The sequence below is a fragment of the Brenneria nigrifluens DSM 30175 = ATCC 13028 genome (assembly GCF_005484965.1).
Lineage (GTDB): Bacteria > Pseudomonadota > Gammaproteobacteria > Enterobacterales > Enterobacteriaceae > Brenneria > Brenneria nigrifluens.
Genome location: NZ_CP034036.1, coordinates 2,067,567 through 2,120,570 on the forward strand (window position 1 = coordinate 2,067,567; position 53,004 = coordinate 2,120,570).

The window sequence follows — 53,004 nt, forward strand, 5'->3', positions numbered from 1 at the left end:
TCTATTTGGAAAGTCTGCTGAGTGCCAAATTGGTGGCAAAAAGTGTGCAAAGTCTGGAAAAACTCACCAACTTACAGTAGCAGCCTATGAAAATCGATAAGCGAGTGTTTCTTCTGCTGATCGGGTTATTGGCTGGCTGCGGCGAGCCGATTGAGCTGAATCGCGGGCTGTCGGAAAACGATGCCAACGAGGCGATTTCGATGCTTGGCCGCTATCAGATCGGCGCGGAGAAACGGGTGGACAAAACCGGCGTTACGCTGGTGATTGATGCAAAAAACATGGAACGCGCCGTCAATATTCTTAATGCGGCGGGTTTACCAAAGCAATCGCGCACCAATCTGGGGGAGGTCTTTCAGAAAAGCGGCGTGATCTCAACGCCGTTGGAAGAGCGCGCCCGCTATATCTACGCCCTGTCGCAGGAAGTTGAAGCGACGCTGGCGCAGATCGACGGCGTTCTGGTGGCGCGAGTGCATGTGGTGTTGCCCGAGCGTATCGCGCCCGGTGAGCCGGTTCAGCCCGCTTCAGCGGCGGTGTTTATTAAATATCGAGCCGAACTTGAACCGGATGGGATGGAGCCGCGTATCCGCCGGATGGTGGCCAGCAGCATTCCCGGCCTGTCTGGTAAGGACGATAAAGAACTGGCGATTGTTTTTGTTCCGGCAGAACCGTATCAAGACACGATTCCCGTTGTGACACTGGGGCCGTTCACGCTGACGCAGGATGAAATGCGGCGCTGGCAGTGGAGCGCAGGGCTGTTTGGTCTGATGCTGGCAGGCCTATTGGGCTGGCGCATTGGCGCGCCTTACCTACGGCAATGGCAGCAGAAAAAAGCGAGGGCGTCGTCGTCACAATGACAACACAAGAGCAAAGCAGTGGGAGCGAAGCGGGCGACATCACTTCGCTTGCGTGGCTGATCTGGTGGGTAGAGGGATGTCTGCTACAAGCGGATTCCAGCTGGTGGAACCAAGGTATTATGTTGCCCGATTCACCACGGCGTAGTGATTGGTTGCATGTGAATGCCGTGCAGCTTAATCGCTATTTTTCTCTGCCGCTGGTGTTGCCGCCAGATCAGCATGCCTCGCTAATGCAGTTGGGAATGCTGGATACGGCGCAGCGGGAAACGGTGTTGCGTCTGATGATGTGGGTTTGCCAACCTAGACGTAACCCGGAACACACTGATGCTGAGGCCATATGGTGTGAGCGACTGGCAAAGGCGTTGCGCCCGGGTTTATGGCTGCCGCCACAGGTTACATTTTTGGCTTCATCGCCGTCGACCTGCTATCAGGATGCGTTGATGCTGCTGCGCATTCGCTATGGCGAAGCGTGCTGGCCGCGCTTGCGGTTGCTCTTTCCCCGAGACTGGGGAAATCACGATCATCTCCCGTCGGTGTCATTACCCGCTGCCCGACTAAATGCGCTGTGCGACGCCCTCATCTGGAAGGCGTCAGCCTCCACCTAGGTTTGCCCTATGGTTATTTCGCGTGGTTTCTGGCCGCACGCCGTTTTTTATCTCAACCAAATTTCACTTCGTACAGTAAGGATGAAGCATGCTGACGACAAAGACGTTTGCGACATTACCCGGCGCAAGTCGGGATGACGCGGTGATTATCCCGGCGGAGCGGGTTGCCGCACATCGGCGCTGTCGGACACTCTGGGAAGAGGCCAATGTGCAGGCCGATACGATCGTGGCGCAGGCGCATGAACATGCCAGAACGCTCTGTGAGCAGGCGGTAGAAAACGCAGAAGCAACGTTCTGGCAGCAGGCAAACGCGCTATTGCAAGGTATTCGGCAAGACAGGGAGCACCTTGAGCAGACCATGGTTACACAAGCCGGACAGCTGCTGCGCGATGCGCTGGCGCATTTGCTGGATAAAACGCCTGCGCCGTCGCGTTATCACGCTTTGCTGCGGCAGTTGTTGAAGCAACAGCAAGGGGAGATCCGGGGAACGCTGTACTGCCATCCCGCCCAGCTTACCGATGTACAGCACTGGCTGGACGGGCATCCGCATCTGGAGTGGCGTCTCGCCAGCGATGAGATGCTGGATAACGATGCCATGAAGCTGATTACGGCGCATGGTGTAATGTCGTTAAGCTGGCGGCGGGCGGCACAGCTGCTCATTCCTCCCGATCACGCCGCCGCTATGTGAAACCATCATTTGCCGTTGGGAACTGCATGCTGGGGTTAGCCACTCACTATCAGGTCAATGACGAGAACTTTTAGGTTAATGACCCAAACCGTTTTGTGAGGAAAATACCTTGTGAGGAGAGAGAGCTATGTCCCTTAACCCAATTCAGCGCCGCCTTGATGCGCACCTGGTCGATTCGCAGCAACAGCTGGATGATATTGCACTGAATGTTGCCGAAGGCGGTGCCAGTCAGGCGGATAGTTACGCTTTTTTTGAAGCCAGTATGGATTATTCCAATGCCAGTTGGGCTGTCGGGCAGCTGTTGAGCGTTAAACACGGTTTGGCAAAGGCCATCATCAATGACTTCAACTGATGTAGCCGCGATGTTGGAACACTGGCTAAACGGCGGAACATCGATGCTGAAACTGGAGATTGACGGTGGCGCGGTGACCATTGTGCGGCAGTCTTCAGGTGTGGCGTGCAGCGCAGCCATTCCGCTGCCTGTGTTGCCGGATGAACTGATGCTGACACGGGCATTACAGCTGGCCGACGCGGCTCACGCACAGTTTGAGGATGCAACAGCGGTACTTTCGCTCTCACCGCAGGATGACCAGTTGTGGCTATGGATGCGGCCCGATGCCGATGACGTCATGCAGCTGTGCCGCAGTTTGGAAACCTTACTTAACCAACGGGACGTCTGGCTGAGCCTGCTCGCGCCGCGCGTGAAAATGCCGGTTTCCGCTCCACTGAATCTGAACACGCTGGCTTTTTTGCAAGGAGAACGACATGCGTAAGGGATGGGTACGTAATCGATCGTATAGCACGCTGCTGGCGATCTATCGCTGGTTTTGCTGGGCGGTGGTACTAATGGGGATTATCCCGGTGAACGGGATGATTTCGCTGGCGCACGCCGCCACGCCACCCGACTGGAATAAGGGGGCGTATGCGTATTCTGCTGAGCAGACGCAGCTGTCTGCCATTTTGACGGATTTCGCCAACAGCCACGGCGTAGATTTGGTGCTGGGCAACATTACGGACAATGAGGTTACGGCGAAAATCCGTGCGGATACTCCCACGCTATTTCTCGACAGGCTGGCGCTGGAGCATCGCTTTCAGTGGTTCGTGTATAACAATGCGCTGTATGTCAGCCCGCAGGATGAACAGGCTTCGGTACGCCTGGAAATCTCCCCTGATGCTGCGCCCGATATTAAGCAGGCACTCAGTGGTATCGGGTTGCTCGACTCGCGCTTCGGATGGGGGGAATTACCTGAGGAGGGCGTAGTGCTGGTTACCGGGCCGCAGGCGTATATCGATCTGATCCGTAATTTCAGCCAGCAGCGGGAAAAGCAGGACGAACGGCGCAAGGTGATGATTTTCCCGCTGCGCTATGCCTCGGTATCTGATCGGACGCTGCAATACCGCGATCAAAAAGTCACGATCCCCGGTGTCGCGACCATCCTTAATGAACTGATGGATGGTCAGCGTGCGGCACCCGCGGGAGCCTCCGGGCCGATGCCCGTGCAGCCTGATACGGGAATGGAAGCGATGCGGGACAGCACGCGTTCGCTGATGACTCGACTGGCAACCCGCAATAGCCCGGGGCGCAGCGGTGAGGCGTCAGGCCGCGTGACGCTAAGCGGCAAGATTTCTGCCGATGTACGCAATAATGCGCTGTTGATTCGGGATGATGAAAAACGCCGTGCAGAGTATCAGCAGCTCGTCGAGCATATCGACGTACCGCAAAATCTGGTCAACATTGATGCCATTATTCTGGATGTGGATCGTACCGCGCTGTCGCGGCTGGAAGCGAACTGGCAGGCGCAGCTCGGCAATGTGAGTGCGGGCAGCACCATGATGATGGGGCGGAGTACCCTGTTTGTCAGCGATTTCAAACGTTTCTTCGCCGATATTCAGGCATTGGAGGGAGAAGGTACCGCCTCTATTGTCGCCAACCCTTCCGTATTGACGCTGGAAAACCAGCCCGCGATTGTCGACTTCAGCCGGACGGCATTTATTACGGCAACGGGCGAGCGCGTCGCGGACATTCAACCAGTGACGGCGGGGACTAGTCTGCAAGTGACGCCGCGAGTGATCGGTGAAGGCGCGCAGCGCAGTATCCAACTGGTTATCGACATCGAAGACGGTCAGGTCGAGACGGGGCGTGAAGGTGAGGCATCGGGCGTGAAGCGTGGCACCGTCAGCACGCAGGCACTGATTGGCGAGAACCGTGCGCTGGTTTTGGGCGGTTTTCACGTTGAGGAGAGCGGTGACCGCGATCGCCGTATTCCGATCCTCGGGGATATTCCACTACTGGGAAAACTGTTTACCTCGACGCGTCATGAAGTCTCGCGCCGTGAGCGCCTGTTTATTCTTACGCCGCATCTGGTCGGCGATCAAACCGATCCCACACGCTATGTTTCCTCTGCCAATCGTCAGCAGTTGAATGGCGCCATGAACCGCGTGGCGCAGCGTAACGGCAAAACAGATCTCTATAGCCTGATTGAAAGCGCGTTTCGCGATCTTGCCAGCCGTCAACTTCCTGCCGGGTTTCAGGCCGACAGCAAAGGTGCGCGATTGGGAGAGGTGTGCCGCTCACAGCCGGGCCTGATCTATGACAGTTCGCGCTATCAGTGGTACGGCAACGGTCAGGTACGCCTGAGTGTCGGCGTGGTGCGTAACGGCGGTACTCAGCCGCAACGTTTTGATGAAGCAGCCTGCGCCAGCAGTCGTACGCTGGCGGTGGCTGTGTGGCCGAAAACGACGCTGGCACCGGGGGAGTCCAGTGAGGTTTTTCTTGCCTTGCAGCCTGCGCTAACGCCCCAGCCAACCCGGCGTAACGTGCTGATATCTCAGTAGCGATCTCTCGGTTTGGTGATAAAGGTGGGGATTTTGTCCCTTTCCAATCCGCCCTTTGGGAGGGGTTGGAAAGGGTATCGGAGACAGCGTCACTCGCTTCATCACCAGTTCATCTGAATAACTATTTCAATAGCCATCATTTCAATAACCATTATCAACAACTACAGGGCATTTCTATGAACCATAAAGCACTGTCAGTGGCGCTGATAGCACTTCTGTTGAGCGCCTGTAATGCACCACGGCAGGTGGCCAACTGCGCCTCGGTCACCTGTCGCCCACAGCCGGAAACGCACCAGCTTGTCATCTGGTGGCAACCTGATTTACGCAACGGCCCAGCGGATTACAGCAGGGTAAATGTAGATGAGTGAGCCAGAGGAAGTCGTCGACAATCAGCATGACTTTCTCGCGGCGATGGAAACTGCACCGACAGCCTGTTGGTCTGTACAGTCGGGCATCACGCTGTGGTATACGGTGGTGTCGAGGCGGGAGCCAGCACTCGTCTTAACGCTTGCTCCCGCCCGACATTATCCCGGTATGCTGCGGCAAATTTTACAACGCCGTTTTCTGGAAGCCGATGAACTGTCTGCATGCGACCTGAGTCTGGATGAACAGCAAAATCTGCGGTTACATCGCTCGCTACCCGCATCGATGGAGCCTATCGCGGAGATCGAGGAACTGTGGCGTTTAGCTGGTCTGCCTCCGCGCTGAACGGTGAAAAGTGATACGTTTTCGTGCGAGCAGCGGGAACCGTACAGGCCAGAAAATCACTTAATGGGGGAGTGTCACAGTTACGTGGGCTGACCGCACATCCACTGGCGCTTTCATAACCCATTTACTCATTGAGGAAACATTATGCTTAATTCTCTTGGTGGCGGAGCTTCTCTGCAAATAACAATCAAGGCGGGCGGTAACGGCGGTTTATTTCAATCTCAGTCTTCACAAAATGGTGCATCGCCGTCGCAGTCGGCATTTGGTGGCCAGCGTAGCAATATCGCAGAACAACTGTCCGATATCATGACGACCATGCTGTTCATGGGTAGCATGATGGGCGGCGGTATGGGCGGTAGTCTTGGCGGGTTGGGTAGTAGCTTAGGCAGCTTGGGCGGTGGTTTACTGGGACAGGGTTTGGCCGGAGGTCTTGGCAGTAGCCTTGGCAGTGGTCTGGATAGCGAGCTCGGTGGTGGATTGGGTGGTGCGCTGGGCGCGGGTATGAATGCCATGAATCCATCAGCCATGATGGGCAGCCTGCTATTTAGCGCGCTGGAAGATCTGCTGGGTGGCGGTATGTCGCAACAGCAGGGGGGGCTTTTCGGTAACAAACAGCCGACGTCCCCGGAAATTTCAGCGTATACCAAAGGCGTTAACGATGCGCTGTCCGCGATTTTGGGTAACGGCCTGAGTCAGGCTCAAGGACAAAATTCACCTCTGCAACTGGGTAACAATGGCCTGCAAGGTTTGAGCGGCGCAGGCGCATTCAATCAACTGGGCAATACGCTGGGGATGAGCGTTGGGCAAAAAGCGGGCTTGCAGGAACTGAACAACATCAGCACCCATAATGACAGCCCGACGCGTTATTTCGTCGATAAAGAAGACCGTAAGATGGCAAAAGAGATTGGCCAGTTTATGGATCAATACCCTGAAGTCTTCGGCAAACCGGAATACCAGAAAGATAACTGGCAGACGGCGAAGCAGGATGACAAATCCTGGGCTAAGGCGCTGAGCAAGCCGGATGACGACGGCATGACCAAAGGCAGCATGGATAAATTCATGAAGGCTGTTGGCATGATTAAGAGCGCAGTAGCGGGTGACACCGGTAATACTAACCTAAATGCTCGTGGCAACGGCGGTGCCTCTCTGGGTATTGATGCATCTATGATCGGTGACCGCATTGTCAATATGGGGTTGAAGAAGCTCGCTGATTAAACGGCGGATTTCTGCCAAACATGCTTATGCCGGTCACGTAATGTGGCCGGCATTATTTTTAACGTTATGTTATTGCGTTGCGAGTGCTAACCCCCTTCAACATTGGCATGATAAGCAGCGTCGACTGGGGGAGTTATGCCAGAGAAGTCCTGAAGGAGAATCACCTGACAGATAAAATCTTTACACAGCGCAATGAGCGTAACAATCTGACGCTTCGTACCCGTATCAAGCGGTTGGCTCGCAAAACGATTTGCTTCTCACGCTCTATCGAAGTCCACGAAAAAGTCATCGGCTCCTTCATCGAAAAGTACATGTTCTACTAATTGGAAGCGCCACCCCAAAATAAATATGCCTGGAACCATTCCCCCTTTCATTCCACTCAATCATAGGCTCATGTCATCATATGTGATTTTGGATAAATCATTGATGATGTTGTAACGACGTTGAGCTGACATTGCCAGAAAAGGGAGTTTCATTCATCTTATTTTACACTTCAAATATATGAATCAGAGGAATAATATTATGTTATCTAATGTAAACCCAATAAAAAACCATGGTCAGTACAATTTACCTAATATCAATGAAAAGCCAGCACAAGAGAAAAAACATGCGGATAATTCAAATGAAAACCAGGCTCCATCGCTTCGTCCAGTAGTCACTCCTTGGCCTGAACGTAATCCAAATATAAGAGAGGCAACCTCAGACGATATCAAAAAAAAAGAGCTATCACCATTTTCTAATGGTGCGGCCAAAAGTATGTCACAGCCTAACCAGGATGTTAACGCTGATAAGAATTTACTTCAGGCAAAAAATTATGGCCATCAGGCTGATAATAATCAATTTTCATTACGGGATAAATTACAATATACGAACGGTCAAGGGGCTCTGAAAGATGCCGTAAACATTGTAATCAATCGTAATAAAGAATTGGAAAGTCTAGGCGCATTTACCGCGACATCCAATATGAATTCACCTCATAATGGAGCCTATTTCTGGAGCGGTAGCACTATGAAAGATGGTGAAGTTATCCATTCTGCAATGTTGACAGCTCAGTCGATCGCTGAAAAGCAAGGAGGAGTAACACTAGAGATGACGGAAGGAGGGCATTCACTGCATAATTACAGTGGTGAAGAGGATAGCTTTTCTTTTATAAAAGAAAGATTCAAGTATGCGGACGGTACAAAATTAAGTGATGATAACTATACGGTCAAAAAGGATCTCATTGAAAAAGGGATTGCAAATACAGGTATTGATATATTGGTAGAAACAGGGATAAGTAAAACGGATAGCAAAGAATCCGTTGTCTCATCACAACATTCCGTTCCTCATACCCTTTGGGATATCATGTCGATGCGCTATGCAGACAAAGTTACTGGGGAAGCAAAAGCAATACATGCCATTTCGGAAAAAGATCCCTATGTTAAAAGCGAAGCATTCCAAAACAATACCTGGAATGCTAAAGAGCGTCCTACTTTAGAAAATAATGGTGTTTCAGTGAAAGAATTATATTCTGAGCAACTGGATGGTCATCTAGTAGGTGAAAATAAAAGTAATAAAAAGAATTGGGCCAACACCGGAGGATTCATTGGGAATATAAAACCTGATAACCATAGCTAAGTATTAGCTATAAACTAAACAAGCTCAGTCCGAGTTGGGTAATGTTGGCATCAACAAGAAAACCAACCGGACTGAGTAATATGTGGTCGAGTAGATAATGCATTCAATCGATAGAAGTTTCTGTTTGATCTTACCCACCATTAGTGGACACGCGGCTTTGTTGAATAAATCAGATTTGGGATAGACCCTGTACACGATTCTGTGTAAATGCCTTTTCTCAGTAGTGACCGTCCAGACGATCACCGAACTCGATAATAAAACGGCTCATTGCCAGCCGCCAGTTCTGGATTGGCATGCTCCATTTTTTTGACGCCGACTGTATCGCCAGATAAATCACTTTCCGCATCGAGTCATCCGTTGGGAACACCTTGCGTTTCTTTAGCGCCGAGGGTGTTTTAAAACCGACGTTAACCGACATTGCCCGCTTGCTGACACTTGTGTAATCCGGGCAGCGCAATGGGACGCCCATCAAGTCAAAAATGGAATCAATAAAGCCCTGAGCGGCCCGCAGGCTCAGCCGGAATACGCGTTTAATCATCAACACAGTCGATTAACACTAAAAAATATAAATACGTCCCCCACTTTAGATAAAAAAAGCCAGCACAGGTTTCCCTTACTGGCTTTTCCCCGGTGCGGTATGGCACAAATATTACATTTGACGCACCGCAATAAAGCGATCGGCGATCAGGCGGGCGACCCAGAACGAAGTCTGCGCCACGTCGCTGTGTAGCCCATTCTCCGTATGGATATCGGCCTTGCGCAGGAAATCCTGCTCCAGTGAATCCACAAACGTATCGAACTCGAACTCCCCTCGCCGTGGCGACCCTGACTGGCTGAGCACCGTGTTTAACTGTGTTCTCACCAGATGGATAGCCTGAGTGAACGCTTCACGTTGAGCCGGCGTAATGTATCCACCTTGTCTGGCGATATCCGCCCAGCGAGTAGGGGACAGCGGTATCATCGTGTTTGGCATCTTAATTCACCTGTAAGTTGGCAGAGTCGGGCACTTTGTAGTGATTATTGACATTCGTCAGGTTGATATTGCTGCCTTTGACGTTCAACCCTTCGCTGTCGCTTTTCACGAACGAAAACTTGCCGTTTTCTGCGTCAATGTTGCTCAGGTTCAAATTCCAGTTGCCCTGCTGTCCGCCGTTGGTGCGCACGAACGTACCGAAATCTTTCGCTTTGAAATTATCGATAGTCAGGTTGGCATCGGCGTTCAACTGGAAGATCTTATCGGAAGCGCCCTGAGCACTGCTATTGGTGATTTCAACGTTGGCAGGTTTACCGCCGTTCGATTTCACCGTCAGCGCATCTTCACCTACATTGGTCCAGTGCACGTTATCAATTTTGGCATCGCCACGAACGTGCACGCCGTCCGCCGCATTATCACCAAACACCACGTTTTTCAGCGTTGCGCCCGGCGCCAGTTCAAACAGCGGTTTCTGGCCTTCAGCCTGGCCGCCGTCACCTAACTTGCTGCCCGCGGTAAAGGTTTTGCCGCCGCCATCAAAAACCTCACCGGGGCCGACTTTGATGGTGTCGTTTACTACAGTGGCATTACCGCTGGCAGTAGGGAAGGATACCGGACCAGCCCCCGCGGTTGAGGCTGCGGGTGACGCTCCTGGTGATACGCCGCCGCTCCCACCGACAGGTGCGGAAGGTGCAGCAGGTGAAGCGCCGCCAGAAGGCGCTGATGGTGCAGTTGGCGATCCGCCGTTACCACCGGAGGATGCCTGAGGCACTCCCACTGATGGCGAACCGCTACCTTGTGACTGGCCACTACCTTGCGGCTGGCCGAATTCACCTTTCTGTGAATCCATCAAATTGCCGATCAATTCCAGCAGCGCTTTTAACAGATCGTTGGTACTCAATTGACCTCCGCCATCGGCTGTTGGACTGATGGCATTGTCTAATGCGCTGCCTGCTGAATCTTGCAGCAGGGAACGGCTCAGATCTTCTGGATTTTGCGCACTGCCTGCGTCGCCGGTGCCGGATGACCCCGTCAGCGGTGATGTACCGCTGTTGCCACCCGTCGCGCCAGACGAACCCGAAGCGAACGGGTTCCCCGCTTCTTGACCATTTTTGCCCTGAATCAGGGTTTCTAACAGCTTCATCAGCATATCGGCAGGGCTGCCGTTTTGACCTAATGCCGAACTTCCCCCATTGCCTGCACCAGCTTGCCCCAGCGGACTGCCGTCTGTTGATGATGGCGTATTACCTTGTGAATTGGGCAGAAGGGCACTCAACAACGTGTCCAGCGCCTCCATCAGTTGATTATCTTGCTGTGCAGAACGTGGCGCTCCCCCGCTGTTGCTGCCTGATAGAGGGGAATTCAGCCCTGTCGAGGACAGGCCTGCGCCGGGTTGTATGCTGAGCGTAATCGTCATATCAGCCATAACATCTCCTTGAAAGTGAATAGTGATGAGTCGTTAACAGGCTTACGTCTGTTGCGTATTAAGTGAGGGGATGTGTGATGTGGTTCCCGGTCGGGAAGGAGAAAGATGGTGGAACTGAAATGAGATAACCGCCACTTAGCTTGCACGTTCACTTCATCACCTTTGGAACCTGTTATGCAAAAAATCCAGCATGTTCAGCCTGGCGTGTCCACTTCGGAGATTGCACCAGCTTACGCTAGCTAAAACATCTTTCTCACAGGTTCGGGCAGGATTACCGGGAAAGTGAGCTATTCCGGTGGATATGACGTCAGTACATATCTGACAGGAAAAACCTCGGCGCAGATGACGCAAAACATTAACAGCAAACACAGCTTTGCGCCGGATGTCCGCGCCTCATTCGGCGTCTCCGCCAGCCTGCAAATGGCGCAGCAAAATGCCCTGAATTTTACCCTTAGTGAAGAGGCGCTTCCTGGCTTTATTGACGGGCTATCGAGCGGCACGATCAACCCGCTAGCCCTGCTGGACAAAGGGGAGCAGCACAGCGTGAAAGCGGGTAAAACGGTCAGCTTTAATCTGGATGGTAATGCGGCGCTGGAGCTGCGCGGTGGCATAAATCTGACGGAAAAAGGTGCCGCGCCAACCAGTGCCACATTACGCGGTTCTGTTGGCCTGACCGCAAGCGCCAACGTGCTGTCTGCCACCAGTTCATCGAGCGTCGCTCAAGGCGAGAAATCCACTACTTATACGGAGTCTGACAAATGGCGGCGATGAAAGGGTGCTGGCTGGCGTTGGATGAAAATTCGACGCTACGTTTGTGCACGCAGCACGCAGCAGAAACTTTAGATGAACCAAGCTTTACGGCGCTGCTGCCTGCGTTTATCCGCCAGGCAAAAGAAACTCGCCTGCTGATTCGTGGGCTATTCGGCTCATGGCGGCTTAACGCTGTTGATCCGCCACAGCCTGTTGATCCACGGCAATAAAGGCCAGCATAGTTTCGCTGCCGTCCAGAATATCAGACTGGATGGCCTGTCGAGCGGCGCCGGCATCGTGCTGTCGTAGCGCAGCAAGAACGTCCTCATGATGTTCGATAGCCATCTGTACGGAAAAATGTGCATAGGCCTGCGCGATCAGCGGGCCGGTGCGCATCCATAAACTGCCGATAAACTGTGTCAACAGCGGCATACGCCCTGCCTGTGCCAGAAACAGGTGGAACTCGCTATTCAACCGTAACGCTTCGCGTAGGTTTTTTTCGTCAATCGCCAGGCGGTTCTGGCGAATATTTTCTTCAATCTGCCCCAGCATCTTCGGCGTAATGTGTGCAGCAGCCCGTTCCGCGCCAGTGCCTTCCAGCGCCAGTCGCAATGTGCGAATTTCTTTAAACTGATCGTCGGTTAATTGTGGGACGCGGATATCACGCGGCGTCTTGAGTACCAGAGCCTGTTCTTTCGCTAGTTGCAGGATTGCATCTCTTACTGGCGTTACGCTGGTGCCAACCTGTGCGGCAAGCTCCCGTATTCTCAGGCGGTCGTCCGGTTTAAGTTGGCCGGTAATTAACGCCTCACGCAGCATGGTGTAAACGCTGGAACCCAGATAGCTGTGATTGATCTGCCCAATTGGATAATTCACTGTTCCCCCAGAGAGAAGCGCTGCGCAAGTGATGAGATAATAAGCATGAGTTAGCGTCGCAACGACCCACGGCGATGAAGTCCGTTAACTTATTGTTTCTGATGATTTTATGCGCTTTCATTAAATTTCAACTATTTGATATTTAATGACTTTAAGATGTTGTTTGATTTCAATCTCTATCATAGTATTTCACCACTACGACACCCGTAAAGGCACCCGTAAATGGCTGGAATACTGCTGACCGACAGCAAGATAAAAGGCATTAAACCAAAGGAACAGGCTTACTACGTTTGGCAGGCTGCGGCGACTCGTGGCACCGGCAGACTGGGTATAAAAGTTTACCCGTCTGGCCGTAAGGTTTTTGTGTACAAGTATCACAAAGATGGTGCCAGGAAGTTCTTGTCCCTGGGTGATTATCCCCATCTTTCACTGGCAGATGCAACAGCTAAAGCGCTGGAGGCTGCGGCTAATGTTTCCGCACCAGAGTTGGTGACTTTTGAGCACGCTACAGTGAAACAGCTATTTGATGATTACATTGCAGATCAGAAGAGGTTGGATCGCCGTTCATACGATAAGACTGAGAACAGGCTTAATCAGGTGTTGGCCACTGGATATATATCTCACAATACGCCAGCAAAGAATGTAACACCAGATCAAATAAAACGAGTTCTGGCGGATTTTATAAAACGTGGTGCGCTTGCCGGGGCGAATAAAATAAGAACCAATCTTCACGCCGTCTTTAATTTTGGTCTGTTTGCAGACAACGATCCGGCAAATATTAACGGGAAAGTAAAATACGGTTTAGATAGGAATCCGGTAGCTGTAGTTCCGGCACAGAAGGGCGCGGATAAGGCGCTTGACCGGTTTTTGTCGTGGGATGAACTGGCACAATTATTACGGCTGCTAAACGTCCCTGATATCGCATGTCCTATTAATCCTGATTTCTCCAGGCTAACCCGGTTATGTTTGCACACCGGAGGTCAGCGCCCCTGGGAACTTATGACAAATACCCGCGATAATTGGGATAAAAAAGGCAAGACATTAACGGTTCCGCCGCACATATCCAAGAATGGGGATTATCACGTTATTGCTCTAAGCCCGTCAGCTATAAGCATTCTTGAAGAACAAGAACGGCTATATCCAGACTCAGAATTTATCTTTCCTGCTGCGACGAAAGAAGGGCATTTGTTGTCAGCGGAATTCAGTAAGCAGCTTCGTAAATTCTGTAGCAAAACGGAGTTTTCAGCGTTTACGCCGAGGGATATCAGAAGGACGTTTAAAACGTTGGCAGGGGATATGGGAATCAGTTCGGAAATGCGTGATATCGTCCAGAATCATAAACGTCCGGGCGTATCACGCAAGCATTATGACAGATATGACTATTTGAAGGAAAAGCGCGAGATAATCGCGTTATGGGAAGAGAAGTTAAAATCTTTGGTATGAAGAGAGCCCGCCGTGAGCGGCACGGCGGTTGGGCAGTGATCAATTTTGTGATTGCTGTTGAACCCATGCTTCGTAGACGGATTCTGGCCAGCCGAGAAATGTACCGCTGGCGCTTTTTTGTGGGGCTGGGAATTCCTTCTTTTTGGCATACATGCGCCAAAGTGTTGGATGGCTTTTCCCAGTCAACTTACACATTTCTTTAAGCCCAATATATCTGGTTGCCATAAAATCACCTCATGCGGCAAGCTGGTGGGGCGCAAGCAAACGCCGGTAAATTGCAGAAACATATTTGGCCTGATGTACAGCGTCGGCCAGCGCGTTGTGACGCTCTCCGTCAAACGGCATATCCCTTTTCGGATCAAACCCGATTTCCCGCCCCAGTTCTACAATGGTTCTGACATCACGGTCATTGAACCATTGCCAGATATCACCAAAGCATTCCCGCTTACACGACTCACGCAGAATGACGTTATCGAACCCTGCACCGTTCCCCCAAACTCGTAGATATTTAGGGTCGCTATTTGTCACAACAAACTGTTTCAGTTCATGCAATACGACAAGAAGCGGGGGAGTTTTAACGCAGATGGCCTCTCTTGCTTCTTCGCTCTGTTTTAGCCACCAAATGATTGTGTCTGCATTGGGAACTCCGCCGCCATGCATGGAACTTTGAAGCGTTACTGGGCTGTAAAAATCCGGTCCCAACTCGCCGGTTTTGGGTTCAAAAAAAACGGCTCCGATAGCAACGATAGGGGCCTGTGGGTTATTCCCCATTGTTTCGAGGTCGATCATCAAGTGGTTCATGGATTCTCCGGATTCGGGCAACAAAAAGCCCCGCATTTGCGAGGCTGGTTAATCGTCATTAACGGGTAGACAGTAGAGCACTGCTGCTGGCCGTTTTTCGTGTATCAGCGTTATCCATTTCTGGCATTCATCCAATTCCATGATGCGTTCAGAAACCGGCATAGCGTCACATACATCAAATCCGCAAGCGCTGACTACGAGAAAAAAACCGATAATCATGCGTCACCGTCCTTGTAGCGAATCCACTCGGCAGCCGCTCCGTCTTCGGTGTCGAAGATGCTAAGCAGTATCCAACCGTCGCCTTCAGGTGGTGTCGGGTTCCAATGTCGCGTCACACCCGCGTCGTTGGCATCGTAGACACAATCGCCGCAGAAGAACTGGTTCATGTAGGTGAAATCCACCTCCATGCCGCGCTCTGCGTACCAAGTCCGCATTTCCTGTAGTGTTGACCCCTCATCGAACGGTGTTTCCGGTCGGTCAGGATGAGACCAGAAGCCCATAGCATCGCGTTCGGGCAGCACGGGCTTGATACGATGATTCAAGACCTGATCTCGTGGAACGTGCGCCACCCCATCCGTGGAAACCTGCATGAATCCAGTGCCGGTTCGCAAAGCGTCGTTTGCCACTGCCTCTACGGTTGCGTCGAGCATTGCGGCGCGGCAGGCGTTCCAGCCCTCAAGATGACCGTGATCGAAAGCGCCTATTAAACCACCGTGAATCATCTGGTAGTCTTGCCGCGTTTTCTCATCCGGCACCACTGGCTGCTTTCTCAGCGCTTTATCAAAGAGGTCATCCCAACTAGCCAATCCAGGCTCGTTATCGGCACCAAACGCGTCCTTGTCACGTAAGAAACGATATCTCAGAGCATCGCGCGCGACATCATCTGGCACCGCTGGCGGCTGGATTGCACGTTGCTTAAGCGCTTCAATAGCCTCGAAAATCTGTAACGGCTCACCGTCAACGTCATCTTCTGGAATTTCCAACATCTCAGTGATGGTAGCCAGCGTTTGACACGCTCCTAAAAACTCGTCTTTGTAGTCCCGCACTGGCTGACTTGCGGCTGGCGCAACGGGCGCGGCGTAGAGCGGGACGAGCGGGAAACCTCTATTTTCCCAATCATCGGCAACACTTTTTGCCAGCGTAACCACGTAAGAATTCGGACCATTACGCAGGCAGCGCCATGCCACCGGCTCCTGCTTTTGCAGTTCCGCCAGTTGAGCCTCTACGTTTGCGCAGTAAACTGCAACATCATGCAGGCGCGCTTCTGCTGCCCCAACACGCGTAAGCAAACCCAGCATGACATCTGCAACTGCACACTCATCAGGAAATGTTTTATTCCACTCCTCGCCCAATATTTTGCAACTGACCGGGTTCATAGAGAAGCGGTCGCGCATAAATATGCAAAGCTCTTTAATACGGGCATCGCTTCTTAGTTGTTCATTTGTCAAAGTTGTCATGTTATTCAGTCCTCACCCTGCCGTACTGTGAACGGCGGCGGGGAAGTTAAGCGTACCGAGCGCCGCGTCTACGTGTTGTACTGCGATGCAAAAATCTCCCGCTTTGCCGGAGTCCATTTGATCGTTAATTTCATCTTCGAGTGTGCGGTCGTATATCTCAACGTATGCATCTCCAATGGTGTAAAACCCCAAACGTTTTGACGGGCATTTCGCAAGAAGATCGTTTACTTTTTTCACCCATGCCCGCTCTTCTTTAGATAAAGTTGTCATGTGAAGTGGTTCCGCAACTGGTGGATCTTGATAAATCGGAAGACCGTCATAATCGACGTCAACATAATCTGGCTTTACTGACTCGGACATAACCCCTCCTTACTGGCTCTAAGCGCCGCTTTATAGCTGGCTTTTGCCGCCTTTTTCGTATTGGCCCAAGCCCCTTCTACTTCTCGTATCGGAAACCCGTAATATTCACTAAATGAACAACGAAACATCCTGCATTGGCCGTCGCTGCGATATTCAACCTCTGGCTTTTTCCAACCCAGCAGCCATTCACTGAACGACATGCACGAATCAGCATCAAGATATTCGCTATAGCGGGTGGGCTTGGGTGGAGGGGGAAGGGCTGATAAAGCAGTATCACGACCGGTATCGGTACATGAATAAACTACATCACCGCTGGGACAGAATTTCGGGGCTGGTGATTTGGTCATCATCCCCAAGCTAACGAGGGTTTCTAAATCGCTGTTTGCATAATGCAGCGGCCCCGCGACGTAATAATTGCGATAGGGTTCTCGGCGCGATTCGTTGATGCCTAGGGCATGCTGCATTATTTCTATCTGGCGTGGTGTAATCATGCTACGCGCTCCAATGCTTCTATTATTCTTTGTCCAGCTAGTGGCGGCACTGCGTTCCCAGCCATGTGGACTGTTAGCCTGTGGTTTTTGGGGCGTAGGTAGCCAGCGGGAAATGTCATTGCCAGCATGTTTTCATCGGCTGTAAGCATACGCATCATGTCACCGTCGATAATCGCCCAGCGATCGCGAGTAGTAATGGTGCCGATTGGCCTGCTGATATCACGCCCCGATTTTGTGTTTCCGTAATAGCTCATCAGGAAGCGATCACCGTATTGATTGCGTCCATTAGCCACACGTTCAAGTGTTGCTTTTGCCCGACCAGCACGATCAATAAGCGACCATTTCCCTGCACTAAAATCGATAAATGATGTTGCAGGCACATGCTCTAACCTTGGAAATGCAAGGTTGATAGGCGACACGCTACGGGAACACACAATAAACATGCGTACACGATTTTGTGGCACACCAAGATCGGCACAGTCCAAAATGTGTGGAGATAACGAATACCCCAGCGCCTGCATTGCGGCGGACCATGCTGGATAGAGCGTCCATTGCAGGAACTCAGGTACGTTTTCGACTATTACGAATGCTGGAAGGTGGTACTCAGCAGCAGAAACTACAGCCCACGCAGTAGATCGGCTATTGTCGTGTTGTGGATTCCCGTTGGCTTTTCCTCTCGCTTTACTGTGACCCTGACAACATGGTGACGCGAGTAGAAGGTCATGAGCCGGAACCAGTGACCAGTCAGCTTGGTGCAGGTCTTGGCAGAGATGATCAGCGTCTGGATGATTTTTACTATGCCACTTTACAGCCTCGGGCCAGTGATTCGCAGCCCATAAGACATTAACTCCCGCCTGTTTTGCTCCGATAGACCAGCCGCCGAAGCCAGCGAAAAGATCAATTGCTGCCATCATGCTGGCACCCCACACAGTTTTTGCAGAGAACGATGATGGTTCATCACCGTTGCGACGTATGACGCATTCCGATTTGTCACTTCAACGGAATAAGTTTTATTGGCTACGCGAACACGGTAGGTTTCGCTATTTTTCCGTCGAGCGTAATTACCGTAGCGCTGCTGGTGGTTTTGAAGCGCCGCTTCTGTGGCCTTTCGTTCAAGTGGGGTTAATTCACCCCTAATGATATGGCGCATGAGATAAACCTCCGGGTAATAAAAAGCCCCGCTAGTGGCGAGGCTCTTTATTTATCGATCAGGTTGTTGTAATCGTTGTGATTGAGTAACTCCCAGTTGGTGCCGTCGCGTGACAGCAGGCGCCAACGTTTATTAACCCGTAGCGTTTGATATTTCTTGCCGTGCGTCCGGCGCGGGATAACTCGGCCTGTATTGACCCGCTTTAACAGGATGTTGGCTTTTTCTGAAATCCACAGAGGGGCTTTATTCTGGCTGAGGTTCATTCTGCTGACCCTCGCGGTATTTTTGATACTCAGTGAGAATTTGCATCACCTCGTCTTTTACGCCGGCTGGAAGCATCAGATAGTCACGTAATCTGTCGTTACTCACGATTGGGGTAGACTTATAAACCAGCTCAATCAGGCGTTTGGTTTTCGCCGCGGCGAACTGTGGTTTTGCCAAGGACTTGGTGATTTTCCTTTTACCGGCTGATTCGGCCTTTTCCATCAACTTAGAAATGACCTTGTCGGCATAAACGCCGTGCTCTCTGTTTATCTCGATCGCCAGGGCATAGTTCAACGAGCCGGTACGAACCAGACTTTTGACATATGGCGAGCACTCCTGATGTAACTGCAAGTGCTGGAGAATGTCGGACTCCGACCGTTTAACTTTTTGCGCTATCTGCGAGTTACTCCAGCCCTGATTAACCAGCCGCTGGTATGCTGCGCCGCGTTCCAGCGGGGTAAGTGCCAGCCCCTGAGAACTTGTGACCATGAATGCTATTTTGTCAGCCTCGGTGCCGACAAAGTCTTTACATTCAAGCCTGAGAACCTCGCACCCGGCCTCATTTGCAGCCAATGCCCCAAAATAGCGGTGATGGCCATCAATGACTTTCACACCGCGTTCTGTTACCTCAACGGCCAGCGGGGGGATGTATTCGCCGGCGATAAACGCGTCCCTGAATTCTTCGACGTGAGACTGGTTCAGTTCACGGACGTTATAGCCGTCCTCGGTGTAAATTTCTTCCAGCGGTACAAGGTGCGTTTTTCTAACAGTGATACCAGTTTCTTTACTGGCATAGCGTTGGTTTAATGTGGCCATATTTATCTTCCTGTCGAGTAAATGCTTCACTATGCGCACCATAGGGCGCGCATAAGGCAGCACTCTTTTCAGGGATAGGGGGTTAGATAGAGCCTTCGTAAACCGGGATGGTTTCAAGGGCGTTTTGCAGTTCAGTAACGATTTCGCTGAACGCGTGTTCGACGATTTTTTCAGGGTCGATCAGCTCGTACCAGAGGAACAGCTGCCCTTCTTTGATGCGGTAGCGGAAACGGGCATCAATCTGGTACGGATTGCCGTTGTGGAACGGGGCGATGGCCAGGCTGATTTTTTCCGGTAGCTTGGTGTTACCACTGCCGGATTTTTCGTCGCTGTAGCTCATCTGGAACGTGCCGTCATTCAGCCGTTTTACCGACTTGAATTCAGATTTGCGCGTTTCCGAGAATGCCAGGACCATTTCCAGCAGTTCAACGCCGGACGGCCCCGCGTAGGTTTCGCTAACCGGCGCAATATCACCGATGTGTTTTTCGATAAATTCACCGAATTCAATCTGGCGCATGGCACTGCCATCCTGCGATGCCCACTCCTTCCACTCTTTGGAAAACGGGCAGTCGTAGATAGCCCGATGACTACCCCAATTGGGAAGCCCCGCGCTTTCGTGATAGTCCAGCACTGCCACAATCTTTGTTTTGGTATTGTCGGCAAAGATGGCGGAGCGCGGGTCTTGGTATTTTTTAACGTAGGCAATCAGCGACGAAACGGAAATAAGGTTAACGTGCTGGCGAATCAGTGATGGCTGCAACTGGAACTTTTCCAGCGACGTTAAATCATGATCGCGTGGCACAACTGCAGACGGGATATCAGTCCCCGGAACATGCGCGGTAATAGCCAGGTTACGAATTTCAGACACGGCAGAGCCGTCAACAATCTGTGACATAGATATTTTCCTTGATTGTTTATTTAATGGGAGATGTTAATTTTCAGACCGAAAATTAACTGTTGGACTGCAACTTGATAGGGGCGGCGTTACTTTTGGTGTTGATGACCTGTAGGTCAATTTGAATCTGGTCCGGATCATCACGCAGCAGGTCACCGTCAGCGGTAGAAAACATGATGGTATCGGCCAGCTCAAGTTTCGGCTTATTGAACTTAACGTCCGGCGTGACTTTAATGGTGTCTTCCGTGCGGCTGTTCAACATTTCGCAGTTAAGCGTCAATGTGACCGAACCTTTTTTGCGAGTTTCCCGAACCGCTTGAATAATCATTGCGAGGGTTTCGGTTAATTCAGCGTCCAGAGTGCCTTTATTGATGTAGGCAATTTGTTGGCTGAACGGTGTTTTATTTTCAGCATTTTCAGACATGGTATTTTCTCCTTTCACACACAGAAGCAGGGGATTGCTTCTCTCTGTAAAAAGGGCGGTCAGCCGCAGAACATTATCTTCATCCTCCGTTATTGGGTTAGAAGAACGGTGACCGCCAAAGGGATTTAACAAGGGTAAGTTGCGGTTGTTACCACAGCGAAAAGAGCACGGATAAATGCTCTTTGCTGTTGTGTTAATCGGGGTTGGCTAATTTTCGCAGACGTTCAAAATCCGCATCTTGCCTTTCGCCACTGGTGATTTCTGCCCACAGATTGAATGCGCCGTATGCCCACTCTTTATACATTTCCGCAATGCCGGCAGAGTCAGCGCGTTGGTTAGACATGTCCATGCAATGAGTAATTTGCTTTTCTGTCGCCGTGGTGATGCTTTTATATGTTCAGGTTTTCATTGTGAGCCTCACCCTGTGAAAATTTCATAAATGTGGTAAACAACGGCAATCACAAGAGACAACGCAGCCATGATTGCTAAAGTGATCAGGATTTCCATCACACACCTCTTTATCAATGCCATCGTGATTACCTCGGATGTAGATCGCCGGTTACGAATCCGGCGACGCGAACCCGCGCCCGGTTGATGCCCTGGTGATGGCGAAAATTAGTGGGGAGATAGTTCGTTGAAGCGGTTCATAAATTCGCGCTCTGCGTCTGCTGCGCTCATCGGAACAATGATCTGCGTGGATGGTTCTATGCCGTCTAAGATCGGCCAGTTGCCAGAATTGGGATGCAATAGAGCTTCTTTTTCTGTTGCCAGCATGACCAAATCAGCGTGTTTAACTTCCGCGCTCATCCGGAGCGGCAACCCGTAATGCAGCCGAACCATCACCTCCACATTAGCCTCAACCTGTTTGTAATCAGGCAACATGTGTTTGAGCGGCGACATCATATTGCTGACATACGCTTCATGTGCGTCATGCATCAATGCCTCAAATGCGAATTCAGGCGGAACGATGTAGCTGGCGCCGATCGAATGCTGGGCTACTGAGTACGGCCAGAGCGTATGACCGCAAAACCTATTAATTTGGGAAAGCGCGTGAGCGATATCACCGATGCAGATATCGTCAAGGCTGGGCTCGGCATAATTGAAATGCCGCCCTGTATAGGTTGAAATCCAACTCATGGTGTTGTACCTGCATAGAAAGGAAGGGGGCTTAAATCATTGCGTTAATCCGTAAGCCCGTTTCAGGTGATTCATAGCCAGCCACCATCTTGTTTTGCAGTGGCGGCTAACAGCCTGTTTAGCGATTTCGCGGGCCTCATGAAGCTTCTCTTTATCGACGGTCATAATCGCGTAGTGGCCTCAATTCACGCTCAGGTACAGAGCTCCAGGGGGTATAGGTCGGGGCGATGCGGTAGTGATATTCGCCGTGATTAAATCCGAGCACCTCAACGATTTCCCGCGCGCCCAAGGGAGTGCCGTTTTCGCTGAAGGCAATGACTTGATCGCCGACTTTGAACTTTGGTTTTTTCATTGGCTTGAGCATATCGTTACCCTTACTCAGTGGTTTCATTCATGCGCCCGTAATGATTGCGGACGCAGGGTGAAGCCACTCAGCATCCAAGCATGCGCTCCATGCGCTCCATGCGGTGAATGCGTTCAACTTCTGCCAACTCTCGTGCGGTTCTGCGCTGTTCAACTAACTCGCGCTTTTCCGCAAAAGTAAGCGCTGTCATATTCGGCACTTTTAACTTGCCGCTACCACCGCATTTAGTGCATGGAACGTCATAGGTACCGGACATGATGCGTTCGTGTTCTTCAGGCTCCATGTCGGCCCATTCGCTGCTTGTAAAGCCGTTTTCAAAAGCTGGGTTATCCATCTTTCCGTGCCCTTCACAAACATGGCAGATGATAAAACTGTACTTACGCATACTGGTTTCCCCTTATTCAGTGGTCTTAATGAAGCGCCCCAGAGGACGCTGTATAAGTCCGCTCCGTATTGCCGGCATCCTGCCTCGCCACGGTTCCGACGCATGGTTTAGAGTCGCGCCGTTCGACTTTCAGAGACGGTGTGCTGTCTCGATGAGTTAAAAGTACCGCAGGTATTATTGCTGGTCAATACCTAAAGTATTAAAATAAATACCGCAAGTATTTAATGATTGATTTATAAGTGGATTTATTTTTTATGTGAGGTTGCTTAACGGGCTGGTGGGATAGGTGAGGGGAATTAGCCAAACGGCAGGTAAAAAAATCCCGCCTTGTGGCGGGATTTTAGTTAGAAGCCTGTGATAAGAGCCATTCGATATGGTGCGTTACATATTAATTATCTTTGTTATTTCTCTTTAAACGGCCAATGACAAAAACGGAAGCTAACCCGACAAGATTTATGGTTATTAGCGTTCCAGCTAGAGCATCCTTCCCTTCGGCAGCGAAGTACACACCCAGCCCCAAAACGAACAAGGAAATGATGAACCCCATCCATTGCCCTCTTCTGTCTTTTTTATAACTAAAATCTAGAGCTTTGTCCGTAACTTTATGCCTGTGCTGCTGTTCATCTTCTGTTAGCTTGACGAGCCGATTTGCCAACCCTGGCATAATTTGTTCATACTCAGATAACATTTTGGGGGATGGTACTGGCCCACGAAAAGATTCATGTGCAATAGCCATAATTTTGGGGCTATCGAGAATCCTTTCTAAAACTCCTGGGTTTTCCATAACCTTAGCTTCAAGTTCACTCGCTATTTTATCAATCTGTTCAGCGTTGGTATCAGCGAGCTCTTGCGAGTGGTCTTTGTGTTCCGATGTTTGATCCGTATCCTTTGGATTCGACATTGTAAGCCTCAATCACTTTTCTAAAATCCGCAGTAATCGCTTCACAATCGCGGCGAAAATTTTCTTTATCGCTTAAGTTACCACCGGCTATGGTGACGTAATCTGTTGATGGGCTGATATCAAGGATAGAGCCCATAGCACCTAGAAAGCGCCTTGTACTTCTTTTCATGGGGTTTTCCTCTTATGTAAAACATAACGCAAACATTGCGTATATGAAGTTTGTACTAAAAGATCCCAATTCGCAATAAGAACAAATTCCAGAGTAAGCGTTATTGCAACTATCTAATCGATAGATAGTTTGACCACAATCATTGTGGAGGACGCTTACTACTTCAGTATAGTCCCGTTTTTACATCGTACAGGAAGATTAAACAAAGCATCGTTTGTGGTCTATTTAACGCACTTTACTGAAAGTAAGTAACCGAATCTTTGATAAAGTTCCATCAAAACCTTAACAAACTTCATCTTGAGTTACGCGAACCGTCTGTACTCAATGGACTGCCGTAGCAGGACCTTGGCCATGATACGGAATAGCGTTGCGTTACACGGTGTGCGTGTTGAGCAAAAAATTATATTAATTCATTGATTTTTCTTTTTATTTCTTTCTTTTGATTCTTAAACGTTAACTCCACTTCATCCATTTCTTTTACTAATTTTTCATACTCAGTCCGTACATTATACGAATGAATGAGAGCAATGGCAGAAGCAATAATGTCTGGCTTGTTATGTCTACCATAAAAGATGCCTTTGGGTTTGTTCATGATCAGGGCGACTCTGTGTTTACACATGTTCCCGATCTCCCCAGCCCTGCAACTGCATTTTATGCGCAGTTTCCCCGCATCATCAGAAACAACAACATCATACAAATCGCTACCATCACTGCTTGTCGCAAAAAGTTGATATTTCATCCCTCATCCTCACACCAGTCGCATCATGGTTTGAACCGCTACGGCGATGATTTTGCAGTTGCCGTTAATCTCTCTCATCGGCCACGCAGGGTTGAGGCCTTTTAGATAACGCTGACCGCCGTCAATTATAAGTTTTTTGAACGTTGCTTCGTTGGTATCCGTCAACTTTGCCGCCACTAAGCTGCCGTTGACCGCTTCACGTCCGGTATCGAACAAGACCAGAGTACCTTCGGGTATGCTCAGCCCAGTGGGTGAGGTCATTGAGTCACCATCAACTCGTAACCAGAACGCTCGGCCTTGAATTTTAACATCCGATTCGTACCATTCATCGATCTGATCAAGCGTCAGTGGTTCGTCGGCGTCATTCCATGCCCCGGCTTTTACTGAACTGATGAGGGGGTATTTAGGTGATGGAGTATACGGGCCAGCATATGTGACGTTCTCGTCAGCCGCGGATGCATATGATGAGGCTTCTAATGCCAATGCAGAGCTGAAATCAGATATCGAAACTTGCAGAATTTTTGCAAAAGCTGATGCCACAGCAACGTTTAGCGCATTCCTTCCATTCAGGTAATGACCCACAGCGCCCTGTGTAATATCTAATTCGTCAGCTATTTGCTGCTGGGTAACACCCAGTGTTTTTTTCTTCGACTCGTACAAAGCCTTGAGACGTTTAGCATCTTCGAGCTGTTCCGTGGTCAGGGTCTTTTTCTTTTCCATCCGTGAATTCTAATACCTACGTTATTAAAAAATGAAATACCGCAAGTATTGTTTTATTTAATACTTTGGGTATTATTGTTTTGTAAGTGAGTTCAGGAGCCAACAATGCAAAAACAAACTCTCGCTGATTTCGTCAGGGAGAACGGTCAGGCGAAAGCGGCTGATGCACTCGGTGTTCATCAGACTGCAATCAGTAAGGCCGTCCGAACTGGAAGAAAAATTTTTGTCATTCAGCTACCAGATGGTCATGTGGAAGCCGAAGAACTTCGGCCATTTCCAATCGGCAAAACAAAGATTAACGAATCTGCGGCTTAACGGTAACTACCCAAGGCGAAACGAAATGGTAGACCTCAAAGAAACCATCAAAGCGATGTGTAAAGCGTACCCCGGCGGGCGTTCCGCAATGGCTGGCGCGTTGGGCATGACGCTGGCGCAGTTCAACAACAACCTGTACGAGAAAAACGGCTGTCGCTTTTTCGAGATACATGAACTGGAGGCGATGGAAGACCTGTCCGGCACCAGTTTGCTGGCGGAGTATTTCGCGCAACGTTGCGGCGCTTTGCTGGTGGACGTTCCCACATTTGACGATCTGGACCGTGTCGAGCTTTACAACCGCTCAGTATACACCGCGGCGAAGCGTGGGCAGGTCGACCAGATGATTCAGCAGGCCATTGAAGATGGCGTTATCGATGAGGTTGAGGCGCGGGAAATCATGCACCTGCACACCAAACACTTAGCCGCTCGTGAAGCTGAAATCCGCTCAATCCTATCCTTGTTTGGCCGCAATCGCGTCAAACGCGAATAACGCTGGTGGCCATCTGCCGTAATAACACAACCGTTTGATTATCGGAGGTGCCAGATGGACGCATTCAACTATGTGAAGCCTGTTATGCCCACGGATTTTGTTCCCGAGGACGGCCCATGGATTCAAGAAATGCTTCGCAAGCTCCCGAGTGTGCAGCGAGCAAAAATCGCGCATGAGTACGCGAGAGTTTATAAAAAAAAATTTGATGAAGAGCCGGTCTCATTCAAGCAGGAAAACGCAGGCCGCAAGGAGGCAAACAAACGACTCAGGGAGTACGTCGAGAAGTTTTACATGGCCAATCAGGGATTCACATCCCCACCGCCGCTAGCGTCACAAGCGAGGGTAGCAGCATGAATTTTTGTACCGGTGTTTTTTTATACGGGGGAGCGGGGAAGGGTAAGAGGGGGGAAAGGGGGGTGATCGGGTTGGGGTGAGGGGGAAGGAACAGCACTACCAAAGAGGGATGATCTTAAAGAGATCGATCAGTGAATTGCCGGACGTGGTTATTTATACAGTGGTGAGGTGAAAAACAGGAAATGCTGAACATTACGCCAAATTTAGCGCAAAGCCGGGGATTGAATTCCCTGCGCCAAAACTGGAAGACAACCGCCAGTTTCATGATTTACAGCCCTGTCGGCAGCGGCAAAACCGGGCTGGCGGCGTTCATCACTGATGGGCTGGTCAGTCGCTCCATGCGCGTAATGTTTGTGGCCCCGTATACAGTCCTGCTGGACCAGACGGCAACTCGTTTTGTTGAGTACGGTTTGCCTGCCGATGAGATTGGCTATGTCTGGCGTGACCATCCTGCATACGATCCGCAGCGCCTGATTCAGATCGCCTCTGCCGACACACTGATCCGCCGTGAATTCCCCGACAACATCGACCTGCTGTTTATCGACGAAGCGCACCTGAAGCGCAAAAAGATTCTGGAAGTCATAGACCATCTGACGCAAAACACTGCAACGAAAGTGATTGGTCTGTCCGGCACGCCGTTTGCCAAGTTCCTGGGTAATTACTATCAGAAACTGATTAAGCCGACGACGATGAAAGAGCTGATCGAGATCGGCGCACTGAGCAAATATGAATTCTACGCCCCATCCACGCCTGACCTGAGCAGCGTTAAAACTGTAGGTAATAGCGATTACGGCTCGGATTACAACGAAACTCAACTATCGCGCGTAATGAGCGAAGCGAAGTTGGTAGGGGATATTGTTCAGAACTGGCTGGCGCATGGTGAAAACCGTCAGACCGTATGTTTTTGTGTTGACGTAGCCCACGCAAATTTTGTCGCCGTCGAGTTTAACCGCGTTGGCGTTGTGGCTGAAATCATGACGGCGAAAACCCCTCACGACGAACGGCAACTGATTATCCGCCGCTTTGAGCAGGGCATCACGAAAATCATCGTCAACGTAGGCGTGCTAGTTGCTGGGTTCGATAGCGATGTGCGCTGCATCATCTACGGACGTCCCACAAAATCGGAGATTCGCTGGATTCAATGCCTGGGCCGTGGCTTACGCACCGCGCCTGGTAAAGATTACTGCCTGATATTCGATCACTCCGGCACGGTTCATAAGCTGGGCTATCCCGACGATATCGAATATGACGGCTTGCTATCCAGTTCTGACGGCATGGAAGATGCCCCGGTCAACACGTCAAAACCAGACCAGCCCGAACGCCTGCCGAAAGAATGCCCTTCATGCCATTACGTGAAACCTGCCGGTATCTACATTTGCCCGAAATGCGGCTTTAAACCGCTGTCCGGTGAGGATGTTGATACCGATAGGAGTCGCGGATTGACAAAAGTCAGCAAAGCCAAAGAGAAATTCACAGCCGAGCAAAAACAAAGCTGGTGGTCACAAATCCTGTTTTATCAGCGCATCCGCAGTACCCGGGGCAAGCCGGTCAGCGATGGCTGGTGCTCACACACTTACCGAAAAAAATTCGGCGTATGGCCTAAAGGGTTGCACCGCACTCCGCAGGAAACCACACCTGAAGTTATGAATTACATCAAATCGCTGCGCATTGCGTATGCCAAGGCGCAGGAAAAAGCACACAAACAAGAGAAGGCAGCATGAACACAGCAAAGGCAGCAATAGGCCGTTGGCCGGAAATATTCGAATACTACGGGTTACCGCCAGTGACGGGGAAAAACCATTTTAAGGGGGAATGTCCGCTGTGTGGTCGCCGCGGCAAACTCCGCATTGACGACAAGAACGGCACAGGCTCCTACATCTGCGTCTGTGGATCGGGCGATGGCTGGTCAATGCTGACAAAAGCCACGGGAAAGGATTTCAAGACGCTGGCGCCGGAAGTGGATCGGCTGATCGGCAACGTATATGTGCGGGGTAATGAAGCGCCGATAAAAAACCAGACAGTGGCCAGCCGGGAAAAGGTTATCCGCAAATTCCCTACATTGTCTCAGCTGCGCAGCACTGACGCCGCCAAATATTTATTGAACCGTGGCATTACCAGCCTACCCACTGATGCCGTGCGCTACTGCGATAGCCAACGTGCCGTAGGCAAGGTATTCCAGGCCATCTACTCACTGGCCACTGACGATAAAGGGATACTGTGTTACCTGCATCGAACGCTGCTGGACGGCGACAAAAAAGCGGACATAGGCGCATCACAGAAAAAGCTGATGAAGCTGCAGGAGGATAACTATCTTGAACATGCCAATTCCGTGGCCATTCGCATGTTTCCCGTTGCGACGACGTTGGGAATTGCCGAAGGAATAGAGACGGCGCTGTCATGCCATCAGATAACGGGCTGCAACACCTGGGCGGTACTAAACACCAACTTCATGAAGAAGTTCCGCGCTCCTCGTGGCGTCACTCACTTAATCATTTTTTCTGACATGGATAACAATGCCGCGGGTCATGCTGCCGCTTTCGTGTGTGCCAATGCCAATCTGCTGGCAAAAAACGACATTCAGCGGGTATCCGTTCGCTGGCCGCGTAGTGGTGATTTTAACGACCTGTTGACGGCCGGCCGTGAGGTGTACGAACAAACATTTTACCGGGAGGGCGTGCAATGAATACGCAGGTAACGCCGGTGCTGGCGCTGGCAATCGACGAAGAGCCGCCGGCCGGGTTTATGCTGCTCCCGAAGTTGGCGCGCTGGGAATGTGATAAATACACGCGGTGGGTTAAGTCACAGCAGTGCTGTGGATGTGGCAACCCCGCCGACGACCCACATCACATCATCGGTCATGGCATGGGCGGGATGGGAACAAAACCACATGACCTGTTTACTATTCCACTCTGCCGGGATTGCCATAACGCATTACACAGAGACGCCAAATCATGGGAAGCCGAGCATGGAAGCCAGGTTGATTTGCTGTTTCATTTTCTGAACAGGGCGCTGGGCATCGGTGCCATAACGGTTGGCCGATTGAAGGGGGCAAAAAATGCGTGATATTCAGCAGGTATTAGAGCTATGGGGTGCATGGGTGGCGGATAATCCCTGCGAGGTTTATTACGCGCCAATCGCAGCCGGATTCAAGGGACTCATCCCCAACAAAATCAAATCGCGCCAGCAGTGCAGTGATGATGACGGCCTGATCATTTCCAGTTGCATGGCATTACTGAACAAAAAGAATCAGGACGACCACGACCTGCTTTTTGACTACTACGTCTTTGGCAAAACGTTTATGCAACTGGCCTCAAAACTCCATTGCTCTGATACCCACGTTGGCAAACGGCTGCAAAAGGCAGAGGGAACAATCGACGGTATGTTGATGGCGCTGGATATCTCGCTGGAAATGGATCGCACTCATCAGCGTGGGGCCGTACCCATTTCTTGACCTTTTATGATATCCGGGGCTATATTCCCATTGCAGCCGCAAAATCGGTTGTCGGGATTAGCCTCCTGGATATCACTACAGCGCATAGCCGCGTTAGCGGTTTTTTTATGCGTAAAGCACACCCATACCTGAATTATGGTGGGCTGGCGGGGGCGCTTCGGCGCGCCGGGTTCTGTAGTGACCGGTAAGGCTAACCTCGTCAGTTCACCACCCAAGATTAGCCTCAACGGTGGTGATAACGTCCAAATCACTACAGAGGTCATTATTATGACTACCCAACTAGCATTCCATGATCACAAATTTAACGTCATCGCTCATAACAGCCAGGTCTGGCTGTCCGCAGTAGAAATTGCTCAAGCGCTTCAGTACAAATCAGAGGACGCTGTAAGCCGTATCTATCGCCGCAATGCTGATGAGTTCACTTCCTGCATGACTGAGACGGTCAATTTGACCGTCTCAGGAAACTACCATAAAACAGTACGTATTTTCTCCCTACGCGGAGCTCATCTGATCGCCATGTTCGCCAGAACGCCGGTCGCCAAAGAATTCCGCCGCTGGGTTCTGGATATTCTCGATCGTGAAATTGAACACACCCACCCATCAAGAACTAAGCGCCTTAGCGATAAAACCAACTCTTTTAACTGGCAAATGCATGTCCACAATATCAATGCCGCCTGTGTTCACCTCGATTACATTCAAGATGTGTGGTTAAAGGAACTTCACCCGGCATTGAAAATCATGCGCTCCCCGCTGGCGGCGAGTTTGTACGATAGGATCAGTGACGCCCATTCGATAGTTCATTCGGTGAGAGGTGGACTTGAACGGGCATCTGGCCTGAAAGGATTGCAGTACAAGTAACGAATGCACAGGCCACGGATGGCCGTAATGATTACGGAAAGATTTTCCTTTACGATCGTAAAAGAACGATTACCATGATAAGAGTGGTCGCGGTGTTCAGCGGCTTATCGGTTTTTGCTGGTGGCCGGTACATTTATAGGATTGTAAAACCGAACAGAATAGGCCGTAATCTTACGTTAATTCGATATACTGCCGAAGATGTGACTGGCGGTAATTAGTAGTGACCTGCCTTTGTGCGGTTTTCCCCATTTTAAAAGCGCTGGACGTGCTTAAACTCAAAAGAGGGTTTAGCATGTTTACCGATCTTAAATCTCAACCTGAAAAATTCATCAAACTGCAATCTATTGAGCCGTTTAACCATCTTTATTTTGATATTGCGGATGTCGTGATTCTTGAAGTTGGCAGCGATGGTAGTGTTTATGTAGAGCTCAATGGCATCTTTCGAAGATGGTATAACGCTGATTTTGTCAAATCGCTTCCCGCAACAAAATCTCAAGCAAAGGAATCGCAAGGCCACTGGATGCCTTATAGGATGAGAGAAATGTCACAGTAATAAAGTAAACAAAAATGTTGACATGGTAAGCATAAATGATTACTATAATCACATGTTCAACAGAATGGAGGGATGGTGAAGCAAAGCGAGTTCAGGCGGTGGCTTGAATCTCAGGGGGTTGAAGTTTCAAACGGTACGAATCATTTGAAGCTGAGATACAACGGGAAGCGAAGCGTAATGCCGAGACATCCCGGCGCTGAGATAAAAGAACCACTGCGAAAGGCCATACTTAAACAACTTGGCCTGAAATAACAAACCAGCCCTTCGGGGCTGGTACTCGCGGAGATTCATCATAACGATATGCGATATCCAGTAAATTTAGAGTTAGATCCGGACTCAGGCGGCTATGTGGTTTCGTTCCTGGATATACCGGAAGCGCTAACTCAGGGCGATACGCGAGAAGAGGCGTTAAAAGAGGCGATGGATGCGCTGGTAACAGCCTTCGAGTTTTATTTCGAGGATAACCAGCGTGTTCCTGCGCCCGGTAATATTACCGGTGATTACGTCGAAGTTCCGGCAAGCATCGCCGCTAAGGTTTTAATGCTGAATGCGTTTGTCGATTCTGGCTTAACTCAGGTTGAGCTGGCTTCGCGCATGGGTGTAAAAAAACAGGAGGTAACCCGACTGTTTGACCTACACCACTCGACGAAAATAGACACCATTCAAAAGGCGATCTCGGCTATGGGGCTGCGCTTGGAATTGGTCGCCGCGTGACACATCACTCATAAGCAAATCACTTAAGGCTGCGCTACCGCGTGGCCTTTTTTATGTCCTTTTCTTATTGATGGCCTATATTGATACTGATTATAACCGTTTGAAATGTAATAGTTATAATTATTCCGACGCTTACTATTTCATTTGTCTGGCAAGGTATCTATAGGAAAAGAACATGAAACTTAATTTAATTAAGCTTTTACCGATTTTGTTGCTTGCGGGATGTACGGCGACATATCAACCAACTCAAACGCCTGATGTAATCGAACCAACAGCCTCTGCAACCATTGATAATTGTCTGGTGGGTTGCCCGACTGGCGGAAGTTCACAAACATTAGTCCGTAATACGTACACGCTAAATAATAACAGCGGAACAAAATTTGCGAATTGGGTGGCATATAAAATAACAAAAAGTAGTCAGAGATCTAATTGCAAAAGAAACTGGAAGCAAGACCCTGATTTGCCAGCATCTGACACATTGGCTCCCGCAGCATATGATGATGCTAACAAAGTATTAGCGGTAGATCGTGGGCATCAGGCTCCACTTGCGGGGCTGTGTGGTCATCCCACTTGGGCGACACTAAACTACCTCTCAAACATCACACCCCAGAAAGCGGCTCTTAATCAAGGCGCGTGGGTAAGACTGGAAGATAAGGAACGAGCAATAGCAACGGATAGTGCCCCGGTTTACTCTGTTACCGGTCCATTGTTTGAAAAGGATATCGGTGAATTACCAAAAGCCAAAGGGGTTAAAATTCCAAGTGGATACTGGAAAATCATATTTATTGGCACAAGTCCAGATAAGGGCGAATACTCGGCATTTTTGATGGAGCAGAGTACGCCTAGAGCTGCTAACTTCTGTGACTATCAAGTCACGGTTGACGACATTGAAAAGAAAACAAATCCGAAGTTAAAAATTTGGTCAAATCTCCCTGTCAATGTTGCAGCGATCGTCAAATCGCAAAGAGGGACGTTGGCCAAGAGCAAGTTTGGTTGCCCCTGATATATACACCATGAGTTAATTCACAGACCCGCCATTGAGCGGGTTTTTTATTTCCCATAAATCACACACAGCGCCGACCGTTCGGGAGGTGGAGAGTATGAGGATGAACCCAACTTCACAAAATCTATCCTATTGGTGGTCTGGCTCACTGGCTTTTTTTTCTACCCTGAGTCTTCAGGATTACGTTTTTATTATCGGCGCCCTTATCTCCGCATATTTCACCGTGAAGACGTATTACGCGAAACGAAGAGAAGAAAAAGAAAACCTGGAGGAAGAACGTCGGCGCACTCAACTGCTGGCCGATTATCTGAGCAGTGTATCCCGCAAGCCTGAGCATGAACGCCCAGCATCTGTAGAGGTTGTAGCCGAGGCAATGAAGAGGATGGATGAGCATGAGCAAGCGTAAAATTGCTGCTGGCGTCGTTTGCTCCGTAGCGATCGCTATTTCTACGGTTTTGTCATGGGGTAGTGTCCGCACAGATAGTGATGGGCTTGAGCTAATCGGTAACGCGGAGCAATGCCGCCGCGAGCCGTATATTTGTCCCGCTGGGATTGCAACTGATGGGCTGGGGAATACGCACAACGTTTACGCCGGGAAAACGGACGAACAGATAGCGCGTGATTGGGAGCGAAACATTCTGGACGCCGAATCCTGCGTTAATCGCTACGCAAACGGGAAAAAGCTACCGGATGGTGCATTCAGCGCAGCGGTGAGTATCGCTTTTAATGCTGGCTGCCCGACGATGCAGAAATCCACGATGTTCCAGCTATTCCGGGCCGGAAATATTCAGGCAGCGTGCGAGCAGTTCCCGCGCTGGGTATATGGCGGCGGTAAGAAATTGCCGGGGCTGGTTATTCGCCGGGATAAGGAGCGGAAATTATGCCTATCTCAATAGCCGCTGAATTTATGAAAAAATACGGGAAGCCACTGGCACTAATAACGCTGGTGGCTTTTTTGATCTGGGGATTCTCGCACTGGCGATATACCGCCGGCCGGAATGATGCCAATGCTGCGTGGCAACACAAGTGGGACCAGCGGGACATAGCAGACGCTAAAGCGCTGGAGAAACGACAATCTGATGAGCGCCATGAAGAACGGCGCCGACAGGAAGCGATCAATGCGATATCGACTAATGCGCAGCGTGAAATTGAACAGGCACAGACTGATGCTGTTAATGCTCAGTCTGCTGCTGACAGCTTGCGGGACACCATTGCCACAATCAGGCGCCAACTCGCAGCAAGTGAAACCAGCCGCATATCCGCAACTGCCTCCGCAGGCGCGGCAAGAGCCAGTACCGCAATATTGCTCGCCGACGTGCTCCAGCGCGCTGACGACAGAGCGGGAGAGTTGGCAGCGTACGCTGACCGGGCAAGAGTAGCGGGCCTGACGTGCGAACGGGCCTATGATGCGATAACAGAATCAAAATGAGCCTCGCAGTAGCTAATGATAGGGGAATAAAATGACAGTAGTTCTTACAGCAAAGCAGATCGAATCGTTGGCGGATTTCGCTAAAAAAGACGGCCAGCCGCGATACACCATCACCACCGGAACGATCCCGAAATTCGAAGCCGATGATGGTGAAGTTATTCCAGAATACACTGGCCTTATCGCTTACTCCGAATCGCTGGATCATGGCGTATTGCAGCTCGAGTGATGGCATTACAGCAGGCATTCACTGAGTGCCTGTGATAATGCTGTATACTTTCCCAAAACATAGGGAGGGGACATGTCACATAACTTGGGTGATTTACCGCGCGAAGAACGCGACAAGGTTAACGTCGATATAGCAGCGTCAGCCGTGGCGTACAAAGAACGCATGAACATGCCCGTTATCGCTGAGCAGGTAGAACGCGAACAACCCGAACACTTGCGCGAGTATTTTCGTGAGCGTGTAGCTCATTACAGAGAAGTGAGCAAACAATTTCCGCGTGGCACTGACCCGGTTTATCAACAGATGGTAGATACCAACGGTAAGAAGTAATCACATTTTAACTTTGACCGGTTTACGCCAGAACGGGCGAAAACCTATAAAAGTATAAGGTTATATATCATCTATTAGTTCATTAGCCCTGGCATCTGCCGGGGCTTTTCATTTGGATAAGGACTGTATATGCCTGGACTTAAAGAGTTGTCGGCAGAACTACAGCGTATTAGAAAGCAAATCCCGTTTGCCACCGCTCAAGCATTAACCAGTGTGGCTCGCAAGATTCAGTCAGCACAAAAGACTGCATTCCAGCGAAATCTGGAAAACCCAACACCATTTACTGTTAATTCGCTCGGCTCTGTCGGTGCTCGAAAGGACAACTTACGCGCGCGGGTATTTGTTCGTGATATTGCGGCCAGTTACCTCGAACCATTTGAGTTCGGTGGCACGCATAAGTTGAACAGCAAAGCATTGCTCAATCCCAAAAACATTAAGCTGAACAAACACGGCAACCTGACGCGTAACAAAATGGCGCAGCTCAAGGCTAAGCCTGATGTGTTTATTGGTGAGATTGATGGTGTTAATGGTGTATGGCAGCGCCGCAAGGCGAAGAAAATCAAGAAGGGTAAGAAGCGTCAAAAGCGTTCGGCAAATGGTACACGTCGCCCTCGCCAGAAAATGCCAGCACCAAAGCTGCTGATCCAGTTTGGTGATGCGCTACCAGTAAAACCCACTCTGGGCTATATGGACAGGGCTAACACGATGGCTGCTGCGTTGATGCCGGGTGAGTTGAGTAAGGCGATAGCCGAGGCGATGAGGACCGCGAAATGATGGCGATAAATGACAATGATTATCATCTACATGAAAATGGGTCCTTCCTGGCACTTTTGTAAAGCACGGGCATTGCGCGCCGCGTTCTTTCGCTAGCTATCAACTTTTGAAATTTGGGTAACAACTTTCCCAGGGTAACAACATGAACCAGTCCGATTTTGCGAAACTTCACGGCGTCAGCCGGAAGACTGTAACCGCCTGGAAAGCGCGTGGCTGGCTGGTTCTGGACGGAGAGGAGATTGACGTCGAAGCGTCAAATGCCAACATTGAGCGTTTCCGAAAAACTGTTACCCGCCCAGTAAAAAAACCAGCAGGTAACAACCAAGGTAACAAGTCGGGTAACAAAAAAGGTAACACGCGGGGTAACAAGAAAGGTAACATCGCTGAGGGTAACAAACTGCCCGAAGATACCCCGGCAAAAATCGTTGAGCGGATGATTGCCGAACGCGGCGTAGCGATGACGCTCGATGAGGCTCGAACTATGAAGGAAAATTTCCTGGCCCTGCTAACCCAACTGGAATATGACATCAAATCCGGTCAGGTGTTGCCGTACCAGGACATGATCGACGCCGTCCGAAAGGAGTATTCCCGGATGCGAACCCGTTTGATAGCCATTGCTCCAGAACATGGTCCCCGCCTGCGTGTGCTGGGCTCCACTTCTACTGATGCGGAGTTTGTCCAAGCGCTGCAAGAAGTGGTTCATGAAGCGATGGAGGAGTTGAGTATTGATGCGGCAGATGACAGAGGAGAGGGATAACGCTGCCGCCTGGCTAAATTTTTCGCGGGCGTTGGTCAAGGCGCGCCAAGATGTTCGCCCCCCAGAGCCATTGTCGCTGAGTGAGTGGGCCAACCGATACGCGGTACTGTCAAAGGAAACCAGCGCGCAGACCGGGAAGTTCCGCAGCTTTGCGTACCAGGACGGCATTATGGATGCGTTTACCGATCCTGCGGTTATGCAGGTTACGGTAAAAAAGTCGGCCCGCGTCGGCTATACCAAAATTCTGGACCATGTCACTGCTTATTACCTATCGCATGACCCATCCCCGATCCTGGTGGTACAGCCCCGTGTGGAGGATGCTGAGGACTACAGCAAAACCGAAATCATGCCAATGCTGCGTGACACACCTGCATTGGCGGACATCTGCCCTGATCCGAAAGCGAAGGACAGCAACCAGACCATCCTGAAAAAAACGTTTTCAAATGGCGCCAACCTGACGTTGACCGGCGCTAACAGCCCTGGCGGTTTCCGGCGTATCACTTGCCGGATCATCCTGTTCGACGAAGTGGACGGCTACCCGTCCGGCGGCGCCGGGATGGAGGGTGACCAGATTGCGCTGGGCATCAAACGCTCGGAGACGTTCTGGAACCGGAAGATAGGCGTCGGCTCCACGCCGACAGTGACGGGGACCAGCCGCATCGATCGTGCGTTCGATGAGAGCGACCAGCGCTATTACCATGTTCCGTGCCCGCACTGTGGGGAATATCAGGTACTGGAATGGGGCGGTACGGACACGCCCTATGGCATCAAGTGGGAAAAGGACGCCGACGGCAACCACCTGCCGGAAACCGCGTACTACGTCTGTCGGCACAATGGTTGCGTGATCCATCACAACGAAAAGGCCGGGATGATCAAGCTCGGCGAATGGCGCGCGACGAAACCGTTTAACGGCAATGCCGGATTTCACATCTGGGCCGGCTACAGCCTATTCCCCAATGCCGCGTGGAAATATCTGGTGGCCGAATGGCTGCGGGTGAAAGATGACCCGCTGGCACGGCAGACGTTTATTAACCTGGTACTGGGCGAATCGTACGAAGACCGCGGCGAAAAAGCGCTGAGCGATCGCAAGTTGGCGGAACGCTGCGAGGTTTACCCGGCGGAAGTCCCGGACGGCGTGGCGGTGCTCACGGCTGGCGTCGATACCCAGGATAACCGGTTTGAAATATCGGTATGGGGCTGGGGGCTTAATGAAGAAAGTTGGTCGATAGTTCACGACGTGATAGAGGGCGATCTGGAAACCGCCGAGCCGTGGCAGCGCCTGGATGCCTATCTGCAACAAATCTGGCGGCGCGCTGACGGGCGCGGACTCACTCTGATGGCGGTCTGCATGGACTCCGGCGGTCACCATACCCAGAAAGTTTACGAGTTCGCCAAAGAACGGCTGGGCCGGCGCATCTGGGCGATAAAAGGGGAGTCGGCGCGAGGGGGTAAACGCTCTCCCGTCTGGCCGACAAAGCGCCCGACATCCCGGAGTAAATTCCAGTTCCGGCCGATCATTCTCGGGGTTAACGCGGCAAAAGATGCCATCCGCAGCCGTCTGCATATCGAGGTGCCGGATGATCACGCGCCCGGCGATCCGATATCGGGATACATGCATTTTCCTGTTGAGCGGGACATTAACTATTTTTCCCAGCTACTGGCGGAACGGTCTGTGATGAAAACCTCCGGCGGTCAGCGCTATCGCGTGTGGGAACAGTTGCCGGGCCGCGCCAATGAGGCGCTGGACTGTCTGGTGTACGCGTACGCTGCGTTGTGTGGACTGCTGTTTTTCGGGCTGAAACTCAATGTGATGGCGGCTAACCAGCAGAAAGACCCGTCTTCGCTGCTGCCGCCCCCGACGGAGCCGGAGGAAAAACAGAATCTGCGCCTGCCCGGCGTCACCATCAAAACCCCGGATAAGCCGGCACCAAAATCGCTGCATAGGCGGTTGGCTCACTAACGAGGATTTTCATGTTTGATCCCAACTCCAGTTTATTGGCTGGTGCGATGACTCGCGGCCAGTTACTGGCCGCGCTCACCGCCGCACAGCAGGCGTACATAGAATTGTCATCCGGTGCCAAAGGAGTGTCGTTTTCCTACGCACAGGGCGACGGGACGCGATCGGTATCGTATCAGCAGACGGACATCGGGCAACTGATGTCCCTGATCCAACTGTTACAGGCACAACTGGGCATCGTGAAACGTCCGCGCCGGACGTTAAGGTTTCGGTACTGATGAATGAAATTCGAATTCTGGGCGCCGACGGCCGGCCGCTGCCAACTTCCGGAGGCCCACGCCGTTCCGCGCTGAACGGAAGCGGCCGCGTTCCCTACGATGCCGCCGACTCATTCAGCGATCAGTTGGCAAACTGGCAGCCGGCACTGTGGTCCCCTGACAACGAGATCAACATTTACCGTGATCGTATTGTGTCCCGAGTCCGGGATATGGTGCGTAACGATGGGTGGGCTGCCGGCAGCGTTACCCGTATCCTCGACTCCGCTGTGGGGGCGACGTTTCGGCCGCTGGCTAAAGCTGATTACCGTGCGTTACAGATGATGAGCGGGGTCAAGGGGTTTGATGCTGCATGGGCGGATGAATATGGGCGAGCCATTGAGGCCGCCTGGCGGCGCTGGGCGAATGATCCTGGTCGTTACTGCGATGTCGAGCGCAAGAAGACCGTTTCGCAGCTCCTTCGAATTGGGTTTCGCCACAAGTTGATCGACGGGGACACACTTGCGGTGATGCAATACCGTACTGACAGGTTGGGAATGGGCAAAGCCCGGTATGCGACCACGGTACAATTGATTGACCCTGATCGCCTGAGCAATCCCCAGGAGCAGTTCGATATGCCTAACGTTCGCGGGGGCGTGGAAATCGACGCCGACGGTGCGCCGGTGGCCTATCACATCCGCAAAGCACACATTGGTGACTGGTGGAGCGGTGAGAAAACCATGACGTGGGACCGCATCGAACGGGAAACCTCATGGGGTCGCCCGATCGTCATCCATGACTTTGACGGCGACCGGGCGACTCAGCATCGCGGAACCAGCATGTTCACCCCCATTGTACAGCGCCTGAAAATGCTGACGAAGTACGACCAGACGGAACTGGAAGCAGCGATCCTGAATGCCGTTTTCGGCGCCTACGTTACATCGCCCTATGACCCGCGTCTGTTCGAAGATGGACTGCGGCAGGATGATGTTCTCGCCTATCAGGATATGCGCACCGATTTTCATAACGATCATCGCATTTCACTGCATGGCGGCGCGAAGATGCCAATTTTGCCACCGGGTGAGACTATCACGACCGTCGACGCCTCGCGGCCGAACAGTAATTTTGCGGCGTTTGAAAGTGCGGTGCTGCGCAACTGCGCGGCGGCGACCGGCATATCAACTCAACAGTTAACACAGGACTGGAGCGATGTTAACTACAGTTCGGCGCGCGCCGCCATGCTGGAGGCGTGGAAGACGTTAACACGACGCAGAGATGATTTTGCGGCCGGATTTGCGCAGCCGATCCTGTCCTGTTTTATCGAAGAACTCCACTCTCTGGGCGAGGTGCCGCTCCCTGCCGGTGCGCCGGATTTTCTTGAGGCGCGCGCGGAATATGTTCGAGCCAAGTGGATGGGGCCGGGTCGCGGTTGGGTTGATCCGGTAGCCGAGAAGAAAGGCGCCATTCTGGGGCTAGAGGCGGGTATGTCTACGCTGGAAAAAGAAGTGGCTGAAAATGATGGCGAGGACTGGGAAGAAGTGATGGACCAGCGCGCGCGGGAAATCGAAGCCTGTAAAGAACGCGGCCTGCCGTTGCCGTCCTGGGCGCAGGCGGACACGTTCGCGCCGAATCAAAAGGAGGCACAGTGAATTTACCTCATCTGGCACAGCGGCTGTTTAATACACCGCTGGCGCTGCATCCCCGAAAGGCCGAGGTGGTCATGACCGCATTGGCCGAGCGGATGGGTATTAGCAAAATACAGTCGAACGCCGCGTTCTTGGGCGACGGACAGGAGTTTGAACGCGAGGGGCGCGACTGCGGCTATGACGTGCTGGAGGGCGTCGCCGTTATCCCGGTTTACGGCACGCTGGTGCAAAAACTGGGTTCGCTGCGGCCCTGGAGTGGCATGACCGGTTATGACGGCATCCGACGCTGTTTTTTGACAGCGATGAACGATCCGGAGGTTCGGGCTATCTGCCTGGATATCGATTCTCCTGGCGGAGAAGTGGCCGGATGTTTCGACCTGGTGGACACCCTCTACGGCGCCCGCGGCGAAAAACCGATTCACGCAATCCTGACCGAAAGTGCCTACTCCGCGGCTTACGCACTCGCCAGCGCGGCTGACAAAATCATTGTGCCGCGCACCGGCGGCGTTGGTTCCGTTGGCGTCATCGTCATCCACTGCGACTGGTCCCAGCACATTGCCGATGATGGGCTGAAGGTCACCATAGTCAAATATGGCGACCGGAAAGCGGAGACGAATCCCTACGTACCGCTGACCGAGGAGGCGCTAACGTCCCTGCAGGTTGAGGTCGACGAAGTGGGGCAATTATTTGTGTCCACGGTAGCCCGTAACCGTGGCATATCGGAATCAGCAATACGGGATACGCAGGCCGCCCCCTTCCTGTCATCTGATGGAGTCCGCATCGGTCTGGCTGACGAAGTGAAAGCGCCCGATGCGGCCTTTCGTGATTTATTAAAAACCATAGGAAACTGACATGAGTAATAAATTTAGCTTTGCACACCTGCTTGGCCGATCCGCCTCTGCCAAAGTGGAAGAGGACGACGAGAAGGAAGAAAGCAAGAAGTCCAAAGCCCGCAAGGCCGAGAATGAAGAAGACAAGAAGGACGCTGAAGAGGACGACACTGACGCGAAAGAGGATGAAAAGGACGATCCGGACGCCGAAGAGGACGACGACGAAAAGGATGCAGAAGACGATGATGACGGCGATGACGAAGACGACTCGAAGGCCAAAAAAGCCGGGCGTCGTGCTGAACGTCAGCGTTGCGCAAAAATCTTCGGCAGCAAGTATGCCGCGGCAAATCCGGCGCTGGCCGCCTCCCTGGCGTTCAATACCGGCATGAGTTCGAAAGCAGCGATCCAGGTGATGGCCTCATCCGGCACATCTCCCGCGCCGGCGCGCGTCACGCTCGATCAGCGCATGGCGTCGGTCAAAAACCATCAATTGGGTGTGGATGCCAAGCCCGTCGACAAATCAACCAAAGCGGGGCTGGCTGCAAGCATGAGCAGTCTCTACAGCAAAACCAAAGGGGTTAAATAATGTCTACGTTAAACGAATACGGGCAAAATGCCTGGGGGCCGCTGTATCGCCAGGATACGTTTATCCCCGATCAACTGATTGCGGGACCGCTCCAACTGGTGACTGATACCGTCACCATCCTCACCGGTGAGTCTGCGTCCTATAAGCGCGGAACGGTGCTGGGGCGCATCACGGCATCAGGCAAATACACGCTGAGTCTGCCCGTTGCGACGGACGGTAGTGAAGATCCGGTCGCCATCCTGGTTGATGACGCGGATGCCACCGCCGCAGATGTGACCGCCGATGTTTACCTGATGGGCGAGTTCAACGCGACGCGCATTACGTATAACGATTCCTGGGTGCTGGCCGATCTTAAAGCCGCACTGCGCCCGCATAGCATTTTCCTGAAAGACGTCATCGAAGCGCCGGTAACCGTCGCGACCGAATAACCCCCCTCAACGTCTGAATCCATGCTCTCACGAGTAGGGATTTTCACGTGTTAAACTCAGAGAGAAACAAACATGTCTGAACCGAATATTTTTGATACCGGGGTGCTGGTGCAGGTTGTCCCCAACCTGATCACGTCGCAGAACTGGTTGCTTGACCGGTTTTTTCCCAACGTAATAACCAGTGATACCGAATTCGTCAGCATCGATGTGGATGTAGGGCTGCGCCGCATGGCGCCGTTTTGCTCCCCGCTGGTGGAAGGTAAGTTGGTGGAAAGTCGCCGCTACCAGACCAACACATTCCGGCCGGCGTACGTCAAAGACAAGCGAGCTCCGGATCTGCGTAAGCCCATCAAACGCCAGATTGGCGAGCGCATCGGCGGTGAATACACTGCCGGTCAGCGCGAACAGCTGAATCTGATGGCGGAGATGGAAGACCAGATTGACATCCTGAACCGCCGTCTGGAATGGATGGCTGCCAGTGCGCTGGTCTCCGGCACCGTCACCATTGCCGGAGATGGGTACGAAACTACGGTGGTGGACTTTGGCCGAGACAGCACACTAACAATCGCCCTGTCGGGGAGTGATCTGTGGCCTACGTCCGTGGACGCCGGCTCGACGAACACCATACCCTCGGAAAACATTGAGGAGTGGCAGACACTGGTTCTGCAAAAATCCGGAGCGGTGCCGACTGACCTGGTGTTCACTAATAAGTCATGGAAAGCGTTCCGCCTGGATACCTCCATCAAGGACAACGCCATTACATTCCCCGCTCTGAGTCCGTTCGGCAATCAAATAGATGCCGGCGCGCGAATCCAGAAGGGCGCGGTGTATAAGGGGCGTTGGGGGCAGTTTGATTTGTGGGTGTACAACGACTGGTTTATCGATCCCGTCACCGGTATCGAACAGCCCATCATTCCCGATGGCGCCGTCATTATGTCTGGTGCCGATCTGATGGGAACCCGCGCATTTGGCGCTATTTTGGACCCTGAATTCAACTATGGGCCAATGGCCTATGCCCCAAAAACGTGGGTTAATCCTGATCCGGCGCAACGATTCCTGCTGATGCAGTCCTCGCCGATCGTCATCCCCAGCCGTGTTAACGCGGCCTTGTGTGCGACGGTGGTGGAATAATGGTGAGGAAAACCGAAGAGACCGCCCTGTCCCAGGAGGAAGTCGGGCAGGTGGCGGAAGCGATCGAGGTCGCCGTGGTGGTGCTCAAAGGGAAAACCGTGAAGCACAGCGGCAATACCTACGAGTCAACCAACCGCCTGGAGGTGTCCGAATCGGACGCCGCCCGTCTGGAAAAGTTGGGTTTCGTGGTTCGTCAGGACGCCCTGGTTACCGCTGCCGCGGAGAAATCCGCGCCGGCGGTATCGGTGACAGTGGCGGACGGGGCCAGCATCAGCAAGGGGTAAACCATGCCGGTCAATTGGGATATCAACCTGCTCAAACCGCTACAGGACGTTTTCGGGGAAAGGGTGAGTTTCCGCCCGGCGGGCGGGGAGGCGTACGACATTACGGGTATTTTTGATCGCGCCTATACCCGCGATGTCGAACCGCTGGAGCCTGGAGAGCCGGCAGTTAACACTACGCGCCCCGTCCTTGGCGTTCGTGATGCATCGTTTATCTCGCCTCCGAAAAAGAAGGACCGCGTTTATATCTACAGCGTGGAAACTTTGTTTGTGGTGAGCGACGTGCAACCAGACAGCCACGGCGGGACCCGCCTCGAACTGAACAGGGTTGAAACATCATGAACGCCGCTGGTATTCGTGCGCTGGTCGTCGCCGCTCTGCAGGGAAAAACCAGCGCAGAAGATCGCGTTTATTCCCCGCGCGACTGGCCGACAACCGAAGATATGTACCCGGTCATTCTGGTGCAAACACCGATGGACGTTAAGGATTCGCTGGGTCGCAATGCCCCACAGTTCAATACGGTCACAACGGTGCGCATTACCGGGCGATTACAGGAGTTGGACGGTGATTCCGATGATGGCGCAGCCAAAGCCGAAGCGGCGCTGGAAACATTGCGGGAACAAATTGAGCGGGCGGTCATTAACAGTTACGACCTCACCCGTCAGACTCAGCAATTTTTACAGGTTCGCTCAACCATTGATGTCGATGCCAGTGGAGAGGGGCATTTAGCCCAACTGCTGATGGAAATCGATATCGAATATTACCAGGGGCCGGAAGATTTTTATCCCATCGAAACCCACACGCTGGAGGGGATCGACGTTACCGTCAAGATGCCTGCCGGCACCACCGAACCTATCGTAAAAATCGATCTGGAGTAATCCATGAAAGTCAAACCAACCGCCGGGCGTGCTGTACGCGATCCGGTCAAAGGCACTCTTTTGCCCGAATCTGGCGCAGAGGTGCAGGATTCGCCGTTCTGGCGTCGCCGTCTGCGTGACGGTGATGTGGAACTGGTGACGAAAAAAACCAGTACCAAAGGGGATGATTAATGGTTTCTTTCTCAAAAATTCCCGACCAAATCCGGGTCCCGCTGTTCTATGCCGAGTTTGATAACTCTCAGGCGAATACGGCGACGGCGACACAACGCACGCTGATTATCGGGCAGAAGTTGGATAGCAGCACTCAGGCTGAAAATGTTCCGGCGGTGGCATCGTCCGCGTCTACAGTTGCGGGGTTGTACGGTGACGGTTCGATGCTCCATTCGCTGATTACTGCGTATCTGGAAAACGATAAATCGGCAATCATCCATGTGTTGCCGCTGGCGGATGACTCCACGTCCATGGCGCCGGCAACGGGCACGATCACCGTGGCATCTGCCGCGTCAGCCACGGGCGTTATTTCGCTGTATGTCGCCGGGCTACGCGTTCAGTTAACGGTTACCGCATCGGACACCGTCAGCGAGATAGCGACCGCGCTGGCCGCAAAAATCAATGCGAAAGCAGGGATGCCGGTGACGGCAACCGCCGCCGCATCGGTCATCACGTTAACGGCGAAAAACCGCGGGGCGCACGGCAATACCCTGGATATCCGGCAGAACTATCAGGGTATCGCTGGCGGCGAGTCGACACCAGACGGCTTGTCCCTGACCATTGTTGCGATGTCCGGCGGCGCGGGTGCGCCTGAACTGGATGATGCGTTATCCAATCTCGGTGATACGACCTACGATTTCATCATCAACCCATACACAGATACCACCTCGCTGGATGCCGTGAAATCGTTTCTGGACGATTCCACCGGACGCTGGAGCTACAGCCAGTTGCTATACGGTCATAGCTTCGGTGTGGTGGCGGGCACTTACGGCACGCTGACCGCTGCGGGTGAGACGCGCAACAATCCGCATGAGACACTGTTAGGCGTGTATGACTCCCCAACGCCGCCGTATGTCTGGTCTGCTGCGCTGACAGGGGCCATTGCTCCCGCGCTACGCAATGATCCGGGACGCCCCACCCAGACGCTGAGTATTTCCGGCGTACTGGCGCCGCCGGCGGAAAGCCGTTTTCAGTGGACCGAGCGCAATAACCTGCTGTTCAGCGGCATTTCGACGTTCACAGTGGCGGATGATGGTACCGTGCAGGTGGAAAACATCATCACAACCTACCAGTACAACAGCTACGGCACTGAGGATGACAGTTACCTGCAGATCGAAACCCTGTATCTGCTGATGTTCGTCACCCGCTACCTGAAAACACAAATCACCTCAAAATTCCCGCGCATGAAGTTGGCGGCCAACGGTACGCGGTTCGCACCGGGCCAGGCGATTGTGACGCCCAACATTATCCGGGCGGAATTGATCGCACAATACACCACGCTGGAAACCAACGGTTATGTGCAGGATGTATCCGGGTTCTCTGACGGGCTGATCGTGGAGCAGGATAGCAGCAACCCCAACCGGGTAAATGTGCTGTGGGATGGCGTACTGATTAACCAGTTGCGGATTTTCGCTGTGCTCAACCAATTCCGGCTTCAAGCGTCGGCGTAAGGAGTAAAACATGGCAGATACATCGAATCGCCTCGCCGGGACCGCGTATGTCACCGTGGACGGCGTGAGCATCATGGTGGCGGGGCAGTTTCAATATCGTCCCTCCGGTGTGGAGCGCGCTTCATTGGTGGGGATGGATGGCGTACATGGATACAGTGAAAAACCCACCGTAGGGTTTATCTCTATCCAGGTGCGCGATAGCGGCGGCACCACCGTGGAGGATTTTAATGGTATGACAAACGTTACGGTCACCGCTGAGTTGGCAAACGGCAAAACCATCATTGGGACCGGCTTGTGGGCGGTCAACACCCAGGATGTCGAATCGGAAAACGCAACGTTTCCGCTTCGTTTCGAAGGTGGTAGCGTGAAGGAGTATTGATATGTTGGAAAAAACGAAAGTTATCACCTTGTCTAAGTTGCTGGAAGACAAAACCCAAAAAACCGCGTGGGAGCAGATCGAGTTACGCGAGCCGGTATTACTGGAGGTTGAGCAGTTTTATGACAAGGAGGCCAAAGCCTCCCCTCTGGCCGCTATGCGATTATTGGTATCTCTGGTTTCCGGCGTTCCTGAGTCTGTGTTAGGGCGAATGGCGTTCACCGATTATCAGGAGTGTGAGGAATATTTACTCGGTTTTTTGACGCGCAAGAAATAGATGGGTGGCGTGAATTAGCCGCTGACGTCACTTTCTATTTCCACTGGGAACCGAACGCAGCCTGGGGGATGTCGCTCACCCGCCTGGAGTGGTGGGCAACTCAGGCCAGGCGTATCAAGAATTTAAAGGCTAATAAAAATGGCTAACGCATTTGATTTTGAATTAAGCGCTGATGATAAGGCGTCGGCGGCGATCATTCGCATTGAAGATGCCATTCGCAAGCTAAATCCCCAGTTGGACAAAACCCGCGAGGGGCTGAAACTGGGCGGAAATGACTCCACCGATAGCGTTAGCAAAATCAATAAGGTGATCGACGGCTTGGGGCGGTCGGCAAAAGACAGCGTTCAGCACATCGGCGACATTGTCCCTCCGCTGAAAATGGTCGGCGAGCTGGCCGGTAAATATTCCGGCATGGCGCTGAAATTCGGCGCGGTAGGTGCTGCCGCCTATGGCATCGGCAAGGCGGTGACTGCCGCGGCGGCTGGGCTGAGACATGCGGCCGAAGGGGCCAATCGTCTGGATGTGGCCGCCAAGAACGCCGGGATGCGGGTAGATGATTTTTCCCGATTGTCCGGCGCAATGCAGATCGTTGGTGCGGATGCGCAGTCAGCAAATGCGGCTGTTGAGGGGATGTTCAAGACGTTCAATGATGCGCTTAAAGGGGAAAATGATGGTGCTCTGGCTGTACTAAATTACTTAGGTGTGCAGATCGAGAAAACGAAAAATGGTACGGCGGATGTGGCGAAAACGTTTGAAAATCTAGCGCGGGCATTCCCAACACTGGCGCCGGAGAATCAGAAAAAAGCGGCTGACATGCTTGGTCTGGACGAAAACACGCTAACATTACTGCGCAAGGCATCTGAATACAAGGAACTACTGGCAAAATCGGATAGATTCGGCCTGACGATGGACCCGTCTTTGAACGATCAACTGACCGAAGCCAATGCAGCCATGAATGAGTTGTCGTCAGCATGGGATGGGTTCAAACAGAAAGTAGCTAATACCTTCTGGAAAGCCTTGCTGTCTGATGGGTCGGTAAAGGACGGTATCGAGGGCATTTCCGATTTTCTGTCCAACGGCGACACCATCGGCTTTAACCATATGCTAGGCATCACCCGCAGCGACTCAGCCAAGAAACTACGGGAAATTAGTGGGGATCAGGGGTTCTACAACTCCTTATCATGGGATGAACAGGGCTCGGTTAACGTTGGTTACCTGACGGACAATGTAAAAAACAAGTACGAGCAATGGAAGCGCCCAGTTAATGCAGCGGTTAGGTTGCAGCAGGATATGTACGCTGCAACAAATCCCCGGTACGCACCTGGCACAAATCAGAATGAACAGGCTTATCTTTCTCGACTGGAGGCGCAATATAAACTTCCCTCCGGCGTACTGGACAATGTTTATAACGCAGAATCCAGCCGTGGGCGATTTTTGTTTTCCCCTGCGGGTGCGCAAGGACCTTTTCAGTTCATGCCGTCTACGGGGCGCGATTACGGATTGAATACGCAGGCCGACAGGATGGACTTCAAAAAATCCAGCGAAGCGGCCGCCAAATATTTCCGCGATCTACTCAAAATGTTTGATGGTGACGTGCAGAAAGCCGTAGCGTCCTACAACTGGGGGCAGGGGAATGTATCGAAGTATGGACTCACCAGAGCCCCGAAGGAGACACGCGATTATTTGGGAAAAGTGATGCCGGGCCTACCACTAAATCACCCTGTTGATGGAGATGGCGGAGGGACGTTTAACCGTGAATCCCTGTTTGACGGGAGCGGGCCTGTATCCGAAATCTCCCAGCAGGTGGAAAGCGGCATCCGTGCCGGCATGGCTGACAGCAAAACCCAGGTAGAGATCACGCTGATCAACCAGAATTCCGGAGAACGGAGGGTGGTTACCGGCAGTGGGGGAAAGGTGGCCACCGCCCTGCCGTGGTAAAGATTTTTCCATTTCTGCCGATAACTTTGCAATCAGTTGGCGAGATCTTCGTGTCGAAGAGTGCAGGTAAAATATGTTTGCAATAGCTGCTATTCTTGGTTTGGCTTTTGGCGCAGTGGCATACAAAAAAGGATATTCATTGCTTTTCTGGTGGCTATATGGATTTGTTGTTTTTATCCTTCCCACTTTTTTATTTGGTCCAATAGCCGGGATAGTTATTTATTTGTTTGTTTTGATTATTCTTTATTTTAAAAATCCTAACCAAATAAAATTTAAGAAATGCGATAGTTGCGCAGAGATTGTTAGGATTGAAGCTGTGAAATGTAAACATTGTGGTGGGGATCTGCCCCCCATCAGATAAACGTATCTCACAAATAAATTAAGCCCCTCCAGTAGGGGCTTTTTTATTGCCCGGAGAAAACTAAATGGCATTAATTCCAACCTTGCAAAGTTTGGTTTCGACTGGCGGCGATAGCTGGAATTGGATCGAACATTTGCAATCCGCCTCATTCCGTGGCATCCCGTTCGCGGTTATCTCCGCTGATGGCGCATTTGGCCGGCGGCAGGCCGTGCACGATTACCCCTACCGTGATACGCCGTGGATCGAGGATATGGGGCGCTCCACCCGAAAAATTACAATCCGGGGGTTTATCGTCCAGAGTAGCCAACTGTATACCGCATCCGACGTGTTCAGTCAGCGCGACTCCCTGATCGCCGCTTGTGAAACCGGGGAGTCTGGGACGCTGATTCATCCCACGCTGGGCGAGTTGACTGTCAGCGTACCAGATGGCGGCCTGCGTATCTCCGAGGGGATGGAACAAGGCCGGATGTTCTCGTTCACGCTGACGCTGATCGAATCTGGGGAAAAACAGTTTTCGATCACTGATGCATCGACGGCTGCATCCTCCGTCACCGCCTCCTGGGCCTCGACGTTGTCAAAGACGGCGTCCACCTATTTGGGGACGGTAAAGGGCGCGTTGCGGACGGTTACGCAGGCGGTCAAAACCATCAAGGCAACCACGGAATACTGGACGAATTCGGTAACAACGCTGGTGGATCAGGTTACCAATCTAGGAAACGTGCTATCGAACACGTTTGGCAATGAGCGCTACGGTCGTTACAACACCGGGACAGTGGGCGGTAATAGCTCCGGTTCCACGACCACAACGATTACTGACTACGATACCAGCGACTATGACGCCCTGGTGGAATCAACCATCGCCGCCGTGGTGCAGGATCGGGACGCTGTGGCGACGGCCGTTGTAACCCTGTTGGTTACCGACGAGTTGGATGACTACCCCGACAATGTCGCCGCAGTCATTACGGCTGTACTGGATACGATCCCGAGCGTCTACGATCAGGTTCGGGTGTTCGAGAGTATGTCGGGTACAGCGGATTCAACACTGTATGCATCTAGCAGCGATACGGCAGTACAGGCGGCGACTCTGAACTACCTCAATATCATCAGCGCCGGTGCAATGGCTTACGCTGCCGCCAACTACGCGCCCGCCAGCCGTGATGATGCCATGGCGATGCTGAATCGGGTTATCACCGTGCTGGATTCAGCGGCTGTAATCGCCGCGGATGCTGGCTACGTGACGGTATATCAGGAACTGCTGGCGTTACGCTCCTACATCACTGATGTACTGAAAAACGCTGGGGCCGATCTGGCCGGAGTGCGCACAGTGACATTTCCCAGCGCCCGCCCGGCGCTAACCATCGCCAATCAACTCTATCAGGACGCAGGCCGCGCTTCGGGGTTAATTAAATCGGCTAATCCGGTCCACCCGGCATTCATGCCCACAATGTTTAAGGCTCTAACATCATGACAGACGAGCTGACCTTGATTGTCGGCGGCAAATCACTCAAAGGCTGGGATCGCGTACGCGTCACGCGCAGCATAGAGGGTTTGCCATCAGATTTTGACCTGGGGCTGATGGATTACTACGCCTCGGACAAAGAACGCCAGCTCGTAAAGCCCGGTGACGAGTGCTGTGTGTTACTGGGTGATGACCTGACAATAACCGGCTACATCGACCGTTGGGAATCCTCCATAGCGCGATCCCGACACGAAACCCGCGCCATGGGCCGAGGTAAATGCCAGGACTTGGTAGATTGCTCGGCGGAGTGGGAAAACAACGTTATTAGCCAAGCTACGCCGTTGCAGTTAACCAAAAAATTGGCGGCACCGTACGGTATATCGGTGACAAGCGACGTTGCGGATATGGCGATCGTTCCGCAGTTCACCATCAACTGGGGGGAGTCTTCCCAGGAGATTATCGACCGTATATCGCGCTGGGCGGCGCTCCTGTATTACGACCTGCCTGACGGCAATCTGTACCTGACCCGAGTTGGCACAAAATCCGCCACCAGCGGGGTGGAACAGGGGAGGAACGTCGAACAGGCATCCTACCAGTCCGGCATTGATGAACGGTTTTCGGATTACGTTGGTATATCCCTGTCCGTCAGCCCACTGGGTGGTGATTACAGCACAGTGACGCTGTCCACCGTGCAGGACCCGGACGTAGCCACCATGCGATATCGAAAACGCATCGTCATTGTCGAGAGCACAATGATTGCGGCTGATAAGGCGCGCGACTGCATTCTCTGGGAGATGAACCGCCGTTATGGTCGGTCAAAACAGTTGCGCGTCACAGTGGACAGTTGGAGAGATAGCGGAGGGGCGTTATGGGAACCTAATACGCTGATCCCGATCTCCATCCCCACTCTGGGATTAGTGGATGAAAACTGGCTGCTGGGTGAAGTGACGTTCATTCGTGACGACAATGGTACTCACGCCCAGATGTTGCTGATGCCGCCAGAGGCATTCATCGTTCAGCCGTATCAGTTCTATAAGCCATTCCGGGAGTAAACAATGAATATCAGTGAATTGTATCGACGCACACTGATGATGTTGGGGATTGGCACTGTCACTGGCTCATCTGATGGCGGAAAAGTGCAAAAAATCCAGTACCGTGCCCCCCTGGAAATTCGCGGTGACACGCCACGCATGGCTGAATTCGGTTTTTCTTCTGGGCTGCCATCCGGCAGTGATGTCGTGCTGGCGTTTCTGTGCGGCGATCGATCAAATGCCGTAATCATTGCTACCAACAACCAATCTTACCGGCACACCAACCTGAAACCTGGCGAATCGGTCATTTATAACCAGTGGGGTATGTTCGTCAAACTGACGGAAACTGGTATTGAGATTGAAGCCAAAGACCAGCCGGTGACCGTCCGCAACGCCACAACAGTTACAGTAGTCGCAACCGAAAAAATCCGGCTGGAGACGCCCAACCTGTTTGTGACTGGGGATATCACGGACAATTGCGATAGTCAGTCATCGACGCTGAAGCAGCTCCGGGAGGCTCATAATCAGCATGATCACGATGTGCCGAACGTTGAGCCCGGTGGTGCCACGATAACCAGTAACGCGACAACGGAGACGGTCTGATGACAGACATTAAAACCGTATGGATAGTCGATGAGGCTCGCGGGGACTGGGAATTATCAAAAGGGGATTTATCCAGCGGTGATGACCTGCATACGGCGATCTTAATCAGCTTGTTCACAGACCGTCAGGCACGCGCCGATGACGACTACGACGGCCCCGATCGGCGGGGCTGGTGGGGTGACTCCGGCGCTGAGTATAACATCGGCTCCCGGCTATGGTTGCTGAACCGGCAAAAACTCACCACCAAAACTGCCCAACGCGCGGAGGACTATGCCGCCGAAGCGCTGAAATGGCTGATTGATGACGGTGTGGTGGCGGCCATCACCGCTGAGGCTCAAATCGTGTACCCGTCTCGTCTGTACCTCACGATCGCCTACCAGAAACCTGGGCAGGCCGAGGCGTCGATAAAATTCTACTGGGTATGGGAGCAAATCAATGCCATTTAACCGCCCGACACTGACGGAGTTGCGCGAGCGTAACAAGGCGTTCGTTGAATCCGAACTTGAAGACATTGGTGCATTGCTGCGGTTTTCTAACCTTCGGGTTATTGCTGATGCCGATGCAGGCATGGCATGGCTGCATTACGGCTATCTGGACTGGATCGCAAAGCAGGCCGTCCCCTACACGGCAACAGATGAACACCTGGCCGCCTGGGGAGCAATGAAGTCGATTTACCGAAAGGCCGCCGTGGCCGCGACCTGTGCCGCCGCCTTGTTTACCGGGACGGCTGGATCAGTGGTGTCCGCTGGTGTTGTACTGAACCGCAGCGACGGTTACCAGTACATACTGGACGAAGAGATCACGATCGGCAGCAACGGAACGGCAACGGGCAGTATCACCGCTGTATTGCTCGATCCGGTTGATGACGCTACCGCTGGCGGCGATGCTGGCAATACCGATGCTGGCACTTTGTTGACACTGGATGTCTCATGGATCGGGGTGGACTCAACTGTCACCATGATCTCGGCCGCCATTGGCGGGGCAGACATTGAA

Annotated in this window: 76 protein-coding genes and 3 pseudogenes (2 of these 79 running past the window's edge); 56 read left to right on the forward strand and 23 right to left on the reverse strand. The window is 52.0% G+C overall.

Annotated features, from left to right (window positions below):
- From EH206_RS09520 to EH206_RS09575, 12 genes and pseudogenes are all read left to right on the forward strand, one after another.
- Window positions 1-80 carry the end of an EscI/YscI/HrpB family type III secretion system inner rod protein gene (locus EH206_RS09520; RefSeq protein ID WP_009112562.1) on the forward strand. The gene continues 292 nt to the left of window position 1, outside the view, so only the last 80 of its 372 coding nucleotides appear in the window; the start codon falls outside the window, past its left edge; its stop codon occupies window positions 78-80.
- Between the two features lie 6 nt (window positions 81-86).
- Window positions 87-854 (forward strand): type III secretion system inner membrane ring lipoprotein SctJ, encoded by a 768-nt coding sequence (gene sctJ / locus EH206_RS09525; protein WP_009112563.1) that lies wholly within the window; start codon window positions 87-89, stop codon window positions 852-854.
- Window positions 851-1,459, forward strand: coding sequence for a hypothetical protein (locus EH206_RS09530; protein ID WP_009112564.1), 609 nt, complete (start codon window positions 851-853; stop codon window positions 1,457-1,459). The genes sctJ and EH206_RS09530 overlap by 4 nt, the downstream gene beginning before the upstream one ends.
- A gap of 88 nt (window positions 1,460-1,547) precedes the next feature.
- A complete protein-coding gene (gene sctL / locus EH206_RS09535; protein WP_009112565.1) occupies window positions 1,548-2,147 on the forward strand; it encodes a type III secretion system stator protein SctL in 600 nt (199 codons plus the stop codon).
- Between the two features lie 127 nt (window positions 2,148-2,274).
- On the forward strand, window positions 2,275-2,499 hold the full coding sequence (locus EH206_RS09540) for a type III secretion protein HrpF (protein WP_009112566.1): 225 nt from the start codon (window positions 2,275-2,277) through the stop codon (window positions 2,497-2,499).
- Window positions 2,486-2,920: a type III secretion system chaperone gene (locus EH206_RS09545; protein WP_009112567.1), complete on the forward strand. Its 435-nt coding sequence runs from the start codon at window positions 2,486-2,488 to the stop codon at window positions 2,918-2,920. The genes EH206_RS09540 and EH206_RS09545 overlap by 14 nt, the downstream gene beginning before the upstream one ends.
- Window positions 2,913-4,982, forward strand: a complete 2,070-nt coding sequence (gene sctC / locus EH206_RS09550) for a type III secretion system outer membrane ring subunit SctC (RefSeq protein ID WP_009112568.1) — start codon at window positions 2,913-2,915, stop codon at window positions 4,980-4,982. The genes EH206_RS09545 and sctC overlap by 8 nt, the downstream gene beginning before the upstream one ends.
- A gap of 176 nt (window positions 4,983-5,158) precedes the next feature.
- Complete coding sequence (hrpT, locus tag EH206_RS09555) at window positions 5,159-5,350, forward strand: HrpT family type III secretion system protein (RefSeq protein WP_009112569.1); 192 nt, start codon at window positions 5,159-5,161, stop codon at window positions 5,348-5,350.
- Window positions 5,343-5,690 (forward strand): hypothetical protein, encoded by a 348-nt coding sequence (locus tag EH206_RS09560; RefSeq protein WP_009112570.1) that lies wholly within the window; start codon window positions 5,343-5,345, stop codon window positions 5,688-5,690. Before hrpT ends, EH206_RS09560 begins: the two co-directional genes overlap by 8 nt.
- A 144-nt stretch (window positions 5,691-5,834) precedes the next feature.
- Window positions 5,835-6,905: a harpin HrpZ family protein gene (locus tag EH206_RS09565; RefSeq protein WP_009112571.1), complete on the forward strand. Its 1,071-nt coding sequence runs from the start codon at window positions 5,835-5,837 to the stop codon at window positions 6,903-6,905.
- A gap of 77 nt (window positions 6,906-6,982) precedes the next feature.
- Window positions 6,983-7,228 (forward strand): annotated as a pseudogene (locus tag EH206_RS09570) (IS1 family transposase); the annotation flags it as partial.
- Window positions 7,229-7,427: 199 nt separating this feature from the next.
- Complete coding sequence (locus tag EH206_RS09575; protein WP_009112572.1) at window positions 7,428-8,522, forward strand: hypothetical protein; 1,095 nt, start codon at window positions 7,428-7,430, stop codon at window positions 8,520-8,522.
- Between the two features lie 385 nt (window positions 8,523-8,907).
- Here EH206_RS09575 and EH206_RS09585 read toward each other — a convergent pair.
- The 3 genes and pseudogenes from EH206_RS09585 to EH206_RS09595 all read right to left on the reverse strand — a co-directional run.
- Window positions 8,908-9,072 (reverse strand): annotated as a pseudogene (locus EH206_RS09585) (transposase); the annotation flags it as partial.
- A 99-nt stretch (window positions 9,073-9,171) separates the two neighbouring features.
- The gene (locus tag EH206_RS09590; protein WP_009112573.1) at window positions 9,172-9,495 is read right to left on the reverse strand and encodes a hypothetical protein; all 324 of its coding nucleotides are present in this window, start codon (window positions 9,493-9,495) and stop codon (window positions 9,172-9,174) included.
- 1 nt (window position 9,496) lies between these two features.
- On the reverse strand, window positions 9,497-10,921 hold the full coding sequence (locus tag EH206_RS09595; protein ID WP_009112574.1) for a pectate lyase: 1,425 nt from the start codon (window positions 10,919-10,921) through the stop codon (window positions 9,497-9,499).
- Between the two features lie 282 nt (window positions 10,922-11,203).
- Here EH206_RS09595 and EH206_RS09600 point away from each other — a divergent pair, with 282 nt between their 5' ends.
- On the forward strand, window positions 11,204-11,692 hold the full coding sequence (locus tag EH206_RS09600) for an AvrE-family type 3 secretion system effector (protein WP_232216581.1): 489 nt from the start codon (window positions 11,204-11,206) through the stop codon (window positions 11,690-11,692).
- A complete protein-coding gene (locus tag EH206_RS09605) occupies window positions 11,680-11,901 on the forward strand; it encodes a CesT family type III secretion system chaperone (protein ID WP_232216582.1) in 222 nt (73 codons plus the stop codon). The genes EH206_RS09600 and EH206_RS09605 overlap by 13 nt, the downstream gene beginning before the upstream one ends.
- Here EH206_RS09605 and EH206_RS09610 read toward each other — a convergent pair.
- Window positions 11,858-12,547, reverse strand: a complete 690-nt coding sequence (locus EH206_RS09610) for a GntR family transcriptional regulator (RefSeq protein ID WP_009112575.1) — start codon at window positions 12,545-12,547, stop codon at window positions 11,858-11,860. The genes EH206_RS09605 and EH206_RS09610 overlap by 44 nt on opposite strands.
- A 222-nt stretch (window positions 12,548-12,769) precedes the next feature.
- Between EH206_RS09610 and EH206_RS09615 the strand changes: the two genes are divergently transcribed.
- The gene (locus EH206_RS09615) at window positions 12,770-13,990 is read left to right on the forward strand and encodes a tyrosine-type recombinase/integrase (protein WP_009112576.1); all 1,221 of its coding nucleotides are present in this window, start codon (window positions 12,770-12,772) and stop codon (window positions 13,988-13,990) included.
- Between the two features lie 39 nt (window positions 13,991-14,029).
- Here EH206_RS09615 and EH206_RS09620 read toward each other — a convergent pair whose 3' ends face one another.
- The 19 genes from EH206_RS09620 to EH206_RS09700 all read right to left on the reverse strand — a co-directional run bounded on the left by EH206_RS09620 (window position 14,030) and on the right by EH206_RS09700 (window position 25,063).
- Window positions 14,030-14,215, reverse strand: coding sequence for a helix-turn-helix transcriptional regulator (locus EH206_RS09620; RefSeq protein ID WP_009112577.1), 186 nt, complete (start codon window positions 14,213-14,215; stop codon window positions 14,030-14,032).
- A gap of 9 nt (window positions 14,216-14,224) precedes the next feature.
- Window positions 14,225-14,791 carry a 3'-5' exonuclease gene (locus EH206_RS09625; RefSeq protein WP_009112578.1) on the reverse strand — a complete coding sequence of 189 codons (567 nt, stop codon included), beginning with the start codon at window positions 14,789-14,791 and terminating at the stop codon, window positions 14,225-14,227.
- A gap of 215 nt (window positions 14,792-15,006) precedes the next feature.
- On the reverse strand, window positions 15,007-16,248 hold the full coding sequence (locus tag EH206_RS09630; RefSeq protein WP_009112580.1) for a hypothetical protein: 1,242 nt from the start codon (window positions 16,246-16,248) through the stop codon (window positions 15,007-15,009).
- A 12-nt stretch (window positions 16,249-16,260) separates the two neighbouring features.
- Window positions 16,261-16,608: a hypothetical protein gene (locus tag EH206_RS09635; RefSeq protein ID WP_009112581.1), complete on the reverse strand. Its 348-nt coding sequence runs from the start codon at window positions 16,606-16,608 to the stop codon at window positions 16,261-16,263.
- Window positions 16,593-17,099, reverse strand: a complete 507-nt coding sequence (locus EH206_RS09640) for a hypothetical protein (protein ID WP_009112582.1) — start codon at window positions 17,097-17,099, stop codon at window positions 16,593-16,595. The genes EH206_RS09635 and EH206_RS09640 overlap by 16 nt, the downstream gene beginning before the upstream one ends.
- Window positions 17,096-18,013, reverse strand: a complete 918-nt coding sequence (locus tag EH206_RS09645) for a DNA cytosine methyltransferase (protein ID WP_009112583.1) — start codon at window positions 18,011-18,013, stop codon at window positions 17,096-17,098. The genes EH206_RS09640 and EH206_RS09645 overlap by 4 nt, the downstream gene beginning before the upstream one ends.
- The gene (locus EH206_RS09650; RefSeq protein WP_009112584.1) at window positions 18,010-18,249 is read right to left on the reverse strand and encodes a DUF4060 family protein; all 240 of its coding nucleotides are present in this window, start codon (window positions 18,247-18,249) and stop codon (window positions 18,010-18,012) included. Before EH206_RS09650 ends, EH206_RS09645 begins: the two co-directional genes overlap by 4 nt.
- A gap of 47 nt (window positions 18,250-18,296) precedes the next feature.
- Window positions 18,297-18,512 carry a ParE family toxin-like protein gene (locus tag EH206_RS09655; protein WP_009112585.1) on the reverse strand — a complete coding sequence of 72 codons (216 nt, stop codon included), beginning with the start codon at window positions 18,510-18,512 and terminating at the stop codon, window positions 18,297-18,299.
- Window positions 18,493-19,329: a ParB/RepB/Spo0J family partition protein gene (locus EH206_RS09660; RefSeq protein WP_009112586.1), complete on the reverse strand. Its 837-nt coding sequence runs from the start codon at window positions 19,327-19,329 to the stop codon at window positions 18,493-18,495. The genes EH206_RS09655 and EH206_RS09660 overlap by 20 nt, the downstream gene beginning before the upstream one ends.
- Before the next feature lie 82 nt (window positions 19,330-19,411).
- Entirely contained in the window at window positions 19,412-20,224 is an 813-nt protein-coding gene (locus tag EH206_RS09665) for a YfdQ family protein (protein WP_009112587.1), read from the reverse strand.
- Window positions 20,225-20,279: 55 nt separating this feature from the next.
- Window positions 20,280-20,648, reverse strand: a complete 369-nt coding sequence (locus tag EH206_RS09670) for a hypothetical protein (RefSeq protein ID WP_009112588.1) — start codon at window positions 20,646-20,648, stop codon at window positions 20,280-20,282.
- A gap of 193 nt (window positions 20,649-20,841) precedes the next feature.
- The gene (locus EH206_RS23035) at window positions 20,842-20,991 is read right to left on the reverse strand and encodes a hypothetical protein (protein WP_211351709.1); all 150 of its coding nucleotides are present in this window, start codon (window positions 20,989-20,991) and stop codon (window positions 20,842-20,844) included.
- Window positions 20,992-21,263: 272 nt separating this feature from the next.
- The gene (locus EH206_RS09675; RefSeq protein ID WP_009112590.1) at window positions 21,264-21,785 is read right to left on the reverse strand and encodes a hypothetical protein; all 522 of its coding nucleotides are present in this window, start codon (window positions 21,783-21,785) and stop codon (window positions 21,264-21,266) included.
- A gap of 151 nt (window positions 21,786-21,936) precedes the next feature.
- On the reverse strand, window positions 21,937-22,176 hold the full coding sequence (locus EH206_RS09680) for a hypothetical protein (protein ID WP_040343126.1): 240 nt from the start codon (window positions 22,174-22,176) through the stop codon (window positions 21,937-21,939).
- A 40-nt stretch (window positions 22,177-22,216) separates the two neighbouring features.
- A complete protein-coding gene (locus EH206_RS09685) occupies window positions 22,217-22,534 on the reverse strand; it encodes a hypothetical protein (protein WP_009112592.1) in 318 nt (105 codons plus the stop codon).
- Window positions 22,535-22,922: 388 nt separating this feature from the next.
- Window positions 22,923-23,435 carry a DUF2335 domain-containing protein gene (locus tag EH206_RS09690; RefSeq protein ID WP_136163971.1) on the reverse strand — a complete coding sequence of 171 codons (513 nt, stop codon included), beginning with the start codon at window positions 23,433-23,435 and terminating at the stop codon, window positions 22,923-22,925.
- Window positions 23,371-23,604 carry a hypothetical protein gene (locus EH206_RS23040; RefSeq protein ID WP_009112594.1) on the reverse strand — a complete coding sequence of 78 codons (234 nt, stop codon included), beginning with the start codon at window positions 23,602-23,604 and terminating at the stop codon, window positions 23,371-23,373. Before EH206_RS23040 ends, EH206_RS09690 begins: the two co-directional genes overlap by 65 nt.
- Before the next feature lie 400 nt (window positions 23,605-24,004).
- Window positions 24,005-24,343 (reverse strand): SWIM zinc finger family protein, encoded by a 339-nt coding sequence (locus EH206_RS09695; RefSeq protein ID WP_009112595.1) that lies wholly within the window; start codon window positions 24,341-24,343, stop codon window positions 24,005-24,007.
- 9 nt (window positions 24,344-24,352) lie between these two features.
- Window positions 24,353-25,063: a LexA family protein gene (locus EH206_RS09700; RefSeq protein ID WP_009112596.1), complete on the reverse strand. Its 711-nt coding sequence runs from the start codon at window positions 25,061-25,063 to the stop codon at window positions 24,353-24,355.
- Between the two features lie 105 nt (window positions 25,064-25,168).
- Here EH206_RS09700 and EH206_RS09705 point away from each other — a divergent pair, with 105 nt between their 5' ends.
- From EH206_RS09705 to EH206_RS09910, 41 genes and pseudogenes are all read left to right on the forward strand, one after another.
- Window positions 25,169-25,378 (forward strand): Cro/CI family transcriptional regulator, encoded by a 210-nt coding sequence (locus EH206_RS09705; RefSeq protein ID WP_009112597.1) that lies wholly within the window; start codon window positions 25,169-25,171, stop codon window positions 25,376-25,378.
- A gap of 25 nt (window positions 25,379-25,403) precedes the next feature.
- Window positions 25,404-25,868, forward strand: coding sequence for a YmfL family putative regulatory protein (locus tag EH206_RS09710; RefSeq protein WP_009112598.1), 465 nt, complete (start codon window positions 25,404-25,406; stop codon window positions 25,866-25,868).
- 54 nt (window positions 25,869-25,922) lie between these two features.
- The gene (locus EH206_RS09715; RefSeq protein ID WP_009112599.1) at window positions 25,923-26,222 is read left to right on the forward strand and encodes a hypothetical protein; all 300 of its coding nucleotides are present in this window, start codon (window positions 25,923-25,925) and stop codon (window positions 26,220-26,222) included.
- A gap of 182 nt (window positions 26,223-26,404) precedes the next feature.
- Window positions 26,405-27,943: a DEAD/DEAH box helicase gene (locus EH206_RS09720; protein ID WP_009112600.1), complete on the forward strand. Its 1,539-nt coding sequence runs from the start codon at window positions 26,405-26,407 to the stop codon at window positions 27,941-27,943.
- A complete protein-coding gene (locus tag EH206_RS09725) occupies window positions 27,940-28,905 on the forward strand; it encodes a toprim domain-containing protein (protein ID WP_009112601.1) in 966 nt (321 codons plus the stop codon). Before EH206_RS09720 ends, EH206_RS09725 begins: the two co-directional genes overlap by 4 nt.
- A 5-nt stretch (window positions 28,906-28,910) precedes the next feature.
- Window positions 28,911-29,285, forward strand: a pseudogene (locus tag EH206_RS09730) (DUF968 domain-containing protein); the annotation flags it as partial.
- Complete coding sequence (locus tag EH206_RS09735; RefSeq protein WP_009112602.1) at window positions 29,278-29,673, forward strand: antiterminator Q family protein; 396 nt, start codon at window positions 29,278-29,280, stop codon at window positions 29,671-29,673. The pseudogene EH206_RS09730 and the gene EH206_RS09735, both read left to right, overlap by 8 nt.
- 267 nt (window positions 29,674-29,940) lie before the next feature.
- Window positions 29,941-30,531, forward strand: a complete 591-nt coding sequence (locus tag EH206_RS09745) for a BRO-N domain-containing protein (protein ID WP_009112603.1) — start codon at window positions 29,941-29,943, stop codon at window positions 30,529-30,531.
- 292 nt (window positions 30,532-30,823) lie between these two features.
- Window positions 30,824-31,084: a hypothetical protein gene (locus EH206_RS09750; RefSeq protein ID WP_009112604.1), complete on the forward strand. Its 261-nt coding sequence runs from the start codon at window positions 30,824-30,826 to the stop codon at window positions 31,082-31,084.
- Between the two features lie 75 nt (window positions 31,085-31,159).
- Window positions 31,160-31,336 (forward strand): type II toxin-antitoxin system HicA family toxin, encoded by a 177-nt coding sequence (locus EH206_RS09755; protein ID WP_009112605.1) that lies wholly within the window; start codon window positions 31,160-31,162, stop codon window positions 31,334-31,336.
- A 48-nt stretch (window positions 31,337-31,384) separates the two neighbouring features.
- Complete coding sequence (locus EH206_RS09760; RefSeq protein WP_040343134.1) at window positions 31,385-31,798, forward strand: type II toxin-antitoxin system HicB family antitoxin; 414 nt, start codon at window positions 31,385-31,387, stop codon at window positions 31,796-31,798.
- Between the two features lie 175 nt (window positions 31,799-31,973).
- Entirely contained in the window at window positions 31,974-32,801 is an 828-nt protein-coding gene (locus EH206_RS09765) for a DNA/RNA non-specific endonuclease (protein WP_009112607.1), read from the forward strand.
- Window positions 32,802-32,898: 97 nt separating this feature from the next.
- Complete coding sequence (locus tag EH206_RS09770) at window positions 32,899-33,207, forward strand: hypothetical protein (protein ID WP_009112608.1); 309 nt, start codon at window positions 32,899-32,901, stop codon at window positions 33,205-33,207.
- Window positions 33,194-33,697 (forward strand): lysozyme, encoded by a 504-nt coding sequence (locus tag EH206_RS09775; protein WP_009112609.1) that lies wholly within the window; start codon window positions 33,194-33,196, stop codon window positions 33,695-33,697. The genes EH206_RS09770 and EH206_RS09775 overlap by 14 nt, the downstream gene beginning before the upstream one ends.
- A complete protein-coding gene (locus tag EH206_RS09780; protein WP_009112610.1) occupies window positions 33,682-34,230 on the forward strand; it encodes a DUF2514 family protein in 549 nt (182 codons plus the stop codon). The genes EH206_RS09775 and EH206_RS09780 overlap by 16 nt, the downstream gene beginning before the upstream one ends.
- A 31-nt stretch (window positions 34,231-34,261) precedes the next feature.
- Window positions 34,262-34,456 carry a hypothetical protein gene (locus tag EH206_RS09785; protein WP_009112611.1) on the forward strand — a complete coding sequence of 65 codons (195 nt, stop codon included), beginning with the start codon at window positions 34,262-34,264 and terminating at the stop codon, window positions 34,454-34,456.
- Between the two features lie 72 nt (window positions 34,457-34,528).
- A complete protein-coding gene (locus tag EH206_RS09790) occupies window positions 34,529-34,783 on the forward strand; it encodes a DNA polymerase III subunit theta (RefSeq protein WP_009112612.1) in 255 nt (84 codons plus the stop codon).
- A 129-nt stretch (window positions 34,784-34,912) separates the two neighbouring features.
- Window positions 34,913-35,557: a hypothetical protein gene (locus tag EH206_RS09795; RefSeq protein WP_009112613.1), complete on the forward strand. Its 645-nt coding sequence runs from the start codon at window positions 34,913-34,915 to the stop codon at window positions 35,555-35,557.
- A gap of 142 nt (window positions 35,558-35,699) precedes the next feature.
- Window positions 35,700-36,314: a hypothetical protein gene (locus tag EH206_RS09800; RefSeq protein WP_009112614.1), complete on the forward strand. Its 615-nt coding sequence runs from the start codon at window positions 35,700-35,702 to the stop codon at window positions 36,312-36,314.
- Entirely contained in the window at window positions 36,286-38,274 is a 1,989-nt protein-coding gene (locus EH206_RS09805; RefSeq protein WP_009112615.1) for a phage terminase large subunit family protein, read from the forward strand. Before EH206_RS09800 ends, EH206_RS09805 begins: the two co-directional genes overlap by 29 nt.
- An 11-nt stretch (window positions 38,275-38,285) precedes the next feature.
- On the forward strand, window positions 38,286-38,549 hold the full coding sequence (gpW, locus tag EH206_RS09810; protein WP_009112616.1) for a gpW family head-tail joining protein: 264 nt from the start codon (window positions 38,286-38,288) through the stop codon (window positions 38,547-38,549).
- Window positions 38,549-40,174 carry a phage portal protein gene (locus EH206_RS09815; protein ID WP_009112617.1) on the forward strand — a complete coding sequence of 542 codons (1,626 nt, stop codon included), beginning with the start codon at window positions 38,549-38,551 and terminating at the stop codon, window positions 40,172-40,174. The genes gpW and EH206_RS09815 overlap by 1 nt, the downstream gene beginning before the upstream one ends.
- Window positions 40,171-41,022: a S49 family peptidase gene (locus EH206_RS09820; protein WP_009112618.1), complete on the forward strand. Its 852-nt coding sequence runs from the start codon at window positions 40,171-40,173 to the stop codon at window positions 41,020-41,022. The genes EH206_RS09815 and EH206_RS09820 overlap by 4 nt, the downstream gene beginning before the upstream one ends.
- Before the next feature lies 1 nt (window position 41,023).
- Window positions 41,024-41,587, forward strand: a complete 564-nt coding sequence (locus tag EH206_RS09825) for a hypothetical protein (protein WP_009112619.1) — start codon at window positions 41,024-41,026, stop codon at window positions 41,585-41,587.
- Entirely contained in the window at window positions 41,587-42,015 is a 429-nt protein-coding gene (locus EH206_RS09830) for a head decoration protein (RefSeq protein WP_009112620.1), read from the forward strand. Before EH206_RS09825 ends, EH206_RS09830 begins: the two co-directional genes overlap by 1 nt.
- 72 nt (window positions 42,016-42,087) lie before the next feature.
- Window positions 42,088-43,146, forward strand: coding sequence for a major capsid protein (locus EH206_RS09835; RefSeq protein WP_009112621.1), 1,059 nt, complete (start codon window positions 42,088-42,090; stop codon window positions 43,144-43,146).
- Entirely contained in the window at window positions 43,146-43,430 is a 285-nt protein-coding gene (locus EH206_RS09840) for a hypothetical protein (RefSeq protein ID WP_009112622.1), read from the forward strand. Before EH206_RS09835 ends, EH206_RS09840 begins: the two co-directional genes overlap by 1 nt.
- Before the next feature lie 3 nt (window positions 43,431-43,433).
- On the forward strand, window positions 43,434-43,769 hold the full coding sequence (locus EH206_RS09845; RefSeq protein WP_009112623.1) for a head-tail joining protein: 336 nt from the start codon (window positions 43,434-43,436) through the stop codon (window positions 43,767-43,769).
- Window positions 43,766-44,305, forward strand: a complete 540-nt coding sequence (locus EH206_RS09850; RefSeq protein WP_009112624.1) for a hypothetical protein — start codon at window positions 43,766-43,768, stop codon at window positions 44,303-44,305. The genes EH206_RS09845 and EH206_RS09850 overlap by 4 nt, the downstream gene beginning before the upstream one ends.
- 3 nt (window positions 44,306-44,308) lie before the next feature.
- On the forward strand, window positions 44,309-44,476 hold the full coding sequence (locus tag EH206_RS09855; protein WP_009112625.1) for a DUF2635 domain-containing protein: 168 nt from the start codon (window positions 44,309-44,311) through the stop codon (window positions 44,474-44,476).
- Window positions 44,476-45,966: a phage tail sheath subtilisin-like domain-containing protein gene (locus EH206_RS09860; RefSeq protein WP_009112626.1), complete on the forward strand. Its 1,491-nt coding sequence runs from the start codon at window positions 44,476-44,478 to the stop codon at window positions 45,964-45,966. The genes EH206_RS09855 and EH206_RS09860 overlap by 1 nt, the downstream gene beginning before the upstream one ends.
- A gap of 10 nt (window positions 45,967-45,976) precedes the next feature.
- Window positions 45,977-46,345 carry a phage tail tube protein gene (locus EH206_RS09865; protein ID WP_009112627.1) on the forward strand — a complete coding sequence of 123 codons (369 nt, stop codon included), beginning with the start codon at window positions 45,977-45,979 and terminating at the stop codon, window positions 46,343-46,345.
- Between the two features lies 1 nt (window position 46,346).
- On the forward strand, window positions 46,347-46,619 hold the full coding sequence (locus EH206_RS09870) for a phage tail assembly protein (RefSeq protein WP_009112628.1): 273 nt from the start codon (window positions 46,347-46,349) through the stop codon (window positions 46,617-46,619).
- Window positions 46,616-46,765, forward strand: a complete 150-nt coding sequence (locus tag EH206_RS09875) for a GpE family phage tail protein (protein WP_071778516.1) — start codon at window positions 46,616-46,618, stop codon at window positions 46,763-46,765. The genes EH206_RS09870 and EH206_RS09875 overlap by 4 nt, the downstream gene beginning before the upstream one ends.
- Complete coding sequence (locus EH206_RS09880) at window positions 46,758-48,557, forward strand: lytic transglycosylase domain-containing protein (protein ID WP_009112629.1); 1,800 nt, start codon at window positions 46,758-46,760, stop codon at window positions 48,555-48,557. Before EH206_RS09875 ends, EH206_RS09880 begins: the two co-directional genes overlap by 8 nt.
- A 73-nt stretch (window positions 48,558-48,630) precedes the next feature.
- The gene (locus EH206_RS09885) at window positions 48,631-48,918 is read left to right on the forward strand and encodes a zinc ribbon domain-containing protein (protein WP_050815599.1); all 288 of its coding nucleotides are present in this window, start codon (window positions 48,631-48,633) and stop codon (window positions 48,916-48,918) included.
- A gap of 64 nt (window positions 48,919-48,982) precedes the next feature.
- Entirely contained in the window at window positions 48,983-50,386 is a 1,404-nt protein-coding gene (locus tag EH206_RS09890) for a DNA circularization protein (RefSeq protein WP_009112630.1), read from the forward strand.
- Window positions 50,383-51,429 carry a phage baseplate assembly protein gene (locus EH206_RS09895; protein WP_009112631.1) on the forward strand — a complete coding sequence of 349 codons (1,047 nt, stop codon included), beginning with the start codon at window positions 50,383-50,385 and terminating at the stop codon, window positions 51,427-51,429. Before EH206_RS09890 ends, EH206_RS09895 begins: the two co-directional genes overlap by 4 nt.
- 3 nt (window positions 51,430-51,432) lie before the next feature.
- Entirely contained in the window at window positions 51,433-52,011 is a 579-nt protein-coding gene (locus EH206_RS09900) for a phage baseplate assembly protein domain-containing protein (protein WP_009112632.1), read from the forward strand.
- On the forward strand, window positions 52,008-52,457 hold the full coding sequence (locus EH206_RS09905) for a phage GP46 family protein (RefSeq protein WP_040343142.1): 450 nt from the start codon (window positions 52,008-52,010) through the stop codon (window positions 52,455-52,457). The genes EH206_RS09900 and EH206_RS09905 overlap by 4 nt, the downstream gene beginning before the upstream one ends.
- A protein-coding gene (locus EH206_RS09910; RefSeq protein ID WP_009112634.1) for a baseplate J/gp47 family protein crosses the window boundary here: on the forward strand, window positions 52,447-53,004 show its 5' end (the start). The gene runs 618 nt beyond the window's last position; the window shows 558 of its 1,176 coding nt (coding positions 1-558); its start codon is at window positions 52,447-52,449; its stop codon lies beyond the right edge, outside the window. Before EH206_RS09905 ends, EH206_RS09910 begins: the two co-directional genes overlap by 11 nt.

Excerpts from the sequence above, each read along its gene's own strand:
- EH206_RS09705 (WP_009112597.1), top strand. The coding sequence starts at position 25,169 with ATGCAAAAACAAACTCTCGCTGATTTCGTCAGGGAGAACGGTCAGGCG.
- EH206_RS09750 (WP_009112604.1), top strand. The coding sequence starts at position 30,824 with ATGTTTACCGATCTTAAATCTCAACCTGAAAAATTCATCAAACTGCAA.
- EH206_RS09830 (WP_009112620.1), top strand. The coding sequence starts at position 41,587 with ATGTCTACGTTAAACGAATACGGGCAAAATGCCTGGGGGCCGCTGTAT.
- EH206_RS09865 (WP_009112627.1), top strand. The coding sequence starts at position 45,977 with ATGGCAGATACATCGAATCGCCTCGCCGGGACCGCGTATGTCACCGTG.
- gpW (WP_009112616.1), top strand. The coding sequence starts at position 38,286 with ATGTTTGATCCCAACTCCAGTTTATTGGCTGGTGCGATGACTCGCGGC.
- EH206_RS09565 (WP_009112571.1), top strand. The coding sequence starts at position 5,835 with ATGCTTAATTCTCTTGGTGGCGGAGCTTCTCTGCAAATAACAATCAAG.
- EH206_RS09800 (WP_009112614.1), top strand. The coding sequence starts at position 35,700 with ATGAACCAGTCCGATTTTGCGAAACTTCACGGCGTCAGCCGGAAGACT.
- EH206_RS09840 (WP_009112622.1), top strand. The coding sequence starts at position 43,146 with ATGGTGAGGAAAACCGAAGAGACCGCCCTGTCCCAGGAGGAAGTCGGG.
- EH206_RS09630 (WP_009112580.1), bottom strand. The coding sequence starts at position 16,248 with ATGACAACTTTGACAAATGAACAACTAAGAAGCGATGCCCGTATTAAA.
- EH206_RS09855 (WP_009112625.1), top strand. The coding sequence starts at position 44,309 with ATGAAAGTCAAACCAACCGCCGGGCGTGCTGTACGCGATCCGGTCAAA.
- EH206_RS09775 (WP_009112609.1), top strand. The coding sequence starts at position 33,194 with ATGAGCAAGCGTAAAATTGCTGCTGGCGTCGTTTGCTCCGTAGCGATC.
- EH206_RS09785 (WP_009112611.1), top strand. The coding sequence starts at position 34,262 with ATGACAGTAGTTCTTACAGCAAAGCAGATCGAATCGTTGGCGGATTTC.
- EH206_RS09715 (WP_009112599.1), top strand. The coding sequence starts at position 25,923 with ATGGACGCATTCAACTATGTGAAGCCTGTTATGCCCACGGATTTTGTT.
- EH206_RS09685 (WP_009112592.1), bottom strand. The coding sequence starts at position 22,534 with ATGCGTAAGTACAGTTTTATCATCTGCCATGTTTGTGAAGGGCACGGA.
- EH206_RS09760 (WP_040343134.1), top strand. The coding sequence starts at position 31,385 with ATGCGATATCCAGTAAATTTAGAGTTAGATCCGGACTCAGGCGGCTAT.
- EH206_RS09660 (WP_009112586.1), bottom strand. The coding sequence starts at position 19,329 with ATGGCCACATTAAACCAACGCTATGCCAGTAAAGAAACTGGTATCACT.
- EH206_RS09620 (WP_009112577.1), bottom strand. The coding sequence starts at position 14,215 with ATGGCAACCAGATATATTGGGCTTAAAGAAATGTGTAAGTTGACTGGG.
- EH206_RS09815 (WP_009112617.1), top strand. The coding sequence starts at position 38,549 with ATGAATGAAATTCGAATTCTGGGCGCCGACGGCCGGCCGCTGCCAACT.
- EH206_RS09615 (WP_009112576.1), top strand. The coding sequence starts at position 12,770 with ATGGCTGGAATACTGCTGACCGACAGCAAGATAAAAGGCATTAAACCA.
- EH206_RS09695 (WP_009112595.1), bottom strand. The coding sequence starts at position 24,343 with ATGAAATATCAACTTTTTGCGACAAGCAGTGATGGTAGCGATTTGTAT.
- EH206_RS09835 (WP_009112621.1), top strand. The coding sequence starts at position 42,088 with ATGTCTGAACCGAATATTTTTGATACCGGGGTGCTGGTGCAGGTTGTC.
- EH206_RS09575 (WP_009112572.1), top strand. The coding sequence starts at position 7,428 with ATGTTATCTAATGTAAACCCAATAAAAAACCATGGTCAGTACAATTTA.
- EH206_RS09670 (WP_009112588.1), bottom strand. The coding sequence starts at position 20,648 with ATGTCTGAAAATGCTGAAAATAAAACACCGTTCAGCCAACAAATTGCC.
- EH206_RS09735 (WP_009112602.1), top strand. The coding sequence starts at position 29,278 with ATGCGTGATATTCAGCAGGTATTAGAGCTATGGGGTGCATGGGTGGCG.
- EH206_RS09860 (WP_009112626.1), top strand. The coding sequence starts at position 44,476 with ATGGTTTCTTTCTCAAAAATTCCCGACCAAATCCGGGTCCCGCTGTTC.
- EH206_RS09530 (WP_009112564.1), top strand. The coding sequence starts at position 851 with ATGACAACACAAGAGCAAAGCAGTGGGAGCGAAGCGGGCGACATCACT.
- EH206_RS09665 (WP_009112587.1), bottom strand. The coding sequence starts at position 20,224 with ATGTCACAGATTGTTGACGGCTCTGCCGTGTCTGAAATTCGTAACCTG.
- EH206_RS09745 (WP_009112603.1), top strand. The coding sequence starts at position 29,941 with ATGACTACCCAACTAGCATTCCATGATCACAAATTTAACGTCATCGCT.
- EH206_RS09725 (WP_009112601.1), top strand. The coding sequence starts at position 27,940 with ATGAACACAGCAAAGGCAGCAATAGGCCGTTGGCCGGAAATATTCGAA.
- EH206_RS09770 (WP_009112608.1), top strand. The coding sequence starts at position 32,899 with ATGAGGATGAACCCAACTTCACAAAATCTATCCTATTGGTGGTCTGGC.
- EH206_RS09720 (WP_009112600.1), top strand. The coding sequence starts at position 26,405 with ATGCTGAACATTACGCCAAATTTAGCGCAAAGCCGGGGATTGAATTCC.
- EH206_RS09590 (WP_009112573.1), bottom strand. The coding sequence starts at position 9,495 with ATGCCAAACACGATGATACCGCTGTCCCCTACTCGCTGGGCGGATATC.
- EH206_RS09765 (WP_009112607.1), top strand. The coding sequence starts at position 31,974 with ATGAAACTTAATTTAATTAAGCTTTTACCGATTTTGTTGCTTGCGGGA.
- EH206_RS09635 (WP_009112581.1), bottom strand. The coding sequence starts at position 16,608 with ATGTCCGAGTCAGTAAAGCCAGATTATGTTGACGTCGATTATGACGGT.
- sctJ (WP_009112563.1), top strand. The coding sequence starts at position 87 with ATGAAAATCGATAAGCGAGTGTTTCTTCTGCTGATCGGGTTATTGGCT.
- EH206_RS09540 (WP_009112566.1), top strand. The coding sequence starts at position 2,275 with ATGTCCCTTAACCCAATTCAGCGCCGCCTTGATGCGCACCTGGTCGAT.
- EH206_RS09885 (WP_050815599.1), top strand. The coding sequence starts at position 48,631 with ATGTTTGCAATAGCTGCTATTCTTGGTTTGGCTTTTGGCGCAGTGGCA.
- EH206_RS09595 (WP_009112574.1), bottom strand. The coding sequence starts at position 10,921 with ATGGCTGATATGACGATTACGCTCAGCATACAACCCGGCGCAGGCCTG.
- EH206_RS09700 (WP_009112596.1), bottom strand. The coding sequence starts at position 25,063 with ATGGAAAAGAAAAAGACCCTGACCACGGAACAGCTCGAAGATGCTAAA.
- EH206_RS23035 (WP_211351709.1), bottom strand. The coding sequence starts at position 20,991 with ATGTCTAACCAACGCGCTGACTCTGCCGGCATTGCGGAAATGTATAAA.
- EH206_RS09560 (WP_009112570.1), top strand. The coding sequence starts at position 5,343 with ATGAGTGAGCCAGAGGAAGTCGTCGACAATCAGCATGACTTTCTCGCG.
- EH206_RS09650 (WP_009112584.1), bottom strand. The coding sequence starts at position 18,249 with ATGCGCCATATCATTAGGGGTGAATTAACCCCACTTGAACGAAAGGCC.
- EH206_RS09655 (WP_009112585.1), bottom strand. The coding sequence starts at position 18,512 with ATGAACCTCAGCCAGAATAAAGCCCCTCTGTGGATTTCAGAAAAAGCC.
- EH206_RS09690 (WP_136163971.1), bottom strand. The coding sequence starts at position 23,435 with ATGTCGAATCCAAAGGATACGGATCAAACATCGGAACACAAAGACCAC.
- EH206_RS09845 (WP_009112623.1), top strand. The coding sequence starts at position 43,434 with ATGCCGGTCAATTGGGATATCAACCTGCTCAAACCGCTACAGGACGTT.
- EH206_RS09545 (WP_009112567.1), top strand. The coding sequence starts at position 2,486 with ATGACTTCAACTGATGTAGCCGCGATGTTGGAACACTGGCTAAACGGC.
- EH206_RS09605 (WP_232216582.1), top strand. The coding sequence starts at position 11,680 with ATGGCGGCGATGAAAGGGTGCTGGCTGGCGTTGGATGAAAATTCGACG.
- EH206_RS09790 (WP_009112612.1), top strand. The coding sequence starts at position 34,529 with ATGTCACATAACTTGGGTGATTTACCGCGCGAAGAACGCGACAAGGTT.
- EH206_RS09795 (WP_009112613.1), top strand. The coding sequence starts at position 34,913 with ATGCCTGGACTTAAAGAGTTGTCGGCAGAACTACAGCGTATTAGAAAG.
- EH206_RS09710 (WP_009112598.1), top strand. The coding sequence starts at position 25,404 with ATGGTAGACCTCAAAGAAACCATCAAAGCGATGTGTAAAGCGTACCCC.
- EH206_RS09680 (WP_040343126.1), bottom strand. The coding sequence starts at position 22,176 with ATGAAACCACTGAGTAAGGGTAACGATATGCTCAAGCCAATGAAAAAA.
- EH206_RS09805 (WP_009112615.1), top strand. The coding sequence starts at position 36,286 with ATGCGGCAGATGACAGAGGAGAGGGATAACGCTGCCGCCTGGCTAAAT.
- EH206_RS09850 (WP_009112624.1), top strand. The coding sequence starts at position 43,766 with ATGAACGCCGCTGGTATTCGTGCGCTGGTCGTCGCCGCTCTGCAGGGA.
- EH206_RS09625 (WP_009112578.1), bottom strand. The coding sequence starts at position 14,791 with ATGAACCACTTGATGATCGACCTCGAAACAATGGGGAATAACCCACAG.
- hrpT (WP_009112569.1), top strand. The coding sequence starts at position 5,159 with ATGAACCATAAAGCACTGTCAGTGGCGCTGATAGCACTTCTGTTGAGC.
- EH206_RS09645 (WP_009112583.1), bottom strand. The coding sequence starts at position 18,013 with ATGATGGCAGCAATTGATCTTTTCGCTGGCTTCGGCGGCTGGTCTATC.
- EH206_RS09675 (WP_009112590.1), bottom strand. The coding sequence starts at position 21,785 with ATGAGTTGGATTTCAACCTATACAGGGCGGCATTTCAATTATGCCGAG.
- EH206_RS09890 (WP_009112630.1), top strand. The coding sequence starts at position 48,983 with ATGGCATTAATTCCAACCTTGCAAAGTTTGGTTTCGACTGGCGGCGAT.
- EH206_RS09780 (WP_009112610.1), top strand. The coding sequence starts at position 33,682 with ATGCCTATCTCAATAGCCGCTGAATTTATGAAAAAATACGGGAAGCCA.
- EH206_RS09640 (WP_009112582.1), bottom strand. The coding sequence starts at position 17,099 with ATGATTACACCACGCCAGATAGAAATAATGCAGCATGCCCTAGGCATC.
- EH206_RS09825 (WP_009112619.1), top strand. The coding sequence starts at position 41,024 with ATGAGTAATAAATTTAGCTTTGCACACCTGCTTGGCCGATCCGCCTCT.
- sctL (WP_009112565.1), top strand. The coding sequence starts at position 1,548 with ATGCTGACGACAAAGACGTTTGCGACATTACCCGGCGCAAGTCGGGAT.
- EH206_RS09900 (WP_009112632.1), top strand. The coding sequence starts at position 51,433 with ATGAATATCAGTGAATTGTATCGACGCACACTGATGATGTTGGGGATT.
- EH206_RS23040 (WP_009112594.1), bottom strand. The coding sequence starts at position 23,604 with ATGAAAAGAAGTACAAGGCGCTTTCTAGGTGCTATGGGCTCTATCCTT.
- sctC (WP_009112568.1), top strand. The coding sequence starts at position 2,913 with ATGCGTAAGGGATGGGTACGTAATCGATCGTATAGCACGCTGCTGGCG.
- EH206_RS09870 (WP_009112628.1), top strand. The coding sequence starts at position 46,347 with ATGTTGGAAAAAACGAAAGTTATCACCTTGTCTAAGTTGCTGGAAGAC.
- EH206_RS09880 (WP_009112629.1), top strand. The coding sequence starts at position 46,758 with ATGGCTAACGCATTTGATTTTGAATTAAGCGCTGATGATAAGGCGTCG.
- EH206_RS09895 (WP_009112631.1), top strand. The coding sequence starts at position 50,383 with ATGACAGACGAGCTGACCTTGATTGTCGGCGGCAAATCACTCAAAGGC.